General features: G+C 53.7%; 54 protein-coding genes, 4 tRNA genes, 2 rRNA genes and 1 other annotated feature (1 of these 61 running past the window's edge). Of the genes, 14 read left to right on the top strand and 46 right to left on the bottom strand.

The window, feature by feature from the left end:
- The 4 genes from CBW42_RS14805 to CBW42_RS05815 form a co-directional block, all read right to left on the bottom strand.
- A 23S ribosomal RNA gene (locus CBW42_RS14805) occupies positions 1-1,528 on the bottom strand; the annotation flags it as partial.
- 258 nt (positions 1,529-1,786) lie between these two features.
- A tRNA-Ile gene (locus CBW42_RS05805) sits at positions 1,787-1,863 on the bottom strand.
- Positions 1,864-1,942: 79 nt separating this feature from the next.
- Positions 1,943-2,018 (bottom strand) — tRNA-Ala (locus tag CBW42_RS05810).
- A 129-nt stretch (positions 2,019-2,147) separates the two neighbouring features.
- Positions 2,148-3,670: ribosomal RNA gene (locus CBW42_RS05815) — 16S ribosomal RNA — on the bottom strand.
- Positions 3,671-4,209: 539 nt separating this feature from the next.
- Between CBW42_RS05815 and metA the strand changes: the two genes are divergently transcribed.
- The gene (metA, locus tag CBW42_RS05820; RefSeq protein ID WP_087018686.1) at positions 4,210-5,127 is read left to right on the top strand and encodes a homoserine O-acetyltransferase MetA; all 918 of its coding nucleotides are present in this window, start codon (positions 4,210-4,212) and stop codon (positions 5,125-5,127) included.
- Positions 5,128-5,180: 53 nt separating this feature from the next.
- Here metA and ymfI read toward each other — a convergent pair whose 3' ends face one another.
- The 7 genes from ymfI to murB all read right to left on the bottom strand — a co-directional run bounded on the left by ymfI (position 5,181) and on the right by murB (position 14,550).
- Positions 5,181-5,915 carry an elongation factor P 5-aminopentanone reductase gene (gene ymfI / locus CBW42_RS05825; protein ID WP_087018688.1) on the bottom strand — a complete coding sequence of 245 codons (735 nt, stop codon included), beginning with the start codon at positions 5,913-5,915 and terminating at the stop codon, positions 5,181-5,183.
- 73 nt (positions 5,916-5,988) lie between these two features.
- A complete protein-coding gene (gene pfkA / locus CBW42_RS05830; protein ID WP_087018690.1) occupies positions 5,989-6,963 on the bottom strand; it encodes a 6-phosphofructokinase in 975 nt (324 codons plus the stop codon).
- 151 nt (positions 6,964-7,114) lie between these two features.
- Complete coding sequence (locus tag CBW42_RS05835) at positions 7,115-10,663, bottom strand: DNA polymerase III subunit alpha (protein WP_087018692.1); 3,549 nt, start codon at positions 10,661-10,663, stop codon at positions 7,115-7,117.
- A complete protein-coding gene (gene whiA / locus CBW42_RS05840; protein ID WP_087018694.1) occupies positions 10,660-11,574 on the bottom strand; it encodes a DNA-binding protein WhiA in 915 nt (304 codons plus the stop codon). The genes CBW42_RS05835 and whiA overlap by 4 nt, the downstream gene beginning before the upstream one ends.
- Before the next feature lie 12 nt (positions 11,575-11,586).
- Positions 11,587-12,723: a gluconeogenesis factor YvcK family protein gene (locus CBW42_RS05845; protein ID WP_242969812.1), complete on the bottom strand. Its 1,137-nt coding sequence runs from the start codon at positions 12,721-12,723 to the stop codon at positions 11,587-11,589.
- An 8-nt stretch (positions 12,724-12,731) separates the two neighbouring features.
- Positions 12,732-13,592, bottom strand: a complete 861-nt coding sequence (gene rapZ / locus CBW42_RS05850) for an RNase adapter RapZ (protein ID WP_087018696.1) — start codon at positions 13,590-13,592, stop codon at positions 12,732-12,734.
- 49 nt (positions 13,593-13,641) lie between these two features.
- On the bottom strand, positions 13,642-14,550 hold the full coding sequence (gene murB / locus CBW42_RS05855; protein WP_087018698.1) for a UDP-N-acetylmuramate dehydrogenase: 909 nt from the start codon (positions 14,548-14,550) through the stop codon (positions 13,642-13,644).
- A 285-nt stretch (positions 14,551-14,835) separates the two neighbouring features.
- On the opposite strand from murB, the gene CBW42_RS05860 reads away from it, so the two are divergent.
- On the top strand, positions 14,836-15,546 hold the full coding sequence (locus CBW42_RS05860) for a metallophosphoesterase (protein ID WP_165761080.1): 711 nt from the start codon (positions 14,836-14,838) through the stop codon (positions 15,544-15,546).
- A gap of 60 nt (positions 15,547-15,606) precedes the next feature.
- Here CBW42_RS05860 and CBW42_RS05865 read toward each other — a convergent pair whose 3' ends face one another.
- Both CBW42_RS05865 and CBW42_RS05870 read right to left on the bottom strand, forming a co-directional pair.
- Positions 15,607-16,203, bottom strand: coding sequence for a cytidylate kinase-like family protein (locus tag CBW42_RS05865; protein WP_087018702.1), 597 nt, complete (start codon positions 16,201-16,203; stop codon positions 15,607-15,609).
- A gap of 12 nt (positions 16,204-16,215) precedes the next feature.
- On the bottom strand, positions 16,216-17,571 hold the full coding sequence (locus tag CBW42_RS05870) for an ArsB/NhaD family transporter (RefSeq protein WP_087018704.1): 1,356 nt from the start codon (positions 17,569-17,571) through the stop codon (positions 16,216-16,218).
- Positions 17,572-17,636: 65 nt separating this feature from the next.
- On the opposite strand from CBW42_RS05870, the gene CBW42_RS05875 reads away from it, so the two are divergent.
- Together CBW42_RS05875 and CBW42_RS05880 are read left to right on the top strand one after the other, a co-directional pair.
- Complete coding sequence (locus CBW42_RS05875) at positions 17,637-17,885, top strand: hypothetical protein (protein ID WP_087018706.1); 249 nt, start codon at positions 17,637-17,639, stop codon at positions 17,883-17,885.
- A gap of 295 nt (positions 17,886-18,180) precedes the next feature.
- Entirely contained in the window at positions 18,181-19,797 is a 1,617-nt protein-coding gene (locus tag CBW42_RS05880; protein WP_087018708.1) for a mannitol dehydrogenase family protein, read from the top strand.
- A gap of 291 nt (positions 19,798-20,088) precedes the next feature.
- Here the strand turns inward: CBW42_RS05880 and rplL are convergent, their stop codons facing one another.
- The 9 genes from rplL to CBW42_RS05925 all read right to left on the bottom strand — a co-directional run bounded on the left by rplL (position 20,089) and on the right by CBW42_RS05925 (position 24,515).
- Positions 20,089-20,460, bottom strand: a complete 372-nt coding sequence (rplL, locus tag CBW42_RS05885) for a 50S ribosomal protein L7/L12 (protein ID WP_087018710.1) — start codon at positions 20,458-20,460, stop codon at positions 20,089-20,091.
- A 70-nt stretch (positions 20,461-20,530) separates the two neighbouring features.
- Positions 20,531-21,085 (bottom strand): 50S ribosomal protein L10, encoded by a 555-nt coding sequence (gene rplJ / locus CBW42_RS05890; protein ID WP_087018712.1) that lies wholly within the window; start codon positions 21,083-21,085, stop codon positions 20,531-20,533.
- 28 nt (positions 21,086-21,113) lie between these two features.
- Positions 21,114-21,269: a sequence feature (ribosomal protein L10 leader region), on the bottom strand.
- 39 nt (positions 21,270-21,308) lie between these two features.
- On the bottom strand, positions 21,309-22,007 hold the full coding sequence (gene rplA / locus CBW42_RS05895; protein ID WP_087018714.1) for a 50S ribosomal protein L1: 699 nt from the start codon (positions 22,005-22,007) through the stop codon (positions 21,309-21,311).
- A gap of 111 nt (positions 22,008-22,118) precedes the next feature.
- A complete protein-coding gene (gene rplK / locus CBW42_RS05900) occupies positions 22,119-22,544 on the bottom strand; it encodes a 50S ribosomal protein L11 (RefSeq protein WP_087018715.1) in 426 nt (141 codons plus the stop codon).
- Between the two features lie 91 nt (positions 22,545-22,635).
- Positions 22,636-23,169 carry a transcription termination/antitermination protein NusG gene (gene nusG, locus CBW42_RS05905; protein ID WP_087018717.1) on the bottom strand — a complete coding sequence of 178 codons (534 nt, stop codon included), beginning with the start codon at positions 23,167-23,169 and terminating at the stop codon, positions 22,636-22,638.
- Positions 23,170-23,189: 20 nt separating this feature from the next.
- Complete coding sequence (gene secE / locus CBW42_RS05910) at positions 23,190-23,453, bottom strand: preprotein translocase subunit SecE (protein WP_087018719.1); 264 nt, start codon at positions 23,451-23,453, stop codon at positions 23,190-23,192.
- Between the two features lie 23 nt (positions 23,454-23,476).
- A complete protein-coding gene (gene rpmG / locus CBW42_RS05915; RefSeq protein WP_087018721.1) occupies positions 23,477-23,626 on the bottom strand; it encodes a 50S ribosomal protein L33 in 150 nt (49 codons plus the stop codon).
- A gap of 154 nt (positions 23,627-23,780) precedes the next feature.
- Positions 23,781-24,134, bottom strand: coding sequence for a hypothetical protein (locus CBW42_RS05920; RefSeq protein WP_087018723.1), 354 nt, complete (start codon positions 24,132-24,134; stop codon positions 23,781-23,783).
- A 39-nt stretch (positions 24,135-24,173) separates the two neighbouring features.
- A complete protein-coding gene (locus tag CBW42_RS05925) occupies positions 24,174-24,515 on the bottom strand; it encodes a hypothetical protein (RefSeq protein ID WP_087018724.1) in 342 nt (113 codons plus the stop codon).
- Between the two features lie 127 nt (positions 24,516-24,642).
- On the opposite strand from CBW42_RS05925, the gene ruvX reads away from it, so the two are divergent.
- Positions 24,643-25,062: a Holliday junction resolvase RuvX gene (gene ruvX / locus CBW42_RS05930; RefSeq protein WP_087018726.1), complete on the top strand. Its 420-nt coding sequence runs from the start codon at positions 24,643-24,645 to the stop codon at positions 25,060-25,062.
- Positions 25,063-25,142: 80 nt separating this feature from the next.
- Here ruvX and CBW42_RS05935 read toward each other — a convergent pair whose 3' ends face one another.
- Positions 25,143-26,717, bottom strand: a complete 1,575-nt coding sequence (locus tag CBW42_RS05935; RefSeq protein WP_087018728.1) for a M15 family metallopeptidase — start codon at positions 26,715-26,717, stop codon at positions 25,143-25,145.
- A 133-nt stretch (positions 26,718-26,850) separates the two neighbouring features.
- Complete coding sequence (locus CBW42_RS05940; RefSeq protein ID WP_087018730.1) at positions 26,851-27,555, bottom strand: DUF421 domain-containing protein; 705 nt, start codon at positions 27,553-27,555, stop codon at positions 26,851-26,853.
- Positions 27,556-27,689: 134 nt separating this feature from the next.
- Between CBW42_RS05940 and CBW42_RS05945 the strand changes: the two genes are divergently transcribed.
- A complete protein-coding gene (locus CBW42_RS05945; protein ID WP_087018732.1) occupies positions 27,690-29,099 on the top strand; it encodes an IS3 family transposase in 1,410 nt (469 codons plus the stop codon).
- 218 nt (positions 29,100-29,317) lie between these two features.
- A complete protein-coding gene (locus tag CBW42_RS05950; protein ID WP_087018734.1) occupies positions 29,318-29,575 on the top strand; it encodes an HPr family phosphocarrier protein in 258 nt (85 codons plus the stop codon).
- Between the two features lie 73 nt (positions 29,576-29,648).
- On the opposite strand, the gene CBW42_RS05955 is transcribed toward CBW42_RS05950, so the two are convergent.
- Entirely contained in the window at positions 29,649-30,968 is a 1,320-nt protein-coding gene (locus CBW42_RS05955) for an FUSC family protein (RefSeq protein ID WP_087018736.1), read from the bottom strand.
- A 269-nt stretch (positions 30,969-31,237) separates the two neighbouring features.
- Here CBW42_RS05955 and CBW42_RS05960 point away from each other — a divergent pair, with 269 nt between their 5' ends.
- The gene (locus CBW42_RS05960) at positions 31,238-31,504 is read left to right on the top strand and encodes an acylphosphatase (protein WP_087018738.1); all 267 of its coding nucleotides are present in this window, start codon (positions 31,238-31,240) and stop codon (positions 31,502-31,504) included.
- Between the two features lie 88 nt (positions 31,505-31,592).
- On the opposite strand, the gene CBW42_RS05965 is transcribed toward CBW42_RS05960, so the two are convergent.
- Positions 31,593-31,667, bottom strand: a tRNA-Thr gene (locus CBW42_RS05965).
- A gap of 172 nt (positions 31,668-31,839) precedes the next feature.
- Here CBW42_RS05965 and rpsF point away from each other — a divergent pair.
- Genes rpsF through rpsR form a run of 3 tightly spaced genes read left to right on the top strand, consistent with a single transcriptional unit; the run spans position 31,840 to position 32,910 of the window.
- Positions 31,840-32,133, top strand: a complete 294-nt coding sequence (gene rpsF / locus CBW42_RS05970; protein WP_087018740.1) for a 30S ribosomal protein S6 — start codon at positions 31,840-31,842, stop codon at positions 32,131-32,133.
- Positions 32,134-32,148: 15 nt separating this feature from the next.
- Complete coding sequence (locus CBW42_RS05975; protein ID WP_087018742.1) at positions 32,149-32,634, top strand: single-stranded DNA-binding protein; 486 nt, start codon at positions 32,149-32,151, stop codon at positions 32,632-32,634.
- Between the two features lie 24 nt (positions 32,635-32,658).
- Positions 32,659-32,910 carry a 30S ribosomal protein S18 gene (gene rpsR / locus CBW42_RS05980; RefSeq protein WP_087018745.1) on the top strand — a complete coding sequence of 84 codons (252 nt, stop codon included), beginning with the start codon at positions 32,659-32,661 and terminating at the stop codon, positions 32,908-32,910.
- 125 nt (positions 32,911-33,035) lie between these two features.
- On the opposite strand, the gene CBW42_RS05985 is transcribed toward rpsR, so the two are convergent.
- Entirely contained in the window at positions 33,036-36,701 is a 3,666-nt protein-coding gene (locus CBW42_RS05985) for an S-layer homology domain-containing protein (RefSeq protein ID WP_087018747.1), read from the bottom strand.
- Positions 36,702-36,902: 201 nt separating this feature from the next.
- On the bottom strand, positions 36,903-38,546 hold the full coding sequence (locus CBW42_RS05990; protein ID WP_165761081.1) for an RICIN domain-containing protein: 1,644 nt from the start codon (positions 38,544-38,546) through the stop codon (positions 36,903-36,905).
- 332 nt (positions 38,547-38,878) lie between these two features.
- On the opposite strand from CBW42_RS05990, the gene CBW42_RS05995 reads away from it, so the two are divergent.
- Positions 38,879-39,766 carry an ABC transporter ATP-binding protein gene (locus CBW42_RS05995; protein ID WP_087018750.1) on the top strand — a complete coding sequence of 296 codons (888 nt, stop codon included), beginning with the start codon at positions 38,879-38,881 and terminating at the stop codon, positions 39,764-39,766.
- Complete coding sequence (locus CBW42_RS06000; protein ID WP_087018752.1) at positions 39,763-40,560, top strand: ABC transporter permease subunit; 798 nt, start codon at positions 39,763-39,765, stop codon at positions 40,558-40,560. The genes CBW42_RS05995 and CBW42_RS06000 overlap by 4 nt, the downstream gene beginning before the upstream one ends.
- 141 nt (positions 40,561-40,701) lie before the next feature.
- Here the strand turns inward: CBW42_RS06000 and CBW42_RS06005 are convergent, their stop codons facing one another.
- A complete protein-coding gene (locus CBW42_RS06005) occupies positions 40,702-40,914 on the bottom strand; it encodes a cold-shock protein (RefSeq protein ID WP_087018754.1) in 213 nt (70 codons plus the stop codon).
- Between the two features lie 469 nt (positions 40,915-41,383).
- Between CBW42_RS06005 and CBW42_RS06010 the strand changes: the two genes are divergently transcribed.
- Entirely contained in the window at positions 41,384-42,688 is a 1,305-nt protein-coding gene (locus tag CBW42_RS06010; RefSeq protein WP_087018757.1) for a hypothetical protein, read from the top strand.
- 56 nt (positions 42,689-42,744) lie between these two features.
- Here the strand turns inward: CBW42_RS06010 and CBW42_RS06015 are convergent, their stop codons facing one another.
- The 17 genes from CBW42_RS06015 to prmC form a co-directional block, all read right to left on the bottom strand.
- The gene (locus tag CBW42_RS06015) at positions 42,745-43,668 is read right to left on the bottom strand and encodes a zf-HC2 domain-containing protein (protein WP_087018759.1); all 924 of its coding nucleotides are present in this window, start codon (positions 43,666-43,668) and stop codon (positions 42,745-42,747) included.
- Positions 43,665-44,150, bottom strand: a complete 486-nt coding sequence (locus CBW42_RS06020; RefSeq protein WP_087018761.1) for an RNA polymerase sigma factor — start codon at positions 44,148-44,150, stop codon at positions 43,665-43,667. The genes CBW42_RS06015 and CBW42_RS06020 overlap by 4 nt, the downstream gene beginning before the upstream one ends.
- A gap of 103 nt (positions 44,151-44,253) precedes the next feature.
- A complete protein-coding gene (locus tag CBW42_RS06025; protein ID WP_087018763.1) occupies positions 44,254-44,682 on the bottom strand; it encodes a hypothetical protein in 429 nt (142 codons plus the stop codon).
- A gap of 125 nt (positions 44,683-44,807) precedes the next feature.
- Entirely contained in the window at positions 44,808-45,500 is a 693-nt protein-coding gene (locus tag CBW42_RS06030) for an LrgB family protein (RefSeq protein WP_087018765.1), read from the bottom strand.
- On the bottom strand, positions 45,493-45,903 hold the full coding sequence (locus CBW42_RS06035; protein WP_087018767.1) for a CidA/LrgA family protein: 411 nt from the start codon (positions 45,901-45,903) through the stop codon (positions 45,493-45,495). Before CBW42_RS06035 ends, CBW42_RS06030 begins: the two co-directional genes overlap by 8 nt.
- A gap of 135 nt (positions 45,904-46,038) precedes the next feature.
- Positions 46,039-46,653 carry a YitT family protein gene (locus tag CBW42_RS06040; protein WP_165761082.1) on the bottom strand — a complete coding sequence of 205 codons (615 nt, stop codon included), beginning with the start codon at positions 46,651-46,653 and terminating at the stop codon, positions 46,039-46,041.
- Between the two features lie 72 nt (positions 46,654-46,725).
- Positions 46,726-46,812 (bottom strand) — tRNA-Leu (locus CBW42_RS06045).
- Positions 46,813-46,960: 148 nt separating this feature from the next.
- Positions 46,961-47,605 carry a DUF4393 domain-containing protein gene (locus tag CBW42_RS06050; RefSeq protein ID WP_087018771.1) on the bottom strand — a complete coding sequence of 215 codons (645 nt, stop codon included), beginning with the start codon at positions 47,603-47,605 and terminating at the stop codon, positions 46,961-46,963.
- Between the two features lie 196 nt (positions 47,606-47,801).
- Positions 47,802-49,184, bottom strand: coding sequence for a TrpB-like pyridoxal phosphate-dependent enzyme (locus tag CBW42_RS06055; protein ID WP_087018773.1), 1,383 nt, complete (start codon positions 49,182-49,184; stop codon positions 47,802-47,804).
- 139 nt (positions 49,185-49,323) lie between these two features.
- Positions 49,324-49,773 (bottom strand): hypothetical protein, encoded by a 450-nt coding sequence (locus CBW42_RS06060; protein ID WP_133058272.1) that lies wholly within the window; start codon positions 49,771-49,773, stop codon positions 49,324-49,326.
- A 123-nt stretch (positions 49,774-49,896) separates the two neighbouring features.
- Positions 49,897-51,408, bottom strand: coding sequence for an IMP dehydrogenase (locus tag CBW42_RS06065; RefSeq protein WP_087018777.1), 1,512 nt, complete (start codon positions 51,406-51,408; stop codon positions 49,897-49,899).
- Between the two features lie 302 nt (positions 51,409-51,710).
- Positions 51,711-53,120 (bottom strand): cysteine--tRNA ligase, encoded by a 1,410-nt coding sequence (gene cysS / locus CBW42_RS06070; RefSeq protein WP_087018779.1) that lies wholly within the window; start codon positions 53,118-53,120, stop codon positions 51,711-51,713.
- 42 nt (positions 53,121-53,162) lie between these two features.
- Entirely contained in the window at positions 53,163-53,729 is a 567-nt protein-coding gene (gene pgsA, locus CBW42_RS06075; RefSeq protein WP_087018781.1) for a CDP-diacylglycerol--glycerol-3-phosphate 3-phosphatidyltransferase, read from the bottom strand.
- 87 nt (positions 53,730-53,816) lie between these two features.
- The gene (gene rimO, locus CBW42_RS06080) at positions 53,817-55,154 is read right to left on the bottom strand and encodes a 30S ribosomal protein S12 methylthiotransferase RimO (RefSeq protein WP_205703616.1); all 1,338 of its coding nucleotides are present in this window, start codon (positions 55,152-55,154) and stop codon (positions 53,817-53,819) included.
- A 39-nt stretch (positions 55,155-55,193) separates the two neighbouring features.
- Entirely contained in the window at positions 55,194-55,673 is a 480-nt protein-coding gene (locus tag CBW42_RS06085; protein ID WP_087018783.1) for a regulatory protein RecX, read from the bottom strand.
- The gene (gene recA / locus CBW42_RS06090; protein ID WP_087018786.1) at positions 55,673-56,875 is read right to left on the bottom strand and encodes a recombinase RecA; all 1,203 of its coding nucleotides are present in this window, start codon (positions 56,873-56,875) and stop codon (positions 55,673-55,675) included. Before recA ends, CBW42_RS06085 begins: the two co-directional genes overlap by 1 nt.
- Positions 56,876-56,904: 29 nt before the next feature.
- On the bottom strand, positions 56,905-57,671 hold the 3' portion of the coding sequence (gene prmC / locus CBW42_RS06095; RefSeq protein ID WP_087018789.1) for a peptide chain release factor N(5)-glutamine methyltransferase. The gene runs 121 nt beyond the window's last position; only the last 767 of its 888 coding nucleotides appear in the window; its start codon lies off the right edge, out of view — the gene reads right to left on this strand; its stop codon occupies positions 56,905-56,907.

Consider the following 57,671-nt stretch of genomic DNA (forward strand, 5'->3'; position numbering starts at 1 on the left):
TCACGCCATCTGCTTCCCTACTATATTTCGGTCCTTACGCCCGGGCAACCATCGCCCGGGTCAGACTTAATGAAAGTGTCCCTCAGCTTAACATCTTCGGTGGTTACGGAATATCAACCGTATGTGCATCGACTACGCCGTTAGGCCTCGCCTTAGCTCCGACTAACCTTGGGCGGACGAACCTTCCCAAGAAACCTTAGATTTTCGGCCATTATGATTCTCACATAATTCTCGCTACTTATTCCGGCATTCTCACTCGTATGAAGTCCACGTGTCCTTCCGATCACGCTTCACCCCGCATACGACGCTCCCCTACCCAATGTTTCAAACATTGCCCGAGCTTCGGTTGAATACTTAGCCCCGTTAAATTTTCTGCGCAAAATCACTCGACCAGTGAGCTATTACGCACTCTTTGAATGAGTGGCTGCTTCTAAGCCAACATCCTGGTTGTCTTAGCAATTTCACATCATTTTCCACTTAGTATTCATTTGGGACCTTAGCTGCGGATCTGGGCTGTTTCCCTTTTGACCATGCGACTTATCTCACATGGTCTGACTGCCATGAACCAATTATCCGGCATTCGAAGTTTGATAGGGTTCAGTAACCTCGCGGCCCCTAGCCCATTCAGTGCTCTACCTCCGGTAATCTATCATAACGCTAGCCCTAAAGCTATTTCGGGAGAACCAGCTATATCCGAGTTCGATTAGAATTTCTCCGCTATCCACAAGTCATCCCCGGCCTTTTCAACGGACGTGGGTGCGGCCCTCCATTGCGTCTTACCGCAACTTCAGCCTGCTCATGGATAGGTCACCCGGTTTCGGGTCTAATACATGTAACTAATTCGCCCTGTTCAGACTCGCTCGCTGCGGCTCCRTGACTCCAGTCACTTAACCTTGCTACATACATTAACTCGCCGGACCGTTCTACAAAAAGTACCCGATCACACATGAACGTGCTCTCGGTGCTTGTAGGCACAAGGTTTCAGGTTCTCTTTCACTCCCCTCCCGGGGTCCTTTTCACCTTTCCCTCACGGTACTGCTTCGCTATCGGTCACCAGGTAGTATTTAGGCTTGGATGATGGTCCACCCGTCTTCCCACAGGGTTCCTCGTGTCCTGTGGTACTCTGGATACTGCTAGCGTGCTTCCGATGTCGCTTACGGGGCTGTCACCCTGTTTCGCCGCTCTTCCCAAAGCGTTCAGCTATCTTTCACACTACATATTGCAGTCCGAACCCCTGAGATATTGCTACCTCAGGTTTGGCCYCYTCCGCGTTCGCTCGCCACTACTAGCGGAATCTCTGTTGATGTCTCTTCCTCGCCCTACTTAGATGTTTCAGTTCAGGCGGTTCCCCACTCATACCTATTTGATTCAGTATGAGCTGCATGAGCTTCTCTCATGCGGGTTTCCCCATTCGGAAATCTTGGGATCAATGCTTATTTGCAGCTCCCCCAAGCTTATCGCAGCTTGTCACGTCCTTCRTSGGCTCCTGGTGCCAAGGCATTCCCCTTGCGCCCTTTACAGCTTGACCAGCTGTAAGACCTGATCCGGTCAGATCAGGAATTATTTTAGTAACTTAAGATTGTGAGTAATCTCGGTTATCTTTTGTTATAGCTAATTTGTAGTAGTACTTTCGTACTTTCGCCACAATTGGATCGTTAAAACCTTTTATTTCAGTTTGCTTTTCGCAATTTCCCAGAATAACAATTTTAATTTCCTATTGTTGCTTTGTCGTTTTCTCGCTGTTCAGTTTTCAAGGTGCAGAGTTTAACATCCTTTGGGATGTTAGTGGTGGGCTTAAATGGACTCGAACCATCGACCTCACGCTTATCAGGCGTGCGCTCTAACCACCTGAGCTATAAGCCCATATGAAAGGAAATCAATATCAGCAAAAGAATTGTTCTTCTTTTGCTTACCTTTCTTCTTCTATAAAAAGAAAAGTAAGTGGTGGAGATGAGGAGAATCGAACTCCTGACCCCCTGCTTGCAAGGCAGGTGCTCTCCCAGCTGAGCTACACCCCCATATGAAATTGATTTCCTTTTGTAAGGGCATTATGCCCTCTAAATTAAACAACGTTCGTTTGAATGACTCATTCCTGAATTGACCTAGGAATTTACAAAGCTCTGTTTCAAGCTTCATGGTCTCCTTAGAAAGGAGGTGATCCAGCCGCACCTTCCGATACGGCTACCTTGTTACGACTTCACCCTAATTACCAGTCCTGCCTTCGGCCGCGTCCTCCTTGCGGTTAGACTACGGACTTCGGGCATTACCGGCTCTCATGGTGTGACGGGCGGTGTGTACAAGGCCCGGGAACGTATTCACCGCGGCATGCTGATCCGCGATTACTAGCAATTCCGACTTCATGCAGGCGGGTTGCAGCCTGCAATCTGAACTGGGACAGCTTTTAGGGATTTGCTCTGCCTCACAGCTTTGCTTCCCTCTGTATGTCTGCCATTGTAGTACGTGTGTAGCCCTGGTCATAAGGGGCATGATGATTTGACGTCGTCCCCACCTTCCTCCGTTTTGTCAACGGCAGTCTCGCTAGAGTGATCAACTAAATGTATCAACTAACAATAAGGGTTGCGCTCGTTGCGGGACTTAACCCAACATCTCACGACACGAGCTGACGACAACCATGCACCACCTGTCACCGCTGTCCCCGAAGGAAAAGGCATATCTCTATGCCGGTCACCGGGATGTCAAGACCAGGTAAGGTTCTTCGCGTTGCTTCGAATTAAACCACATACTCCACTGCTTGTGCGGGCCCCCGTCAATTCCTTTGAGTTTCAACCTTGCGGTCGTACTCCCCAGGTGGGATACTTATTGTGTTAACTGCGGCACGGAAGGGGTCAATACCTCCCACACCTAGTATCCATCGTTTACGGCGTGGACTACCAGGGTATCTAATCCTGTTTGCTCCCCACGCTTTCGCTCCTCAGCGTCAGTTAATGTCCAGCAGGCCGCCTTCGCCACTGGTGTTCCTCCTAATATCTACGCATTTCACCGCTACACTAGGAATTCCGCCTGCCTCTCCATCACTCAAGACCAGCAGTTTTGAAAGCAGTTCCGGGGTTAAGCCCCGACATTTCACTTCCAACTTACCAGCCCGCCTACTCGCCCTTTACACCCAGTAAATCCGGATAACGCTCGCTCCCTACGTATTACCGCGGCTGCTGGCACGTAGTTAGCCGGAGCTTATTCATCAGGTACCGTCACTTTCTTCGTCCCTGATAAAAGATCTTTACAATCCGAAGACCTTCTTCGATCACGCGGCGTTGCTGCGTCAGGGTTTCCCCCATTGCGCAATATTCCCCACTGCTGCCTCCCGTAGGAGTCTGGGCCGTGTCTCAGTCCCAATGTGGCCGTTCAACCTCTCAGTCCGGCTACTGATCGTCGACTTGGTGGGCCGTTACCTCACCAACTATCTAATCAGACGCGAGCTCATCTTTCAGCGGATTGCTCCTTTGGTATCTCGCAGATGCCTGCAAAATACGTTATGCGGTATTAGCGACCGTTTCCAGTCGTTATCCCCCTCTGAAAGGCAGATTGCTCACGCGTTACTCACCCGTCCGCCACTAAGCACAAAAACCGAAGTCTCAGTGCTCCGTTCGACTTGCATGTGTTAGGCACGCCGCCAGCGTTCATCCTGAGCCAGGATCAAACTCTCTAAAAATTGTATTATCACGAGCAAAGCCCGTTATAATCAAATTTCAGCTTTAAGCTGGCTTGCTGTTGTTTTTTATACCGAAGTTACAGCTTCCGGTAGTCTTCTGAGTATAAACTTCAAAAGAATTTCAGGTTTGTAATTCGTTCAAACTTGCGTTGTTTAATTTACAAGGTACAATGCTTTTCGCTGTTCGCCTTTCAGCGTAGCAGCTTAGTTATTATATCATCTCACCAGAGGTTTGTCAAGAACTTTTTTCATTTCTTTTTTCAAACTTGATTCGATTGTTTCGCCGATCTCTCAGCGGCAACTCATTTAGTCTAACACATTCAAACCACTTTGTCAAGCACTTTTTTGCCTCCCGGCCAGTAATCTCAACAAATTCTTCGATTTTTCGTGTCGCTCATGTTGAGTGCTTATATAGGATATCATGTCGGACGACATATGTCAACCTTTTTTTCTTGTTTTCTTCAATTATTTTGACCACCGCCGCTCTATGTGCTATAATGGGGTGCAAACACACCGGCGATTATAAAGGAGGTTCTTCTATGCCAATCATCATAGAAAACAGCTTGCCCGCCTGTGCCGTATTGGAAAGCGAAAATATCTTCGTCATGACGCACCACCGGGCAACCACACAGCATATCCGTCCGCTTCGGATTGCCATGCTCAATCTCATGCCCACAAAGATTGTCACTGAGACGCAGATTCTCCGCTGCCTGTCCAATACCCCGATCCAGATTGAATTTGACCTGATCCAGACAGCAACACATAAATCGACAAACACCCCTGAGGATCATCTGCTGAAATTCTATCAGACCTTTGATGACATTCGCGACCAGTATTATGACGGATTCATCATCACCGGTGCGCCGGTTGAGAAGATGGAATTTGAAGAAGTTGATTACTGGCCGGAACTGGTCGAAATTATGGAATGGACCAAGACGCATGTCCATTCGACACTCCATATCTGCTGGGGGGCACAAGCCGGCCTGTACTACCATTATGGTATTCAGAAGCATCTGTTGGACAAAAAGCTGTCCGGCGTCTACAAGCATCACATCATGCGCCATCATGAAAGTCTGCTGCGCGGCTTCGACGATGTATTCAAGGCGCCGCATTCGCGTTACACCACGATTTATTCCGAAGACATCATCCGTCACCCCGATTTGACCATGCTGGCGGAGTCGTATGAAGCCGGCCCATACATTATAACAGCAAAGAACGGCAGACAGCTGTTTGTCACCGGCCACAGCGAATACGACAAAGACACACTTGCGCGCGAATATTTCCGTGATGTCCAGCGCGGGCTCAATCCGAGCGTTCCGGAAAATTATTTCGAGCACGACGACCCGCACAGCGAACCGCTGCTGTCGTGGCGCTCGCATTCGACTCTGCTGTTTACCAACTGGCTGAACTATTATGTCTACCAGTCCACACCGTTTGAACTGACTGATCTCGGATAACTGACCGACCGCCGGAGGAAGTGCATTCCTCCGGCGCTTTTTATTGATTTGATTTAAATGTAAAATCCGCCATTTACGCCAAGTACCTGTCCGGTGACAAACTTCGACTGCTCGGACGCCAGCCAATAGATGACATCTGCAACCTCCTCCGGCGTACCATTGCGCCCGAGCGGAGTTTCTTCTGCCAGCTCCTGCATCACATCTTCCCCGTGCATACGGTTCATATCGGTGTCGATGACACCCGGCGCAACACAGTTGACGCGGATACCGGACAGCCCCAGCTCTTTGGCGAGCGCTTTGGTCATGCCGATAACCGCCGCCTTGGACGCGGAATAGTGCACCTCACATGAGCCGCCGGTCTGCCCCCAGATCGAGGACACCGTGACGATACTGCCCGCCTGCCGGTCGAGCAGCTGCGGCAGAACCTCACGGATGACGCGATACATGCCCTTGACATTCACATCGAACATCGTATCCCAGTCATCCTCCGTAATATCAGCAAACAGCTTTTGCTGTGCCATACCGGCATTGCAGACAACCGCATCCGGCGTGCCGAATTCCGCCTGTGCCAGTAATACCAGCCGATGCACCGCGGCGCTGTCTGTGACATCCGCCTGCACACACCGGCATTGTGTGCCCAACTGCCGGATTTCCTCCTCCAGCGACTGTGCCGCGTGCTGCGCGCGTGCATAGCACGCCGTGACATTCCAGCCCTCTTTTGCAAACTTGAGCGCACAGGCACGCCCAATGCCGCGCGCCGCGCCCGTAATCAAAACAGATTTGCTCATCTTTCCTCTTCACCTCAAAAAAGGGACGGAATTGTCTTCCGTCCCTTTTGTCTGTTCTGTTGGATGACCGCAATCAGATAGAAACGGTCTGGGATACCTCGTACAGCTCCTGATTCAGATCCTTGCTCATTGCCAGGCCTTCCTCGATGTCGTAGTCGGTAATCTGGTTGTTGCGTGCGCAGACAACACGGTTGGAAGCGCCTTCCATCAGGATCTTAACGGCATGATAGCCCATACGGGTCGCCATAACACGGTCACGAACCGTCGGGGAGCCACCGCGCTGGATATGTCCGAGGATGGTTACGCGCGCATCGATACCGGTTGCAGTATGAATGCGGTCTGCAACATCCTGTGCATTGCCGACGCCCTCTGCGACAATGATGATGTGGTGCTTTCTGCCGCGGATACGGTTGGCACGCATCTTCTCAACAATGGACTTTTCAAAGTCAATCTCGCGCTCCGGCAGCAGGATTGCGGTTGCGCCGCAGGCAACGCCGACATCCAGCGCCAGATGACCGGCACGGCGTCCCATAACCTCTACGACAGAGCAGCGTTCGTGCGACTGCATGGTATCGCGCAGCTTGTCGATTGCCTGAATCGCCGTGTTGCAGGCGGAATCGAAGCCGATGGTGTAATCCGAGCAGACGATGTCGTTGTCGATGGTGCCCGGAACGCCGATGGCCGGAACGCCCTTGCGGGAAAGTGCCTGTGCGCCGCGGAAGCTGCCGTCGCCGCCACAGACAACCAGGCCGTCCAGACCCATATAATGTGCGTTGTTGGCAGCCTGAGTCAGGCCGTCATCGGTAAGCATCTCAAGGCAGCGCGCGGTATACAGCATGGTGCCGCCCTTTGCGATGATGCCGTCAACGCTTCGTGCGCCCAGCTCGATGATATCGCCGTTAATCAGGCCGCTGTAGCCGCGGCGGATGCCGAGGCAGGAAATGCCATACGCTGATGCGGTGCGGACAACGGCGCGGACAACCGCGTTCATTCCGGGTGCGTCGCCGCCGCTGGTCAGGATGCCAATACGTTTAATCTGCTTTTCCATTTCGGTCCCTCCAAATCATGTCTTTCGCCGCCTGCCCTCTGGCACAGCCGGGATCGGAAGCCATTGAACTTTTCATTTTATTTTCCAGTTGTTTACGTTTTTTTTGCACTTATTTTTCAAATCAGGGTGAAATGGTAGATTCTGCCCATTTCTATTTCATTATAACATTTTCTTCCCCAAGAATAAACCTTAATTTGTGAATCAACTTCAAATTATTATAGACCCACATGGAACGCGGTGCAAGCATCTGCTTCCGGTTCGCCGAGCAGAACAGCACAACCGGCAGATCGCCGCGATACTCTGCGAGCAGGCGGCGCACCTCCTCCAGCCGCGGATCGTCCATATCGGTCATGCGCAGATACAGCTTGTGCCGGCAAGTCATGCCCGGCACGGCCGCCTGTGCCGCCGGGCGCGGTGCATCTCTGCGATCATCCTGCCTGCGCCGTCCTCCCTGTGCAGACTGCCGCACGGAATCAAGATACTGCTCTTCCAGTGGATAAATCGCAGACGGCAGGATCTTGGGCGCTTCATCCTCTCGCGCATCGATGCGCCCCGCAATCCAGACGGCACGGTCTTCCTGCAACCAGTCGCCCGCCTGCTGCAAGACGGAGGAAAAGACCACCAGCTCCGCCGACCCGGTCAGGTCTTCCACTGTGACATACGCCATCATGGTGTTGTTTTTGGTGGTCTTGCGTTTGATTGCAGTGATAACACCCGCCAGAATAACGGTCATGCCGTCGTGGTATACCGGCGGCACGGTTTTATCTTCACCGGACAGATCCTGTTCAATGTGCCGGATGGTGGCGCAATCCGCCTGTGCGACCAGCTCGCGGTAATCGTCCATCGGGTGGCCGGACAGATACAGTCCGGTTGTCTCCTTCTCCATCGAGAGCAGCTCACGCATGGACAGCTCTGGAATATTGGGCAGCGCAATGCGCTCGCGCTTCTGCTCCTCCGCGCCCATGCCGAACAAATCCATCTGTCCCTCAACATTGCGGCGGCGCGCATTCGTGACCGCCGTGAGCACACTGTCATAGACGCGCAGCAGCTGGCTGCGCTTATAGCCCATCGAATCAAATGCGCCCGACTGGATCAGGCCCTCGAGCGCGCGGCGGTTGAGGTCGTTGGTATACATACGCTCACAGAAATCCTCGAACGATTCAAAGGCGCCGTTCGCGGAGCGCTCCTGCTCGAGTGCCTTCAGGAAGGTGCGCCCGACATTGCGCACCGCCGCCAGACCGAACCGGATATTGCCGTCCGCGACCGTGAACCCCTCGCACGACTGATTGATATCCGGCGGCAGAACAGTCAGACCCATGCCGCGGCATGCGCCGATGTATTCCGAGACCTTTGCGGACGAATCGAGTACACTGGTCAGCAGCGCCGCCATATATTCCTGCGGATAATGGCACTTCATATAAGCGGTCTGATAGGACACGACCGCATAGCACACAGCGTGCGCTTTGTTGAATGCATAATTTGCAAAATCCATGATTTCATCAAAAATGGATTCCGCCGTTTTTTCATCGACGCCGCGTTTGATCGCGCCGTCGATGCCAAGCTCCTCATTGCCGTAAATGAAGTTTGTGCGTTCCTTTGCCAGCTCCTTCATCTTCTTTTTGGACATCGCACGGCGCACCATGTCCGCCTTGCCGAGCGAATATCCCGCCAGCACGCGGAATACTTCCATGACCTGTTCCTGATAGACCATACAGCCATAGGTGACAGACAGAATATCCTTCAGCAGCGGGTGCTTGTATTTGACCTGTGAAGGGTCGTGCTTGCACGCAATATAGCGCGGAATCGACTGCATCGGGCCCGGGCGGTACAGCGCGACGACGGCCGTGATGTCTTCAATCGAATGCGGCTTGAGGCCGGTGACGACATTGGTAATGCCCGCACTTTCGAGCTGGAACACGCCGGACGTTTTACCCTGTGCGAGCATGGCATACGTGGCGTCGTCGTTCAGCGAAATGTCGTTCAGATGAAATTCCGGGTGTGCGCGCTGCACCATCTTCTCCGCGTCAGAGAGCACTGTCAGGTTGCGCAGGCCGAGGAAGTCCATTTTGAGCAGGCCGAGCTCCTCCAGCGTCGTCATGATATACTGCGTGACCATGTTGCCGTCATTTGCTGCGAGCGGAACATAATGATCGACCGGCTCGTTGRTGAYGACGCCCGCCGCGTGTGTGGACGCATGGCGCGGCATGCCCTCCAGGCTGCGCGCCGTGTCAATCAGACGGTGTACGGTCTCATCGTTCTCATACATCTGCCGCAGCTGGTCGGAAGCGGCGAGCGCCTTGTCCAGCGTGATGTGCAGTTCGTTCGGCACGAGCTTGGCGACAACATCGACATCGCCATAGGGGATGTTCAGCGCACGCCCGACATCGCGGATGGCGTTGCGCGCCGCCATTGTACCAAAAGTGACAATCTGCGCCACATGGTCGGCACCATATTTATTCGTGACGTATTCAATGACCTCCTGCCGGCGCTCATAACAGAAATCAACGTCGATATCCGGCATGCTGACGCGCTCCGGATTGAGGAAGCGTTCAAAGTACAGCGAATACTGGATCGGATCGAGCGTCGTGATATCCAGACAGTAGGCGACCATGGAGCCCGCTGCTGAGCCGCGCCCCGGCCCGACCGGGATGCCGTGTGTCTTGGCATAATGGATGAAATCCCAGACAATCAGGAAGTAATCGACGAAGCCCATGCGCGCAATCATGTCCAGCTCGTATTCCAGACGTGCACGCTTTTCGCTGTCATTCGGGTCATAGCGACGGTCGAAGCCTTCCATGCACAGCTTGTGCAGGTATTCCTGTGCAGTATACCCCGCCGGAACATCAAAGGACGGCAGATGATATTCTCCGAACGTGAAATCCAGATTACACCGCTCCGCAATCTTCGCCGTGTTGGCAATGGCCTCCGGGTGCTCCGGGAACAGTGCCGCCATCTCCTCCTCGCTCTTGAGGTAGAATTCCTCTGTTTCAAAGCGCATGCGGTCGATATCGTCCACCGTCTTGCCCGTCTGAATACACATCAGGACGTCCTGTATTCTGGCGTCCTCGCGCCGTGTGTAGTGCGCGTCGTTGGTCACGACAAGCGGAATGCCGGTCTCCTCCGCGATTTTCAGCACGCCGCGGTTGACATCTACCTGCTCACGCAGACCGTGATCCTGAATTTCCAGATAGAAATTATCTTCTCCGAAAATATCGCGATATTCCAGCGCCATCTCCTTTGCTGCGGCGTAATTCTGCTGTAAAATCAGCGATGGCACCGCGCCTGCCAGACAGGCAGACAGCGCAATCAGGCCTCCGGAATGCTGCCGCAGCAGCTCCAGATCGACGCGCGGTCGGTTGTAAAAGCCCTCAGAAAATGACAGGCTGACCATATGGATGAGATTTTTATAGCCCTCTTCATTTTTGCACAGCAACACAAGGTGATACGGGTTGTTGTCCATCCCATGTACCTTGTCATGGCGCGTGCGGCGCGCGACATAGACCTCACAGCCGATGATCGGCTTGATGCCCGCCGCCTTCGCCGCACGATAAAAGTCAATGACGCCATACATGACGCCGTGGTCTGTAATGGCAATGGCATCCTGCCCGATTGCCTTCACATGCTCCATCATGGTGGAAATGCGATTGGCGCCATCGAGCAGGCTGAATTCGGTATGTACGTGCAGATGCACAAAGCTCATGTTTGTTCCTCCTCCGCCGCTGCGCGCGCAATCGACACAATGCGGCGCATGCGGTGGCTCAGTCCCGGCTTGGAAATCGGCGGGTCAAGGCGCGACGCCAGCTCCGACAGACTTGCTGTCGGATCATCCAGCCGCAGACGAATGGTTTCGTGCAGCGCGTCCGGGAAAATATCCCATCCGCTTTGATCCAGTGCGCGCCGGATGACGGCAATCTGCTCTGCCGCCGCATTGGATGCCTTGATGACATTCGCAGCCTCACAGTTGACCTGTCGGTTGATCTGGTTGCGCAGCTGCTTTTCCACCTTGGCCTCCATCATGCACAGCGCCGCATGCGGCGCGCCGATCAGCGTGAGAAAATCCTCTGCGCCCGCCGTGTCCTTCCAGTACAGCAGCGAGGCTGACTTGCGCGTGGCCAGCTTGGGCGACAGCTCCATGTCCAGCATCAGGCTCATGACCTCGCGGCACAGTGTATGGTGTGGCGTCGTCAGCTCGAGATGCGTCTTTTTGTCCGGGCTCGCGACTGTGCCCGCCGCGAGGAAAATCCCGCGCAGGAACGACGCCCGACAGCAGTCTTCCTCAATCACATTGCGGTTGAGATGATAGGACAGGTGATATTTCAGATCGTAGCCAAGCGCGGAAAAAATGCGCCCCAGCTGCGTTTCTTCTGTTATTTTAATGGCATAGCGTCCGCCGGAACCCGCTTCCGGCAGCTTCACCGTCACGCCGAAGGCGCGTGCCAGCAGCGGCGGAATGCGGCGTGCCAGCGGCTCACAGCTGGTCACCATGCAGATTTCCGTATGGGAAAAGGTGTGCGCATACAGCAGAATGCCATACGCCTCCGCCACCGCGCAGCACATGCGGCTGACCGGGATGCGGCACAGCTCCGCCTTGGTCTCTGAAGAAAATGACACCGCAATCCCTCCTCAAATTTTTCCCGGCTCGGTCTCCTGTGCGAGCAGGTCATACGCTCCATATACGCCCTCACGCGCCCCGCAGCACTGTCCAAACGTATGGATAACTGCCTGTGCCAGCAGTGCGGGGTCATGCCGCGCAAAGCGGCTGCCGCTCGCGATAAGCGGATAGCCGTACATCTCCACGCCTGCGGCGCGAAACCGCTCCATATCCATGACAACCGGCTCGGCATCCTCTGTTTTATAGCGCACCTGAATCGTGTCCGGCACGGGTGCGGTATTATAAATGCACGCATCTACCATGCCCTCTGCGCTATGCTGCAGCAGCGCGTCCAGATGGTCAAACGCGGTATATTCTTCGGTCTCTCCATCCTGCGTCATAATATTGAGCACATAGACCTTTGGCGCCTTTGCCCTTTTCAGCGCATCGACAATGCCATCGACCAGCAGATTCGGGATGATGCTGGTATACAGGCTGCCCGGGCCGAGCAGGATCAGGTCGGCGGACAAAATCGCGTCGAGCGCATGCGGCAGGGCGCTGGCATTTTCCGGCTCCAGCCGCACCTTTTTGATGCGGCAATTCTGCTGCTTTTTTTTCGCGGCAATTTTGGATTCTCCGACGACACTCGCGCCATTTTCAAAATCCGCGACGAGATTGACGTTTGCATTGGTCACCGGCAGCACCTTGCCTGTAACCGCGAGAACCTCGTTCATGCGCGTGACGGCTTCCTCAAACGAGCCGGAAATGCCGTTGAGCGCGGCGAGGAACAGATTTCCAAATGACTGTCCCTTGTTGACCCCCTCCGGAAAACGATAGTTCATCAGTTCCATCATCGTCGGCTCGGTATTGGCGAGTGCGGTGATACAGTTGCGGATATCGCCCGGCGGGAGCATACCGAGATCCTCGCGCAGCATGCCGCTGCCGCCGCCGTCATCCGAAACGGAGACAATTGCCGTGATGTTTTCTGTATAGGTCTTGAGTCCACGCAGCATGGTGGACAGGCCGGTGCCGCCGCCGATGACGACAATGCGCGGCCCCAGGCTGCGCGCGGACTGAATGGACTGGCGATTCTGCCGTTTGCGCAGTCCCAGCCTGCGCGCCGTCCGCATCGCGCGCAGATATACCTTGCGGTAAAATGGTCTTGCCATATGTTGGTTTACCCCTTATGACTGTCTCGATGCGTGGCTGTTGCGATGATGTTCTGTTCCAGCAGATGCTGGGTGACCGCCTCCGCAATGGCGACGGAGCGATGGCGCCCGCCCGTGCAGCCGATGCCGATGGTCAGCACAGCCTTTCCTTCCTTCGTATACTGGGGAATGAGGAAATCGAGCAGGCTGAACAGCTTATCGAGATAGCGGTCCGCCGTGCCGTCACAGAACACATAATTGCGCACCTGCGGGTCCGTGCCGTTTTTCTCGCGCAGGCTGATTTCATAGTACGGATTGGGCAGGAAGCGCACATCAAAAACGAGATCTGCATCCGCCGGAATGCCGTATTTAAAGCCAAAGGAAACAACATTGATGCGCATCAGACCGCGGCGCGAGCCGGTGACCAGTGAAATGATGGTCTCCCTCAGCTGTGCGACCTCAAAGCGCGTGGTATCCACGACATAGTCCGCCCGCACACGGATCGGCGTGAGCAGCTCGCGCTCGCGCTCAATCGCATCACTCATCGTGACGCCGTTTTCCATCAACGGATGCTTGCGGCGCGTTGCCTTGTAGCGGTTGATGAGCGTCGGATTTGCAGTATCCAGAAAAATCAGCTTGTAATCACAGCCCATTTCCCGGACGCGATCAAACGCGGACAGCAGACCCAGGATATCTTTTCCGGCGCGTGCATCCACGGCCAGCGCAACGCGTTCATATTGCCCGCCGGTTGCGGCAAGGCAGATCTCCGCAAACGCGGGGATGAGCGCGACCGGCATGTTATCCACGCAGTAATACCCCAGATCCTCCAACGTCGCCATGGCTCTCGATTTTCCCGATCCGGACATGCCGGAAATGATAAAGAACTTCATATCTGTCGACCTTTCTCCCTGACATCCCTTTTTATTACAAACTGCTGTGTTACAGCACGCGCACCTCCGGCTCAAGCTGCACGCCGAACTGGCGCAGCACCTCGTCCTGCACGTGCTCCATCAGTGCGAGCACATCAGCGCAGGTTGCGCCGCCGCGGTTGATGACAAAGCCCGCATGCTTTTCGGAAACCTGTGCGCCGCCGACGGTATACCCCATCAGCCCGGCATCCTGAATCAGTTTACCCGCGAAATATCCCTCCGGACGCTTGAATGTGCTGCCTGCGCTCGGATAATTGAGCGGCTGCTTGTCGCGGCGGCGCGCGGCGAAATCGTCCATCTTCGCACGGATTGCCGCCGTGTCGCCTTCTACCAGCTGCATCTCTGCGGACAGCGCGATCCAGTCGGGATGGCTCTTATATGTGCTCGCGCGGTAGCCGAACGCATGATCTGTTCCGATGAGCGTTCCAATTTTACCGGTCTGTGCGTCGTAATAGCGCGAGGAAACAACAACATCCGCCGTCTGCCCGTCATACGCGCCCGCATTCATAAACAGCGCACCGCCGAGTGAGCCGGGAATGCCTCCCGCAAATTCCAGGCCGGAGAGCCCTGCCCGCTGTGCCTCATTGGACAGTACGGACAGCAGTACACCGGTCTGCGCCGTGATGCGTGTCCCCTCCACCTGAAGCGCCGCATAGTCGCTGCCAATGCACAGCACAACGCCGCGGATACCCTCGTCATGCACGAGCACATTGGAGCCGTTACCGAGCACGGTCAGCGGCAGCCCCGCCGCACGCGCCGCCTTCACAGCACTGCAAAGCGCACGCTCACTTTTGGGTGAAACCAACAGGTCTGCCGGGCCGCCGATGCGAAACGATGTATGACGGCTCATCGGCTCATTCGGGCACAGCATTACCTCATCGACCGGACACTCCAGCCCGCGTTTGAATACTTCTATCATAAAATTTCATTCCTTTATTGCATAAATACCGCCCGCAGGCGGAAGGTGATACAGCTTTATTATAACATGCCGGCGTTGGAAAGGGAACGCCACCGCTGAAATTTCCATAAATATCCCGCACACCGGTTTTCGCTCATTCTGCCATGCCCCGCCATGGCAAACAAATTCCCATCGGTTTGCGTTTTGCTCTTGTTTTTCTTCCGCATGTCGCATACAATAGTAGTAATAAAATTACCTGTTATTGGCGATTACATCCAACCATTGTATCAACCGGAGGGTTCCGTTATGATTTACGTTACAAGTGACTTGCACGGCTGCCTGGAGGACTGGAAGAGCCTGCTGCAAAAAATCCGTTTTTCTGACAACGACACCATGTTTGTACTGGGCGACTGCGTCGATCTCGGCCCCGATCCGATCGGCTTGCTGCACGATATGATGGAGCGCCCGAATGTGTTCCCGATTCTCGGCAACCACGAATGGATGTTTGCCCGCTGTGCACGCACCATCCCGCCCGAGGCGAATATGGACAATCTGATGTCCTTTTTCGACGATTATTCCATCCGCGACCTCGCCCAGTGGGCAGCAGACGGCGGACAGCATACACTTGCGCAGTTCCTCGATCTGGACGAGGAAGGCCGCGAAGCCATCCTCGATTATATCGGCGAGATGACGCTGTATGAGGAGACCGAGGCGGACGGCGTTTCGTTCGTGCTGACTCACAGCGGCATCGAGGAATTTGATCCCGACCAGCCGCTGGAGGATTATCCACCCTCCGCGTTCCTGATGGCCCACCCGGAGCCGGGCATGGAATATTTCCCCGACCGCACGGTGATCGTCGGCCATCGCCCGACCTACCGTCTCAAGGGCGGCACTGCGGGCAAAATTCTCGACGACGGCGGCATTATCTACATTGACTGCGGCGCAGCGCATAAGGAGGACGGCGGCTGTGTCGGCTGCCTGCGCCTCGACGACTTTGAGGAATTTTATATCGACTGAGTGTTGACAGAGAAAACCCGGTTTCCGCTGAAGAAGCGAAAACCGGGCCTTTTTTGTCTGTCATTTCATGCGTTCGCGTATGTACTGCTCGAGCGTATCGGTCGTGCGCTCGATCCCCAGTTTGTTGCTGTTGATGCACAAGTCGTAATTGCGCGAGTCGCCCCACTTCATCTCACAGTAATGATTGTGATACGCCTTTCGCTTTCGGTCATGCCGCCAGATCATGCGCTCGGCCTCTGCCCGCGAAATCAGATGAAGGCCCGCAATACGCTTAATTTTGGCGTCCATGTCTCCGAGCACAAAAATCGTAATCAGTCCGGGATTGCCCTTCAGAATGGTCTCTGCGCACCGTCCGACGATGACAAATGACGCCCCTTCCTCCGCCTTTTTGCGCAGGAAGTCGAACTGCATGTTGGCAATCTGTTCCTCCGGCGAGTTGCTGAAGCCGCGCACCGTCCGTGAAAACAGGTGGTTCTTCGGCAGCTCGTCATACTTCTCCAGATTGCGGGAATCCACATTCTTCTCGTCTGCAATTTCCTCGAGGATGTTGCGGTCATACAGCGGCAGCGCAAACCGCCGCGCCAACTCCTCAGCGATACAGTGTCCGCCGCTTCCGAATTCACGGCTGACAGCAATAATCAGTTGCTTGCTTTCCATACTCTACCTCTCTCATAAATAGCGTACCCAAATGAAAACAGTTGAAATGACCAAAACAAGAATGGTTGCCGGAACGGACCGGCGGCAATACTGACCCCAGCTGACCGGATGTCCCTCTCGTGCGGCGACCGATGTACCGACAACATTGGCTGATGCACCGATTGGCGTCGCACTTCCGCCGACATCCGTACCCATCGACAGCGCCCACGCCAGCACGGAGAGCTCCGCATCGGTCGCCAGCGCCAGCGTCTTGATGACCGGAATCATCGTCGCGGCAAACGGAATGTTATCAACGAAGGCACTTGCCACCGCAGATACCCAGATGATAATTGCCGTCATCAGCATCAGGTTGCCGCCGCTGATCTCTCCGATATAAAAGGCAATGATTTCGAGAATACCCGTCTGCTCCAGACCGCCGACAACCATAAACAGACCGATAAAGAACAGCAGGGTTTTATAATCCACCTTTTTGAGCAGCAGCACTGCATGCCGCCCTGCCGCGAGCAGTGTCGCCGCCGCACTGATGACACCGATCAGCGCGACCGTCATACCGGTCTGCGCATGGGTAATCAGCAGCACAACCGTGCCCCCAAATACCAGACAACTGAATACAAATCCGCGTCTGTCTGTAATCGCATCTGCTGGGTTGGGATATGTCGTGGGGATATTGGCTGCACGGTCTGTCGGCTGCAACTCCTTTCGATAGGCAAAATAGAAGTAAATTACCACAGCAACGAGTGAAATTGCCGCTATTGCGCCGGTATTGGTGATAAAATCGGCAAAGGAATAGCCGAGTGAGGTGCCGATGATGATGTTCGGCGGGTCGCCGCACATCGTTGCTGAACCGCCCAGATTGGCACAGAATATTTCGGCCAGTATCATAGGCACGGGATTAAATCGCAGCAGCTGTGCCAGCTCCACTGTGACTGCTGCGAGGAACAGAATAACTGTGATGCTGTCGATGAACATCGCAAGCACCGCCGACATAATCATAAATGTGATAAAGATCGGGATGACCTGATAGCGCACAAATTTTGCAATTGTCATGCACAGCCAGCGGAAAAATCCGACACGCGCCATGCCCTCTACCATAATCATCATGCCTGCGATGAAAATAATCGTCGCCCAGTTGATGCCGCTCGACTCCTCTGAAACCGGATAGCGTTCATACCAAAAGCTCAAATGCAGGATGTTTTCCAGATTGAGTGTCTTCATCATAGCTGCTGTGCTGTGCATGCACAGCCCGAATACAATCAGAAACATAGCGCAGCCGCTAATCAACGTGACAATATGCCGTTCGATCTTCTCTGAAATAATCAGTAAGAACATCAATACAAAAATAACTCCTGCCGCAATTTGTGCCATCATAGCAAATCCCTTCTTTCTCCGGGGCTGTCCCGGCGCGCTGCGAAACACGCCATGTGCCCAATGATATGGAGCTTTTCGCAAAACAAGGCGAGAAACCGCAAAAATCCATCCGGATCTCAGGATTTGCCAACGATGCATTGCAGAAAAAACCTGTTCCGGGCGCGCGCCGACCCGTTCTGCAGCAGACCGGCGCAGCTATGCCGCCGTACCTGCCAGTTTCCCCGCTCAGCCAAAAGTTATGTCAGAACATTCCGAAAATCACATCAACTGCGCTGCTGCCGCAAATTTCCTGTTATTTCTTAGCATTTTCTTAGCCTCACAGGGACAGCTTCCCCGCTGAACAGCGCGCAGTGCGCCCCTGAACATTACGAATTGTAACACTCCCTCTGAATATCCGTATTCTAGCAAGCTGTCGAATTTTTGTCAAGTCCATTTTCTGGAACCGACCTCTTCCGTTGCTTTGGATAATTCTAGTGGAATACGTGTAAATTTCCTATAAAGCCCCCCACTTTTTGTGCGAATTGACTGGAAATACGCGCACATGTTTGGTATACTATAGGTAATCTTGGTATCTTTCTGATTGAATGCAAAGGAATGGTGAGATATAGAATGAAATTGAGTCTGGAAAATCTGGAAAAGAAGGTAAACTGGAAGGGCTATCGCCTCCCGGACTACGACATTGCGGATATGCGCGCAAAAACAAAAGCTGAGCCAACCTGGCTGCACATCGGCGCAGGAAATATTTTCCGTGCGTTCCCGGCTGTACTGGCACAGCGTATGCTGACCGCCGGCCTGACGGACAAGGGCATTATCTGCTGCGAGGCATATGATGAGGAGATCATCGACAAGGCGTTCCGCCCGTTTGACAATCTGTCCATCTGTGTCACGCTGTATGCCGACGGCGCACTGAAGAAGGAAGTTGTCGGCTCAATCGCCGAATCCCTCAAAATGAGCGCAGAATTTGACCGCGTGCGCGAAATCTTCTGTAACCCGTCGCTGCAAATGGTCTCCCTGACGATCACGGAAAAGGCATATATTCTGCGTGGTCCGGACAGGAATTATCTTCCGGACGTACAGGCAGATATGGAAAACGGCCCGGTCGGCTGCCGCAGCTTCATGGGTAAGCTGGCATGCCTGTGCCTGCGCCGTATGCATGCGTGCGGCACACCGATTGCCCTGGTTTCCATGGACAACTGCTCCAACAACGGCTATCGCCTCCAGCGCGCTATGTTTGAGATTATCAACAGCTGGTTCCAGCACGGCAAGATCGATGCGATGGAATTCTCGTATCTGACCGGTCAGGTCTCCTATCCGCGCACCATGATTGATAAGATCACCCCGTTTCCGAGCTCGAAGATTGCAACCGTCCTGCGCAAGGATGGTCTGGATTTGGTCAAGCCAGCGAAGACCGAAAAGGGCAGCTGGGTTTCCTGCTTCGTCAACACGGAGTCCCCGCAGTACCTGTTGATGGAGGATCTGTTCCCGAACGGACATCCGCCGCTGGAGCAGCTCGGCATCATCTTCACCTCCGGTCGCATCGTCGAAAAGAGCATGGAGATGAAGGCATGCTCCACGCTGAACCCGATGGATACCGCAATGGCGGAATTTGGCATGCTCCTCGGCTACGAGACGATCAACTGCATCGTGCATGATGACGATATCCGCACGTTTATCACCAACCTCAGCCATGTCGAATGCATGCCGCTTGGTGCTGACCCGGGCGTTCTCGATCCGGATGAATTCGTCCATGAGATTCTGACTGTCCGCTATCCGAACCCGTACCTGAACGATACGGCAGCGCGCATCATGACTGACACCTCGCAGAAGGTTGGCACGCGTTATGGCCAGATTCTGAGCAATTACTATAATTCTCCGGTTCCGATGCACCGCGTTTCTCATCTGCGCTTTATCCCGCTCGCCATTGCAGGCTGGTTGCGTTACCTGCTCGGCGTGGATGACAACGGTGAGCCGATGCAGCTCAGCCCCGATCCGCTGATGGAGTCCCTGCGCGGCAAGCTGGAAGGCATCACGCTCGGCAGCACGGCAACCTATGAGCAGCTGTATCCGATTCTGTCCGACCGCACACTGTTTGGTGTAAACCTGTTTGAAATCGGCTGCGGCGATCGCGTCATTGAATATTTCAACGAGCTGATTGCAGGCCCGGGCGCTGTCCGCGCAACGCTGCACAAGAGATGCAACGACAAGGACACGGATCTGCTCATCTGACCGCACTTTTCTTTTTGCACCGTACTTTTCTTTCTCCACCGTACTTTTCTTTCTACATAGAAAGAAAAGCAGGCAAAAGAAAGATGTCTTGCTCGCTCCCGCGAGCGCGAACCTGTCGGACAGACGGTCCGCCGGTTCGCCCCATCAGACACAGCATCCAATCAAAAGCCATTGCCCTCGGGCAATGGCTTTTTTCGTGAGTTCTTCCATCATATGACAGTTTGAAAAAGCAAAAAAACAGCAGGCTCCAAACGGAACCTGCTGTAAATTTTGATCCGATGTAAGAATCTCTTACTTCAGCTCTACAGAAGCGCCAGCCTCTTCCAGCTGAGCCTTGATGGACTCTGCGTCTTCCTTGGAAGCGCCTTCCTTGATGGTGGACGGAGCCTCGTCAACCTTAGCCTTAGCTTCCTTCAGACCCAGACCGGTGATCGCACGAACAACCTTGATAACGTTGATCTTCTTGTCGCCTGCGGAAGTCAGGACAACGTCGAACTCGGTCTTCTCTTCAGCAGCAGCAGCCTCGCCGCCAGCAGCAGCACCACCAGCAACAGCTACCGGAGTAGCGGATACGCCGAATTCTTCTTCCAGAGCCTTAACCAGCTCAGCCAGTTCCAGAACCTTCAGTTCCTTGACGGCATCAATAATTTCATTGACAGTCATGGTAGTAACCTCCAAATTTCAAAATTAAATGTGTGGGGATTGGGAACGTTACGTTCCCTGCACGCAGAACTTATTCTGCTGCTTCAGCAGTCTTCTCAGCGACCAGAGTGGAAACCAGAGCTTCCTGATCTGCCTCGCCCTTCTCAGCGATTGCGTTAAGCGCAATAGCGAGCTGCATAATCGGGTAGTTGAAGCTGTAGAGCGTCTGAGCGATAAGGACTTCCTTGCTCGGCAGCTTGGCCAGTTCGTCAACCTTGGATACCGGTACTACTGCACCTTCCAGGAAACCAACCTTGACATTGAAGTTTTCGTGATCCTTTGCGAACTTGCTGAGGATCTTAGCCGGAGCGACAACGTCGTCAGAGCCGATTGCGATAGCGGTGGTGCCATGCAGGTGCTCGATGAAGCCGTCGAAGCCCAGCTCCTGTGCAGCGAACTTCAGCATGGTGTTCTTTACAACGCTGTACTCAACACCAGCCTCGCGCAGCTCCTTACGGAGAGCGGTATCATCTGCTACGTTGATGCCCTTGTAGTCAACCAGGACACCAGCCGGGGAATTCTTGATCTTTTCAACCAGAGAAGCAACCTGTGCCTTCTTCTGTTCCAGAACCTTTGCGTTAGGCATAGTCTGTTTCACCTCCATAAAAATGATAGGGACATGAAAAAATGCCCTTCTGCTCAAAGACAGAAGGGCATGAAAAATCATCAGATGAAAATTCTCATCAAAATGCTTGCCTCGGCAGGATGACTTGCGCCAGTTAGGATGGTTGTCCATCTCCTGCTGTCTTTGAACGAGCTATTAAATTATAACAGCTGTCCGCCAGCCTGTCAAGGCTTTTGGAAAAAATTTAGTTAGAACCCAGCTTTGCAGCGTTGACCTTGACACCCGGGCCCATGGTCGAAGCGACAACACAGGAGCGGATATACTGGCCCTTTGCAGCAGCCGGCTTTGCCTTGATGATTGCGTTCATCAGGGTGTTGAAGTTCTCAGCGAGCTTCTCGGTACCGAAGGAAACCTTGCCGATCGGGCAGTGGATGATGTTGGTCTTGTCCAGACGATACTCGATCTTACCAGCCTTTGCTTCCTTGACAGCCTTGGCAACGTCCATCGTTACGGTGCCTGCCTTCGGGTTCGGCATCAGGCCCTTCGGGCCAAGAACGCGGCCCAGACGGCCAACCAGGCCCATCATGTCCGGGCTTGCGATAACGACGTCGTAGTCGAAGAAGTTTTCCTTCTGGATGCGCTGAACCATATCCTCAGCACCTACGAACTCAGCGCCTGCGTCGATAGCAGCCTGTGCCTTGTCGCCCTTAGCGAAGACAAGAACACGAACCTGCTTACCGGTGCCGTTCGGCAGAACGATAGCGCCGCGAACCTGCTGGTCAGCGTGACGGGAGTCAACGCCCAGCTTTACGTGAATTTCTACAGTCTCATCGAACTTGGCCTTGGCAGTCTTTACGACGGTGTCCAGAGCCTCTTCGGTGTCATAGAGCTTGCTGCGATCTACGAGCTTTGCGCTCTCAATATACTTTTTACCTTTGCGCACGATAAATATCCTCCTTTAGTGGTTAATTCGGAAACGAAGTTCCTCCCACCAGACGGCACGGGCTGCCGTCAGCACATGAATATGAATAACTCAGGTCTTCGGGCAAAAAACTTACTCGGAGACGGTGATGCCCATGGAACGGGCGGTGCCTGCGATCATGCTCATAGCAGCTTCGATGGAAGCAGCGTTGAGGTCCGGCATCTTGGTCTCTGCAATCTTGCGTACGTCCTCGATGCTGATGGTAGCAACCTTGGTCTTGTTCGGAACTGCGGAACCGCTCTGGATGTTGCATGCCTTCTTAATCAGGACAGCAGCCGGAGGGGTCTTGGTAACGAAGGAGAACGAACGGTCTGCATATACCGTGATGATGACCGGGATGATCATGCCTGCGTCATTCTTGGTGCGCTCGTTGAATTCCTTGGTGAAAGCCATGATGTTAACACCATGCTGGCCCAGTGCCGGACCTACCGGAGGAGCGGGGGTTGCCTTGCCTGCCGGAATCTGAAGCTTGATAAATCCTACTACTTTCTGTGCCATTTGTATAGCACCTCCTTGAAGAATGTGGTAATGGCGAGACGCTTGTCATCTCAGAAGATGGACGCGCTCTCCCACCTGCCAGACGAGGACATCAGTCCTCAACGACTTCGACCTGATTGAGTTCGAGCTCAACCGGGGTCTCGCGTCCGAACACGGGAATGGTAATGCGAACCCGGTTCTGTCCCACGTCGATTTCATCGACGACGCCGACGAAGTCGACGAACGGGCCGCCGCAGACGCGAACGGAATCACCGACCTTGTAGCTGATCTCAACCTCAACGTCGCGTGTGTTTGCACCCCACTGTGCAGCCTCCTCGTCGGTGAGCGGGAGCGGCTTGTTGGAGTTGGGGCTGACGAAACCGGTGCAGCCGCGCGTGTTGCGCACGAGATACCAGCTTTCGTCGGTGAGGATCATTTTAACCAGAACGTAACCCGGGAACAGCTTGCGCTCCACCTCGCGGGTCTTGCCGTCCTTTACCTCGCGGACGGTCTCGACCGGAATGGTCACGTCGGTGATGAGATCATACAGCTTGCGGTTTTCAACCGCCTTCATAATGGACGAGGCTACCTTGTTTTCGTAGCCGGAATAGGTATGAATGACATACCACTTAGGTGTTTCAGACATCAGTTCTCAAACCTTTCCGCTTACGCAGCCACAGTAATCAGCGTTGTAATGCCCAGATTAAAGATTGCATCCAGAATCCAGATGAACACGCCGACAACCAGAATGGTGGCTACAACGATAAGTGTATTGTTCACTGTCTGCTTGCGGGTCGGCCACACGATCTTCTTGCATTCGCTCGTCAGATCGCGGAACCACTTGCCAATTCTGGAAAAGAAGCCCGGCTTCTTCTCCTTTGCGGAGTTCTTCTGCTTCTTCTCAGAAGCGTTCTGCTCTTTCTTAGCCATGAAGCCGTATCCTTTCTCCAGCCTTACTTGCTCTCACGATGCAACGTGTGCTTCCGGCAGAACGGGCAGTACTTGTTCATCTCGAGACGCTCGGGATTGTTCTTCTTGTTTTTCATTGTGTCGTAGTTTCTCTGCTTGCACTCGGTGCATGCCAGGGTTACCTTAACGCGCATAACGGCACCTCCTTAAATAATTGCCTCCCTTTGCAGGCTGCTCTGCGTTTCAGAGCAAAAAAAATACCCTGCATAGGTGTTATCATTATAACACGCAGGGTATTTCTCGTCAATGCTGTTTTTATTGATTCTTTTCCACAAATTTCAGTGCGCGTTACGCCGCTATAAACTCAACAATCCACATATATGCCACGAGGACGCAGTAGATGCTGTAGCAGACGATCGTGACCTTGCGGCCCTTGTCCTGCTGGCGTGCGGCATACAGCCCGACGAGGCCGCCGACAAACGTAATCGGATAGCCGATCAGGCGCGACCATTTCCACGCGACAAACAGGCCGATTGCCATAACGGCAATTGCAACCAGGCTCATGCGGAAGCGCTTTTTTTCCTTCTGCTGCATTGCCTCGTCGACCTGAAGCTCCTGTTTGCGCTGCTGTTCGGTAACCGGTGCGCGATGGCTCTGCGCGCGTTTTTTGCCCTTTTTGCGGTTATTTTTGGATACTGCCATGGATAAAGCTCCTTTGATTTGGTATTTGCCCGGAAAGGCTTATGACACTCTGCCGGTCAGCATGCCGATCCACATGCCTGCGACCGCGATACAGTAGACGATATAACAGATCACGGTGACTTTATGCGGCCAGGTGTCCCATCTGGTTCTGACCAGTCCCATGACCGCGCCGACGAATGTGATCGGATAGAAGACCAGACCGTATTGCGTGAACATCGCACCGAGGAAGCCTGCCAGCATAATAGCAAGGCCAGCCATATTGAACCAGTCATATCCTCCCCTGTTCGACGGCTCCTGCTTTTCCTCTGTCTGCCGCACCGGTGCGGCGTGTGCCTTTGTCCGTTTTTTGCCCTTTCGGCGGTTATTTTTGGATACTGCCATGTTTCCCGCTCCTCCTGCTCTCTACTGTCCTATATTATAGCAACCCGGCGCGCAAAGTGCAATGCAATTTGCATCCCTCCCCTGCCTGTGCTACAATACAAAAAACACACGACGGAAAGGAATCACTATGAAAATCATGGGAATCGATTACGGCGACGCACGCACCGGCGTGTCGATCTCCGATCCGACCGGCTTTCTCGCCGGCTCGCCGCAGGTCATCGCCACCTGGAACACCGAAGATCTTCTGGAGCAACTGACTGCACTCGCCAAAAAGGAAAAAATTGAAGAAATCGTGCTCGGCCTGCCGAAGAACATGAACGCGACGCAGGGCGAACGCGCAGAAAAATGCAAGGCACTCGGTGTAGAGCTGGAAGCACGCACGGGTCTGCCCGTCATCTACTGGGACGAGCGCCGCACGACCATCGAAGCGCACGCCATCCTGCACGCGTCCGGCAAAAAGCAGAAAAAGCACAAAAAAAATGTAGATGCCGTCGCCGCATCGCTGATTTTACAGGGCTATCTGGATTTTAAGCGGATGCAGAGATGAGCGCCCCGGATGCCTGATTGATATCGCCATACGCCAGCAAAGGCGCACTGCAATGCAGTGCGCCTTTTTCATATTCCGCGTCACGTACCGAAGTACGAGAAATGCATGTAATCCTTTTTGCTGTTCCATGTACCGCCCCAGCTGAAACCGTACTTTGCAAAAATGCGTACCACCGCGCTGTCTGCGGGGATGGAATACGGGTCGCCGCCCGGGGACCAGTGCGAACCGGTCAGCGCCACGCCGCTGTTGGTGCACATATAGTTTTCTTCCCAGTTGATATCAATCGCCGTACCGAGACAGTGTTCCGAGGACGAGCCATTGCCGCGCCAGCAGTAACCGCCGAGCGATTTGATCGGGAACTGTTCGCCGCTCGCATAAATTTCGCCAAAGATCTGCTGTACCGTCGCCGCGAGCGCCTCGTGGATCTGGAAACGCTTGGTCTTTGTCACTTTGTTGCCATTGGCATCAAAATCCCAGACCTGTACGCTGATGGTCACCTGATGGCTCTCCGCCTCAGTGGAATTGGCATATTTATGATAGCCGGCACCCGCCCCGAAAATACGCGCGACCTTTTCGCTGTAGCTCTCGCCGCTGTATGCCAGTCCGTCCGGAATGGTATCCGAAATAATATCCGGCTGGGCAATGACCGGAGAATCCGGGATATACAGACCGGATTCGGTATCCTCTGCCTGTGCCGTAACGGTCAGCGGTGCGGTCTGTCCAGACGATGCAACCAGTTTTCCGGTACAATCCAATCCGTCAACCGACCAGTACCACACGCCCGGCTGCTCCGCAATTTCCTGCGGAAGTGCGAACTCCTGCGCACCGGTTCCGGCAGATGCGACCTGTTCGGTCAGCACCGGCGCTGTGGAAAAGTCCGCCGACGCATAGAACGATACGCGGTAATAATCTGCGCCGCAGCCCGTCCAGCTGACAGCATTCGTGCCCGAATGCATCGCAATTGAGCTGATATCCTGCGCACTGCTCACACCGCGCCCGGTATGTACCGCTGCTGCTGCCCGATAGGTGAGCACAGCAGCCTGCTCCGCGCTGACCGGTTCACCGGAGCCGAGCATATTCCCACCTGTGCCGCTCGTCAGGCCCTCGCGCACAAAATAGGCCATGCCGTCCTGTGCCCAATCGGATACCGATACTCCATCCGAATAGCTGTACAGTGTCTCGGCAATTTCATTTTCCGATACACCGACTGCACTGCCGCTCTGCTGCATCGCGCGGTAGAGCATGGCAATCAGCTGCTGCCGGTTTGCCGGTTCATCCGGTCGGAACTGTATTCCGTCTTCTTCCTCCGTCAGTCCGAGCAGCCACGCCTGCCGCACATCCGCACTCTGCGTGTCGGTATACGGGCACACGCTGCGGCGTGCTGCACTTTGCTCCATCAGGCTGCTATAGTCCCTGTCGGTCAGGGAAGCATACAGCCGCACCGCCAAACCGCACATCTGCTCACGTGTGATCGGCTGGCCGGCCTGCTGTCCGTCCATGCCGGACGGAAGCAGCGATGCCTGATCTGCTGCCTTCAACAAATTGTCTGTCTGCCCGGACGGCTGCTCCAGGCTGACCGCTGCCGCAGGCGTGCGGCAGAGCAGGCAGGTGCACAACACAGCTGCCGCTGCACAGCCTGCAAGTTTCCGATTCATTGTATTGCATTCACCTCTGGTGTCGTGTGTTATCTCAAACTTGCTGTAGATATAAAAATTCAAATATAGTATAGCACAGTTTTTGTACACTGAGAAGCGGAGACACAAAATTTTCACAAAGTTTCATCCTGCACTATTCGAGGATATCCCTGTGTTCTCTGTCCGCGCGCGGGAAAACAGTCAGCACGCCGTCATCGGTACACGTTGCGAGAAAAATATCTGAAACCGTGCTCTCTCCCTTTCGTTTGAGCTGTTTTTTGAGCCATGTGATATCATATCCGAGGTTTTGCAGGTTTTTGTCCATGATCTTTCCGTCCATAATGACATTGGCGCACATGGTTTCCTGTGAAACGGCAAGTGCAAGATCCTCCGGCGTTGCCGGGCGCGTCCGGCTGACCGGCAGAATGCTGATGCTGCCGTTGGATTCCAGCACAGCAGTCTGAACCTGACTCAAATCAAAATATCCGCTCTTGCGGCATTCCATCTGAAATTCATGGATATCCATATGCGCGCGTTTGAAATTTTTATCATATATTTTTCCGTTGTCCAGCAGAACAATCGCCCGTCCGCTGACCACGCGCCGGACTTTGATCGAACGGTCGGAAGCCACCGACAGCAGCCATGTCACAACGCCGAATACAACCAGTGCAATCAGCCACTCCCAGAATTCCTTTCCCTCTGCAATGGAAAGCTCCGCGCCGATGGAACCAATGGTAATGCCATTGATATAATCAAACGCGCTCAGCTGTGCCAGCTGACGGTAGCCGATCAGCTTGGTGATGGCAAACAGTGCGACGATGGAAAGCAGCGCAGTAAGCGCCGTGCGTACAAAATCCATGCAGCCGCCTCCTTTTTTCTTGTTTTCCGTTTAGCATGACCAGATATCCCGACTTCTATGCTTTGGAGTTTTTGCATATTTTTTGTTTATGGGGTCTGCGGACAAAAAGTTGGACTCCAAAAGGAGGGAACTGAATGTATACAAAAGAGCAGGAAGAAATCGCACTAAGAGAATACGAGCGGCTGGGATCAATAGCTGCTGTAATCCGTCGGTTAGGATACCCGAGCGAGTCTACGCTTTACCGCTGGTATGAGCGCAAAAAAGCCGGGTTAGAGAACAGACATGGCCACACAGAAGAGTCTCCCACAGAGATGGATCATCACTGCAACACATCGGGGCATCCAAGGCATCCCTCAGCAGAATTCAAATATGAGGTAATTCACCGTTGCTTTGAATTAGGCGAAGATGTAGAATATGTATCAAGGGAAATCGGATACAGCCGTATGAGCATATACGTCTGGCGCAGGAAATATCTGAAGTATGGGATGGTGGGTCTGATGGCGAAGAGAAAAAGCATACCAAGGGAGCCGTTGCCTCAGGATCATGCATTGCCTGAATCTGAGGAACTGGAGAATCTTCGAACGCAACTCCAAGAACTGCAGTTTGAAGTAGATGTGCTGAAGGAGACCATCTCAGTTTTAAAAAAAGACCCCGGCATCGATCTAACGGTACTCAGAAACCGTGAAAAGGCAGTGATCATCGATGCCTTGAAGGGGAAATATGCACTGCCAGCGCTGCTGTCCCGTTTTAAGATGGCCAAAAGCAGTTACTATTACCAGCAAGCTGTTATGAACAAACCCGACAAATATCTATCCCAACGGGCACAAATCACCTCGATTTTTCACGAAAACAGGGGCATATATGGTTACCGTCGCATTTATCTGGCGCTGAAGCGCAAAGGGATTATGCTCTCCGAGAAGATCATCCGCCGGATCATGAAAGAAGAAAAACTGGTGGTTTTGCGCTCGAAGAAACGAAATATAGTTCGTATTTGGGGAAATCACACCGAAGTAGAGAACATCATTTTACGCGATTTCCATGCAAATCAGCCGTATGAGAAGTTGCTGACGGATATCACAGAATTTGCCCTTTCGAACGGCAAGCTATATCTCTCCGCCATGATCGATTGTTTTGATGGAATGGTTGTGGGCTGGACGATCGGAACCCGCCCCAATGCCGATCTGGTCAACACCATGTTGGATCAAGTGATTGCCGATCTGCCAGAGGGCTGTCATCCGATTGTCCATTCTGACAGGGGCTGCCATTATCGATGGCCCGGATGGATTGAACGGATGAATGGGGCTGGTCTCATTCGCTCTATGTCTAAGAAGGGCTGCTCCCCCGATAACGCAGCCTGCGAAGGTTTCTTTGGAAGGCTCAAAAACGAAATGTTCTATGGCCGCTCTTGGACAGGAGTCTCGCTTGACGATTTTAGCCGGGAGATTGACCGCTATATCAATTGGTATAACCATAAACGCATCAAGTTATCTTTAGGCGGGCTGAGCCCGATTGAGTATAGACATCATCTTGGTTTTGCTGCATAATCAGTCCAAGATTTTGTCCGCACCCCCATGAATTGCAAAAATTGTGTAAACGCAACTGAGCACATCCTGGCGATCTTCTGTTACCTTTGTTACTTTTCAGGAACATATTTAATTTTCCCACGCAATGATTCCCGTATTTTGATTGTTATGCCGCTATTTTTTCAACTTTGTCCCGATTATAATGAGAGCATAAGAAATTGGAACAAGGAGGGATTATCATGAAACAGTTCCAGTATACCATCACACGCGACCACGGCATTTGCTGCCGATCCGCAGCTGCTCTTGCAAAAATCAGTAAGGAGCATGGCGATTGCATTGAAATCAAGAAGGGCGAAACCAGCGTCAGCGCATCTCGTATGATGGCCGTCATGTGGCTGAACATCCGCTGTGGCGATACCATCTGTGTATCCGCAGACGGCGAAAACGAAGCATCCGCTGTCCATTCGATCCGCTCCTACTGCGCGGCGAATCTGTAACGCCGCTCCATTGCAGCAACAATAAAATCGCAGACCGTTTCGGAATTCCCATTCCGTCGCGGCTGCGGTTTTTTTATGCATCTGATGCCATCTCTCCAGCGGTACAGCGCTGTGGTACCATATCTTTTTCCCACAGATATGGCTCATACAGCTGTCGAAGCTTTTTTACCGCTGCATTTCCCGCATGCGGTACCAGTACATCACAATGCCCCGGCACACTGCCGATGCGCACGACATTGGTCATGCCGATGCGTTGCGCCAGACAGGCTGCCATATTTTCCCGCGTCGCCTGCGGGTGATAAATTTTGATATACCGATAATCGGGGTAATCATCCGAATCATAGGACACCACGCGGCAGCGGGTTGTCCAGCCGGTACGTTCCAGCAGGTCATATACTTTCTGCACGCGGTCACGGTGTTCAATCACCATTAGATAAACTGCCCGAGTTCCCTCCGGCGGCCTGCGATGCATATAATTGCGATATGGCGAACGGCGCAGCTTTGCATAAATACTCCGCTCTGCTTCATTGCACAGCATGTCATAATAAATCATCCAGCGGTTGTCCTCGATGACGTTGACAAACACATCCATTCCCTGCTGTTCCAGCAGGGTGCACAATGCATGGGTATCCTCTGCCGGCAGTGCCGCCGTATTCAGATAACGGTTTTCCTTGATATCGTACAAAACCGCGCCATCCATCGCAATAACCGGCAGCCGCAGACGGATGTCACGCAGGTCTTCCACCAGCGAGGCAGGCGTGCGGATGGTGGAAACAGTAAAATTCATGCCGTCATCCAGCATGCGGTTGAGTTCCACCTTGCTGTAATTGTTCAGTGTCTCACATTCGGTCAATGTATGGTTCATGCCGGAGACAAACAGGATATCACGCCGCGTGCGGTGCGGCAGGCGGGCGCGGTTGACGACCATGCTGATGGCAATGCCGATCAGCGTGTCAAGCACACGGTTTAACACAAACAAATACGGATTCGGGTCAGTAATGTGCATAACCGTAATGCTGAGAAACACAACACAGGCAAAATAAGAGGCATTGCGCCGTCCAAGCAATACCGTCGTATAAATGATTGGGATGATACACAGGCCAACTACCATAAACCGCGCAAATTCATGGCCATTGAGCGGTGAATGGAGATCAATCAGGATGACAATCAATCCGTACAGGCCGCCGAGAAATGTGCCAATCGTGCGCTGAATTGCCATGTTTTTGGAATCCGCATCATAGGGACGCATGCACCACAGCACAGACAGCGCCGTATAAAACGGTGCTCCCTGACAGCCGCGCAGGAAGTAGGTGACAAAGCCGAGCATGACGCCGACCGCTGATTTGATGATGCGCATGCCGACAGGCGGCAGGCGGCGCAGTTTTTCATACATACGAAGTTTCCTCCTCCACTGGCAGAAAAAAGACCCGAAACCACTTTCCCCTGCGGTTCCGGGTCATCTATGCCCCTCTTCTTATTTATCATAGTGCATATTTGATCTCACTGTCAATCCAGTCTATGACCAAATCCGACCTGTCCGCTTCGTCTTTTTTCGTGGAACATCGTCAGATCACGCACATTGCCTTCCCCAAAGGGCGTAGACAGGTGCACACTTGACGTGAGCGGTGGATCGGATATACTAAAAGGAAGGAGGAATGTTCTATGCTGACACGTTGGAGGCTTGTCCTTTCCGGGCGCGTACAGGGCATTGGCCTGCGTTTTCGCGCCAAAATGGGTGCCCAGCAATATAAGCTGACGGGCTGGGTCAGGAATTTGGATGACGGTGACGTCGAACTGGAAGTCCAGGGAGAAGATGCCGCTGTCGATGCCTATGTCAATTGTCTCCGCACTCTGCCCGGCGCAAACGTTACATTTCTGCACGCAGAGGAACAGGATGTCATCGAGGAAACTCGATTCCGAATCCGGTAAGCGACGGTGCAGCCGCCTCATTTCCGCATCCAATCGCCCAATAAAATACAAAAAAACCGCTCATTTCCGGAGAAACAAGCGGTTTGTGTGGAGCTAATGGTCGGATTTGAACCGACGACCTGCTCATTACGAGTGAGCTGCTCTACCCCTGAGCCACATTAGCATCTGGATGGTATTCTAACACATTCACTCTGCTTCGTCAAGCACAATCGCAAAAAATTTTTTTGATAATTCCCGAAATTTTTCCTTGACAAGCCCCGCAAAAACGATATAATAAAAAGGTATCCTTGCTCACACACAAGGGTGTGGGCCAAAGTCCAAAAGGAGGTGCTGAAATGGCAAAGGTAAATGGTAAGTACGAGACAATCTTCATTGTCAACCCGAATCTCGGTGAGGAAGCAATCGCTGCAATCGTTGAGAAGTTCAAGACTCTGATCGAAAAGAACGGTACCGTCGAGTCCGTTGATGACTGGGGCAAGCGCAGAATGGCGTATGAGATCAATGACCTGCGTGAAGGTTATTACACTCTGATCCAGTTCGAGTCTGCTCCGACCTTCCCGGCTGAGCTTGACCGTATCTATAAGATCACCGATGGCGTTATGCGTTCCATCATCATTTCCAGAGACTAAGGCTGGTGAAAGAATATGCTGAATAAGGCAATTCTGATGGGCCGCTTAACCCGCGACCCGGAGCTTCGCTACACCCCGAACGGTAATGTTCCGGTCGTTACGTTCACGCTCGCTGTTGACCGCAATTATAGCGGAAACGGCAGAGAACGCCAGACCGACTTTATCGACATCGTTGCCTGGAGACGCCAGGCGGAATTCGTTTCGCAGTGGTTTACCAAGGGCATGATGGCAATCGTGGTCGGAAGCATCCAGTCCAGACGCTGGCAAGACAAAAACGGAAACAATCGCACGTCGATTGAAGTTGTTGCGGATGAGATCCAGTTTGGTGAAACCAAAAAGTCCCGCGAGTCCAATATGGGCTACCAGGGCGGATATCAGGATTCCTATTCCCCCGCTCCGCAGCAGGCCCCGGCATCGCGCCCCGCGCCGAGCTTCGACATGCCCGCAGGCGACTCGGATTTCAGCGAGATTTCCGATGACGACGGCGAAGTTCCGTTCTGATTACCGAATAAGGAGGTTACGACAATGGCTGAAGAAAAAAGAGAATATCGCCCTAACCGCGGCGGCCGCCGCCGCAGAAAGGTTTGCTCTTTCTGCGTAGACAAGGTTGAGGCTATTGATTATAAGGATGTTGCAAAGCTCAAGAGATACATGTCTGAGCGCGGCAAGATTCTGCCCCGCAGAATGACCGGCACCTGTGCCCTGCATCAGCGTCAGCTGACCGAGGCAATCAAGCGTGCCCGCCACATCGCTCTGCTGCCCTACACCGCAGAGTAATTTTTCTCAAAAACAGGATACCAAAAAAGACGTGTCAGTTCTGATGCGTCTTTTTTCGTTGTGTAAAACGGGCGCCCTCCGCATAAAGCAGAGGGCGCCCGTCTGTTCTGTCCATATTGGTTTGATTATGCCTTCGGTGCGTTTTCATCCACAGCCTTCACTGCACTTTTTGTGGAGGAAAGCGTATGCGCACTCGATGTGACGGTATTCACTGTTCGGAAAATACCGTTCTGTATCTCAAATACATTCCAGTACCGGTTGTCTTCCGACGCAGTGGGATCGATGTTGTAATCGCCGATCAGATTGTCGCCGTTGTATACCTTGACATTCGCACCGGAAGCCGGGAGCGAACCGGAGGACGAATAGCGGTAAACATAATAGTTGTAGCTTCCGTCTGTATCCGCCTTGAAGGTAATGGTTTCCGGTCCATAGCTCGTGGTGTCATCCAGATCCAGATTGGCAATTTCCGCTCCGCTTGCGTCATATGCCGATTTGTTGCTGTAATAGACATGGAACGATGTACCGTCCCCGGCTGTGCCTGCCAGATGGGAATCCAGATCGGACGGTGAGGAACCCCAGGTCAGCACGACACGATACGAATCACCGGACAGAACCGGCGACAGCGAACCGTTGATGGCAGCAGTCTCTCCGCCCTGTACCAGTACATCCGTATAGCTGGACGTATAATTTTCCAGCGACATCTCGAAGGTATAATACCCCGCTTCCAGCTCCAGCGAATAGGTACCGCTGTCATCTGTCGATGTATTCGCAATGACCATGCCATCCTTGTTGCTGTAGCCGCTGCGGACATTGACCTGTACGCCGGACAATGCCTGTCCACTGGTCGCACTGACCACAGTGCCGCTGACAAGGCCGTTGCCCGCCTTGACAAGCACGACATCGCGCACGCTTGTGGTATTCCGTGTAATCTCCTGCGAAGCAGTATACTCCACATAACCTGTGGCATTGACATGGAGGACATAGGTATCGCTGTCCAGCTCCAACGTATACGTTCCATCAGAACCCGTCGTTGTCTGACCGATCTGCTCTCCGCCCAGATAAGCAGAAACTTCCGCCCCGCGGACTGCATTGCCTTCCACATTTGTGACCGTTCCTGTCACAGTGCCCTTGTCGTAGATTTCTTCCTCGTCAAAGGCGCGCTTGATAATCTGAATCTCCGAGCTGGACAGATTCATTTTTTTCGCCGCCTTGAGGACATTGCGGCGGACGGTATAAAACTCCGCATTGGCATCATAGCCCATGCTCATCGACTTATACCACAGTCTGGCCAGCGTCGATTTCGACATGCCGTAGTGTTCCATCAGATAAGCGGCATGGTAGACCAGTGCCGAGTTGGTATGCTCCTCCTCATTCTGCGCATAGAAGCTGCTGCTCATCTTGTCCGGCGCACGGTGCGCGGTGGGATCCGCAGCATCTCTGCCATAATTGGTATAATCCTGTCCACTCAGCCAGTTCTCTCCTATCTGCCAGTCTCCTTCAATCAGGCATCCGAACACATCCGCATACCCCTCGTTGATTGCGCCGGTAATGGTATTGTTATACGGCAGATCACCGGCAGTGTATTCAAATACACCGTGTGTATATTCATGTCCCACAATGTCCAGCGAGGAAGCCGGTGTCGTACTGGAGGAAATGCTCTTGTTGTCACAGAAAGCAATGCCGGAGCCATCCCAATAGGCATTGTCATTCATGCTGTCGTCGTGAACAAGCACATCCAGCTTTTTCCCCCGGTTATCGACGGAGGTTCGATTCAATGTGGACTGATACCAGTCATAGACCTGAATCATATTCGTATAGGCAGAAACTGCGGCCTTGTCTCCCCAGCTATTGAATTCGCTGCCAATGCGAAAATCGATAAACAATTTTTGTGTATACATCTGGATATTTCTCTCCAGATCCTGCATATAGAAGAAGAAAAAGTCTGTCCAGGTAAATGCAACCGGAAAAGAAACCTTTGTACCGATTTCATTTTTGCCGCTGCCGGTCTTTGATTCGGCATCCATCCTGTTGGTATCGCTGAATACAATCGAACCGTCTGCCGCGTTGACAAAAACAGTTTCATCTACATAGCTTCCGGTGCTGTCCTGTCCCGAAACACGGACGGCATACACCAACACCGGCGCATCTTCATGTGCACCCAGCGCATAAATCATCTGCTCGGTTGCGCCGGAATCCGCCGCGCAGTCGCCGCCATACTGCTGTACCGCGGCGGCTTCGGCCTCCTCCTGTGTGACCTCCGGCGTCAGAGAAACATCCGCCAGCTTCGTGGATGCGCAGACGCCCGCGCTCAGCGAATCGGTCACACCGGTTTCATCTGCCGAGACCGTCACGCGCAGGCCATAGACGGGATAGCCCTGATATACCTGATCGAAAGTATATTCCGCGCCATATTCATCTCTGGAAATGGAAAGCGGCTGCATCTCCTCGCGGGCATTGGCCAGTCCGAGAATGCTGTGCACGCTCTGGATGGCATCCAGCGCATCATCCACATTGTTTACTGTGAGATCGGTGAAATTTCCTTCAATCGAAACAACCTGTGTCTCATCATCATTGTAAATGATATCCGCCTGGCTGTCGTTCATGCTCTGAATATCGACAACCGAATGGTTTGGAATTTCCTCGATGTTGCGTGTATTCTTATGCAGAACGATCAGATCAAACGAAACAGTCTGCTTCTTGCCGCCCTTCTCCGCCGTCGCGGTGAGTGTAACCTGCACATCCTGCGCGTCCGGGCGGACAACCGTGCCGTCCGCCGCGATCACATCAGGCGCACTGCTGCTCCACGAAACCACAACACCATCTGCCTGCTCAACCGATGTCGGCAGGGAGATATTTCCTGTTACGGAATCCGCATAGTCACCGTCCTGATATCCAATGACAATCTGTCTCGCTGCATACGCAGCTGCCGCGCTGTCCGCATCATCTTCTATCCAGTCCGCATACAGCGTGATATCCTTTTTAACCGGCTCTTCGTCAAACAGAAACGCACTGCTGCATTCCTCGTCATTGTACCAGCCCAACAGAACCCAGCCGCTGCGCGTGGGGTTCTCCGGTCTGCTGACTGTCGTGCCGCGCTGCACCTGCACGCTGCTCACAGCGCTACCGCCGTTGGATTCAAACGATACCGTAACATTGCTACCGACAAAGCTCTTGAGCATGGCAGCAGCCTCTGCACGGGTTGCCGTACCCTTCGGGTTGAGCATCACGCCATTCGCAGTCTTTGTGCCGCTCAGGACACCGTTCTGAGTCGCCCAGAGCAGTGCATCTTTCGCCCAGCCGGAGGCATTTCCTCCGTCCGGGAATTTCCCCAACGAACCGGAAACTGCCGGTTTTCCGGTATAGGCATACAGGAACTGTGCAAATTCCTCACGGCTGACCTTTTTCTTCGGGTTAAAGTGTCCCTTGCCGTCGCCGGAAGTCACGCCGTTGGCACTCGCCCACTGCACAGCATCATAATACCATGTGCCCTGTGCGACATCGGAAAACGCATTTTCTCCCGAAACAACCGGCTTGCCTTCATAGCTGTACAGAATCTGTACCACCATCGCACGATCCAACGTGGACTTCGGGGAAAATGTTGTGTCACTGGTTCCCGTCATCAGACCTTCTTCATAGACGAACTGTACGTATGGATAAAACCAGTCACTTTCACTTACATCTGTAAACGCTTTTGCATCTGCTTTCCCTGCGATTTCTGTCGCCAGTGCCGTCGGTAATACGGAAACCAGCATACAAAGGGCCATCAGGAAGCTAAGCACTCTCTTTTTCATATTTTCACTCCTTTGTTTCCCGGCACCTGCTGCGCCTCCCTCCGCAGTCTTTTTGTGCCATTTTTACCATTATATCATCCATAAGAAACTGCTGTAAAGTCAGACTGCACAATTTCATTCCTCTGCGACAGCCCTGCATCCGGCGCATAAAAAGGCTGCCCTGCTTTCGCAGGACAGCCTTACTGTTTTCTGTGTATAAAATTAGCTCTTCGGATAATTGACCGCATGCAGGACGCAGATGCCGTTGCTGTTGCGGCTCGCCCATGCGCCGTACTTGACATAGCGCACGCTGACCTCATTCGGCCCGGTCCAGTTTGCATCGTACACGGTAAAGCCGTTGCTGTCACTGGAAACGAAAACCATTGTGTGCATCTTCGGGGAGTCCATCTGGAGAATGTCGCCCGGCTTTGCCTTGCTGATGAGCGTCTTGATGCTGCCCGCAGAATAGGACGACGAACGAGCTGTGACGGTATACAGCTTTCCATCCGACGAGCTCTTCGGGCTGCCGTCATAGCTCCACTTTGCGGTCTGGCCGTACATACGGTAAAATACCTCGCGGCCAAAGCCCATGCACTGACCTGCACCGCCGAACGAATAACCACTGCCGAGACTCTTGCCATCCGGATAAATCTTCATAATGGATTTCAGCTTTGCCGTTGCTGCCGCAGTGTCCTCGCTGTTGTCGGACAGCTTCCACTGCTGTGCCGAAGAACCGGTGTACGCGCACAGGCGAACATCGCCATTGCTCGATTCCGTCAGCGCCATGTTCGGATTCGCCTTGAGGCGGATTTCGTAAGCGCCGCTCGACAGCTTCTTTGCGACAAAATCCTGACAATCCGTTCCGTTTGCCGTCCACAGGATGATATCGGCACCGCTGCTCGGATTGGCGTCGATTGCCAGCGCACTGTTCGATGCGCTGAGGATGCGGAAACTGCCATCACTGTTCTGCTGTATGCTGAACAGCTGGGTGGTCGAATTGGCATCGCCTGTCACGTAGACATCCGACTGTTTGCTGATCGGGTTTACCGTCATGACATTGCCACTGCCGACATTGTGCAGTTCATACTTGCCGACCGGCAATGCGGTATAACCGGAGGTATCAGCCTGCTGCGTGCTGCCGCTGGCCTGATAGGTCTTGCCGAAGGTAAGGTGTTCGGATTTTGCCTGCTCTGCTGTAATAATACCTGCTGCAATCAGCTTGTCGGTCAGCGTACAGTCGCTGTTCTTGAGCTTCGTGCTCAGTGCGAGATAGGAAATCTCCATGATCTCCTGGCGGCGGAACGGTTCATTCAACCATTTGTCCGCCTGCTGACGGGTACACAGTCCGATTTCAACAGCCTTATCGAGTGCTGCCGACCAGGTGAAATCTGATGTATCATAGCCCAGTGCACGCAGCATAAAGGTTGCATACGCCTGCGGGGTAACGGCATCATACGAACCAAACTGAGTCTCGCTGTAGCCGGATGTATAGCTGTGATAGACACCGTAGCCGGCGAAATTGCCGAACCAGTCCGGAATATCGCGGAAGGTATACGAATAGCTCACGGAAGTTGCCGCATTGCGTTCGCCGAGCAGGGCGATAAACAGCGTCAGCGCCTCCGAACGGGATCCAATTTTATCCAGCATCAGGTCGCCATCCTCGCCGCCCGCCACCAGGCCGAGGCGCTGAAGCGCATAGCCGCTGTCGGACAGATCCGTCGCGCTGCTCTGCGCACCGTCGAACAGACTGGAGAAAATGGTCTCGCTGTCAAATGCCAGTGTCTGCGCGCCTGTGGAAAGCATCATAGAACCGCACAGGACGGCGGACAAGATTCTTTTTTTATGTTTACGCAAGTGAAAGTTCAATGGATGTCCTCCTGTTGTTTTCCTTGTTACCATCTTGTTACTTTTTATAGTATACCATAAAAACCGCCGTTTGTGTTACCAAATTGTAATTATTGTAATCTTTCTGTAATCCTCACAAAAATTGCCGTTGGAATTTATTCATTTTTCACGAAATTTTCTGCCATTTTTTGCCGAAATGATCGGCAGAGGCCTGCTTTTCCACTGCAATTCCGGTTACAGGCACCGCAAAAATCTGTCGAAAAAGGGTTTCCTCTCCGCCTGCAATCCAGTATAATAGAAAAGGCAGTTTCCGCAGTGCAAGCGCTGCGGCTGAAAAGAAAGGGAGGTTCTCCGTGAGTATTATTGACGTCAACGGCCTGACCTGTGACTATGGGCGCGGCCGTGGTGTATTTGACTTACATTTTACCGTGGAACCCGGCGAGGTTTTTGGCTTTCTCGGTCCGAATGCCTCCGGCAAAACCACAACGATCCGGCACCTGATGGGTTTTGTCAAACCCGCATCCGGTACCTGCCAGATCGAAGGGCGCGATTGTTTTGAATCTGCTGCGGTGATTCAGGAAACACTCGGCTATCTGCCGGGCGATATCAGCCTGTTTTCCGATATGAGCGGCAAAGCGTTTCTGTCCTTCATGGCGAAATACCGCGGCATGAAAACCTTGGGGCGCACCAAGGAGCTGATTGACCGCTTTGAGTTGGATGTGCGTCAGCCCATCCGCCGCATGTCCAAGGGCGCAAAGCAGAAGCTCGCGCTGGTATGTGCATTCATGCATGACCCGAGTATTCTGATTCTGGACGAGCCGACCGCAAGTCTCGACCTGCTCATGCAGCACGCCTTTATCGATCTGATTCTGGAGGAAAAGAAAAAGGGCAAGACCATCCTCATGTCATCCCATCGGTTCAGCGAAGTGGAAAAAACCTGTGACCGCATCGGCATTCTGAAGAACGGGCGTCTGGAAACGGTTTCCTCCCTGGACGAGCTGCGCCGGACAGAACGCCGCGTCTATATTGTCACGTTGGAAAACGAGGAAGCCGCACATGCCCTTCAACATGAAAATATCAGTGTCATCGAAGCAGAGGGACGCATGCTGAAAATCGCCGTCTACCGCGATCTGCGCAGCCTGCTCTCCATCCTTGTCAACTATCCGGTCATGACACTGGACAATGCCGGACAGAGTCTGGAAGAGATTTTCCTGCATTATTACGGAGGTGAGGACGAATGAATTTCCCCCTGTTCCGATACAGCTGCAAGCGTGCCTTTCCGATGTGGCTGGTATGCACTGCACTGATGAGCGTATATGCCTTTGCCGTCGTGCGCATGTATGACCCAGAGGCAGGTGCTGCACTGGCTGACCTGACCAAATCGCTGCCGCAGACCATGACTGTGCTCGGCATGGCGGAATATGGCAATACCTTCACGGCATTCATTGTCAATTACCTGTACGGCATGCTGATGCTCGCGCTGCCGATGCTGTTTACCATCATCCTGTCAACCCAGCTGATGGCACGGCACATCGCGCGCGGCACAATGTCCTATCTGCTGGCATCGCCCAATTCGCGCAAAAAAATTGCGGCGACACAGCGAAATGTGCTGGTGTTCTACCTGTTTCTCATGCTGGCAATCTGCTGCGGCGTGACCATTGTCCTGTGTGAATATTTCTATCCCGGACATCTTGCGGTGCTGCACTTCCTGTTGCTCACCGCCTGTGTGTTTGCGCTCCAGCTCGCCATTGCGGGCATGTGCTTCTTCTTCTCGTGCAAATGCAGCAGCACGGGTCGTGCACTGACGCTCAGTGCGGCAGCCTGCCTGCTGTTTTACACCATCCGCCTGCTCGCCAATCTCGGCGGCTCACTGGGCTATTTGAAGTACATCACACCGTATACGCTCATCAATCCCGCCGGTATTTTGCAGAGCGATCTGCAATCCTGTCTGCTTCCGCTGATCCTGCTGGCAATCGCCATCGTGCTGTTCGCGCTGGCAAGCCGCACGTTCCGCAAGCGCACAATGCCGTTCTGAGCAGACGCACAAAAGCTGCCCCCTGTTTGGGAGCCTTTGGATGATGCAAATCAGTTGAAGCATTTCTGAGCCTTTGAAATTTCCGCAACAAAAAAGGGACAGTCCCGGTTGGGACTGCCCCTCTTCTTTTTGTCTGATTTATTACAGCGGCTTTACATTGACAGCGCGCATCTTGCTGCTGTTCTTCGGATCCGGCTCTACGTCGAACGTAACCTTCTGTCCCTCGTTCAGCGTCTTGTAGCCGTCAACCTGAATCGCGGAGAAATGTACAAAGACATCCTCGCCGCCCTCATCGTTGGAAAGAAAGCCGTAGCCCTTTTCTGCGTTAAACCATTTTACCGTACCCTGATTCATTCCAGGTACCTCCAATTCAAAAAGTTTGCCCCCTCATCTCGGCACAAAAAAATCACATATTTTTGTAGGCCATCCGCTCGAACATGCAATGACTTACAAAAATATGTGAGATCCTTGAACCGCCCTTGGAAGCCTGTTCAGTATACCATTCGCACCCCAAAAAGTCAAGTCATTCCCACCTGCAACCGCTCGACAGCAATCCCCTGTTTTTGCGTGTTGCGGTATATTTCCCCAACTGCCCCCAATATAGGAATTCCTGGTGCTGTAGTGATTATTTTTGTATACATTCCCAAATTTTGACCAATAACTTTGTGCACTTTCCCTTTTTGCTTTCAAACATCATACGAATTTATGTTGAATAATGCTCTATAATTTCCGTCTTTGTTCGTTTACAATACAATCAAAGCAGAAAACACACCGACAAAGCGGCGAAGCCATGTGCCTGCGCCGTATGGAGGAATTTCTAGTTATGATGACCATTTGCAAAGATCCCGTACTCAACGTGGACACCTATGGCAATATTTTTATGTACGCAACGCACCGTGATCTGACTACCTCACCGCGTCATATTATCCGTATGAATGAGCCGGTTCGTCCGGAGCTTCTTCAGAAGGCGCTCGAACTGGCGCTCATCCGTTTCCCGCAGATGGCCGTTGGCCTGACGCGCGGCGAAACTGCATATTCCTATCGTTACATTGACAAACCCCCGGTTGTCCTTCCGCTCCAGAACCATGTCTCCCCGTACTGGATGGGCTCGGCGGATACCAACGGATATCTGTTCCTGTGCGGTTACTGCCGCAATACCATCATCATGGAGTATCAGCACTGTACCTGCGACGGACACGGCTTTGATGAGTTCATCCGCAGCGTGCTGTTTGAATACCTCACGCTGTGCGGTCATCCGGTCGAAAATGACGGTTCGATCCGCACGCGTGAGACAGAATTTGATCCGAAGGAATGTGAAGACGGCTTTGAACTGCTGAATGATGTGCCACGCTCCGGCGCAAACCATCATCCGGATATTCCTTCGTTCCATATGCCGGAATATGACAGCACGACGGATGCCAACGAGCTGGTTACGGAAATTGCATTTCCCTTCTCCCAACTCAAGGCATTCACAAAGAAAAACGGCGGCACCCCGATGACCTTTGTCATGACGGCACTTTCCCGCGCAATGCATTTGACCTACAACACCGATGAAGCAATTGTCGCGGAAATCCCGATGGATCTGCGCCCGCTTGTACCCAGCCCGACGACCCATTTCTTCGTCTCGCTGCTCGACCTGCCGTTCCTTCCGGAATATTACGACCTGTCGTTCGGAGAAGCCTGCCGCCGTTGCAGTGATTACTTCAATACCCAGCGTGCACTGGAACACAGTGCATGGTGGGCAAAGCAGAACGGCGACAACGTCTTTGCCATCCACAACTCGGATATGCCGATTGCGGAGAAGGAACAGGCCATGCGCACCCGTGCGCGCAACTATATCCGCCGTGACAGCTTCATTCTGACCAACATTGGCGCCTTCCACCTGCCGGAAAGCATGCAGCCGTATGTTCTCGGCTACAGTGCCATCCTGCCGTGTGCATACCAGCCGTGGGGCGTTCTGGTCAGCTCGTACCGTGGATATCTGAAAATCAGCCTTGCCCAGCGCGACCACAACATGAATCTGGTGCGCAATCTGCTTGACACGCTGGCAGGCACAGGCGTTCGCGCCTCCACCTATTCGTATCCGTTCCATACGACGCGTTACGACGGCAGATATCTCGACCGTTAAAGTGACTTTTCCCCTTCTATCCTGAAAGCCGGACTGCAAACGCAGCCCGGCTTTTTTTACTCTTTTTTGCGGGACCGGTACAAAATCAGCCCGATCACCAGACCGAGCAGTGCAGGGACTGTAATAAATAGCACCAGGTACATGCCGCCGAACCACGATCGGAGCGGTGTACACAGCACAGCGGCGGGAAATACCAGCGGAACGAGGTATTTATACCTACTATCCGACCGCCCCGCTGCCAATGAGCTGACCAGTGCGACAACCGGCAGAAGCAGCATCGACAGCACCACCGTGAGCATACCATCGTCGTGCATCGCGGCAAGCAGACAAATCAGCACAATTGTGGTGACGCCTGCCACCCGGATGAGACCTGCTGCCTGTCTGTGCCGCTGTGCCCATGCTGTCCATGTGCTCGCACGCCGTTCACCCTCCGACAATTCTGATCTTCTGATGGCAATGCCGATACCAATCCCAATCAGCGCCGGAACAAGTGCAAAAGCCGTGACATAAAACAGTTCAAAAGAATGAAATATAAAATATATCCCCCCAGCGGTGCCAACAGCAAACAACAGCGGCACAATCCATTTCAACCTGCTGCCCGATCTGCCTGCAAATATGCAGCAGACACAGCTCGCCAGAGGGAGAACCAAATACATAGCAAGCAAGCTATATCCAAATGCATCTGAACCGTCTATGCAGAGGCTCCAGATCAGAAGACCGATACAAATCATTACAAATACTGTTACAGATACAGCAACTGCGGTGTGTCGGTGCAGTTTCCTCCGCAGCTCACGCAGCGGTTCCGCACTGTACACCGGCTTCTTCTCTGCGTCTCCGGCGCGCATTTCCTCCAACTCACGGCGGCAGTCCTCGCACTCTTCCAGATGGTCCTCAACCAGCCTGCGGCTCGCTTCGCTCGCCATATCCTCCACATACAGTGGGAGCAGGTCGCGGATGACCTCACAATCGATGCGTTTCATGATATCCCTCCTGTCTGCTTCTGAATCTTCTGCCGGGCGCGGTGGTAGGTCACACATGCCCAGTGGTCTGTCTTGCCGAACAGTGCGCCGATCTGTGAAAACGACAGCTCGCCGAACACGCGGAGCGTGAATACCTCGCGATACGGTTCGGGAAGCGCATGCAGTGCCTGATGCACGGCAAAGGCACAGTCTTTATCCACCAGCTGCTGTTCGATATCTGTGACATCCGGCATCAAGTCAAAATCCGTTTCATTTCCAGTCACATGCTTCTGTTTTTTCAGGTAGGTAAAGTAACAGTTGCGGGCGATGCGGCACAGCCATACCCGCACATCACAGTCTCCGCGGAAGCTGTCCAGCGACCGCATGGCGCGAAAAAAGGTTTCCTGTGTGATCTCCTCGGCAACCATGTCGCTCGCCGACAGGCCGCGCACATATTTATAGACATCCAGAAAATAGTCCTCATAGATTTGCCCGATGTTCATGCCGCTTCACCTCCCTCTTTGTCTAACAGACTGTCTGGGCAGAAAAATATCACAGAAAAATTTTTCTTTTTTCACAAAAAAAGCAAACCGCAGGGTTTGCCTTTTACTTATAATTCACGAGAATCAGCCCTGCCACACACAGTGCCGCGCCGAACAATTGACGCACACTCATGCCCTCATGGTAACACAGCACGCCGATTACCAGCAGCAGAACGGCAACGGCCAGATTGGCGGTCAGGGATGCGACGCTGATGGCCCAGCCGGTGCGGTACATGTACAGGAAGCCGGCTTCCAGACCGACAACCGCCAGACCGAGCGCGGCACTCGTCCAGTTGAGGCGGGAAAGTCCCTGGGCGAGGCCGCTTCCGCCCGCTGTCGCCAGATACAGCGCAAGCGCCACCGCCGCACTCACCAGATAAGTCACGACCAGCGACAAAAACGGATTGACCTGCGCAGGCGTGCGGTTGGAAATCAAATGATAGGTCGTATTGGACGCGATGACCAGAAGCAGCGGCCAGACTGTCTGCCACATAAACGCCCTCCTTCCGAAAAAAAAGATCTCCCCAGCCTGTGGAGAGATCACATATTCTGTCACAGCTGTTTATCGGGATTCCGCTATCCAGTATACCCGATCAGCCGTCCGTTTGCAAACAGGTTTTACCACAGCATGGCAAACAGCGATGCCGTGCATGCGGTCAGCGTGCCGGAAACCGCAATGGCAAGCGAGCTCATCGCGCCCTCAATCTCGCCCATCTCCATCGCGCGCGCCGTACCGATGGCATGCGCTGCCGTGCCGACGGCAAGCCCCTTTGCCACCGGCTCCTCAATGCGGAACAGGCGGCACACACCGGACACAATCATATTTCCCAAAATGCCGGTCAGAATGATGACAGCGACAGTGATCGTCACAATGCCGCCCAGCTCCTCTGAAATGCCCATGCCGATCGCAGTCGTGATGGACTTCGGCAGCAGTGTCACATACTGCTCATGTGTCAGCCCGAACAGCACCGACAAAAGCAGAATGCCGCCCATGCTTGCCAGCACGCCCGCAATGCTGCCCAGTGCAATTGCCTTTGCGTTCTGCCTGAGCAGCTTCATCTGGCGGTACAGCGGAATGGCAAGGCAGACGGTGGATGGGGTGAGCAGATAGCTGATGTACTGTGCGCTCTCCTCATAGGCTTTGTAATCGATGCGCAGCGCAAGCAGGACGCCCATCACAACAATGACGGCAATCAGCAGCGGATTGCAGATTGCCCAGCCGAATTTCCGCTTGCACCACAGGCCGAACAGAAATGCCGCGATTGTGAGCAGCACGCCGAAATAGGTACAGCTTGTCAGTACTTCACTCATGGATGGCCTCCCGCTTGCTGTGCCGGATATGCGGCAGTGACGCACGGGCAGCTGCGGCCTTTTCCTGACGGATCACCCACTGTGTCACGATTCCGGTGACCGCCATAACCATCACTGTCACAACGACCGTGATAACCGAAACGGCAAGCAGGATCGGCCGCAGCTCGTTCCATGCATCCATCAATCCGACTGCTGCGGGAACAAACAGGATCGGCATAATCTCAATGAGAAAATCTCCCGCCTGCTCCACCTCATCCAGCCGAATCACACCCGTCATCAGCACCGCCAACATCAGCAGCATGCCGTAGATGCTTGCCGGAATCGGCAGCGGGAGCAGCATCCGAAGCAGCTCACCGGCAAATGTAATCAGCAGAATCATACCAAACTGCCGCAAAAGTTTCATACTGGTTTCCTCCGTCCAAAGTTGTCCTACCAATTTATAATACTACAAAGAAACGGTAACATCAATTGTTTTGACGGATGTTCCAAAAAGAAAAACTTCCAATTTTTATCAGCTTCTGCATCGATCTTTTTGTTCCTATTTATGGATTTTCTGCAATATTCCGATGATCTGTCCGGAGAGCACTACGGTCAGCACCGAATATGCGATGCGCTGCACCGGAATATAGCTCAGCGACAGCGCGAGCACGGCGATATCAATCAGCAGAAAGACCCACTTGATATCGACATGGGTCACATATGAAACGCTCATCGCCAGCGCATCGTCACCGCTCGCCGCGCCGCCCACACGCACACACAGCCCGGTGCCGATGCCGACAAACAGTGCGCCGATGGCTGCCGCTGTCAGCGGCATATCCGCCAGCTGCGGCCAGAACGGTTCAAAGCGCTCCCATAAATGGTATGACGCGGAAAAACCGACAGTCGCCACAAATGAATAGACCAGAAAGGTCTGTCCCAGCAGTTTCCACCCTACGGCATAGCACACCAGATTGAGCAGGCCGCCGGACAGCGACGGTGAAATGCCCCACCAGTGCTCCAGAAGCAAGGTCAATCCCAGCACGCCTCCCTCCGTCACACCGGACAGGCTGTGTACCTGATACAGCCCGAATGCAAGAAATGCACTGCTGCACAGGGCAATGACACATGACCTGACTCTGATTTGAGATAACAGAGGCAGCAGCTTTTTTCTCATATGATCTGAACTCCTTTCTGTGGATAGAAAGAACCCTGACCCGATGCCCCGCATCTGAATCAGAGTTCTATCTGGTGCCGCTGACCGGACTTGAACCGGTACGCTGTTGCCAGCGAGGGATTTTAAGTCCCTTGCGTCTGCCGATTTCGCCACAGCGGCAAATTGACTTATATAGTATACCAACCGCACCCCGTTTTGTCAAGTCGTGCCGCCGGAGAAATCCCGCGAGACTTTTAGAGAAGCGTGCAGAAAACCGCCCCGGTGCCAAACTGAACTGCCCCGGGGCGGATACCGTTTTTGAATGATCTTACGGCAGGCAAATGCGGATAAACCGACTGCCCAGCGCCGTCAACATGATATTTCCCGTACTCAGGCGAATCTGGCCGCCATGGTATTTCGGGAAGCGTTCACGGAATTCCTCAACCGTCTTGTTGATGACCTGTTCAAACAGCATGTAAATGTTTTCATATACATCACTCTGAATCTGGGTGAGTTCCTCCCGTTCCGATCGCATATGTACTTCGATCAGCTGTAATCGAATGAGGTTGTCGATTGTCGCCTGTACGCGCGCATAGTCGCCGTCCTCCGGCAGGAAATCCGTCATGCGGGAGATAACCTTGACCGCGCTCGATTTGATTTCGACCTGACGGGAAGCAAAACCGCCCTCCTTCTTGGTCTTACACAGATAGCAGTTGGCGACGCCCATTGTCACACGGTCGCGCAGCGTGCGCAGAAATGCCAGATCCAGGCTGTCCAGCTGTCCGACAATCGCGACAAACGCGGGATGTACCAGTCCGCGCTTTTTCGGGTTCATGCTCGCTGCCAGCAGATTGGCATAGCCGCTACAGGTCGCCTCATCCGCCCAGATACACTGGATCAGCACAGGTCCTGCAATACTTGGGGTCGGCATACTTGGTTCTTCCGTCATACGCTCTGCAACAAGGGCTGACATCGTCTTTAAAACGCCCTCATTGGGACTGTAGGGTTTTAAATATTCTGTAATCTGCTGCTCAAACAAAAAACTCACACCCTTTCCTTTTTATATCATATCATCCCCGTAGGCAAATTGCAACGAAAAACGTCCTGTTTTCCGGCTTGGAAAACAGGACGTACGCTAGTTTTTACAAAAAATACACAAAAACTCGGAATTATTCCTGAATACCCGGCAGCTTCGGGATGGTGGCAAAACCGCGCGCCAGATCCTCATCGGTCGGAATATAGTCGGACATGGTCTTTTCGTTGTATGCCTTATAGGCAGCCAGATCGAAATAGCCCGTGCCGGTCAGGTTGAACAGGATGGTCTTCGCCTCGCCGGACTCGCGGCAGCGGATTGCCTCATCAATCGCCACGCGGATGGCATGGGAGGATTCCGGTGCGGGCAGGATGCCCTCGACCTTTGCAAACAGTTCAGCAGCCTCAAAGACAGCGGTCTGCTCAACCGCACGCGCCTCATCGAGGAAGCCGTCATGATACAGCTGAGACAGGATCGGGCTCATGCCGTGATAGCGCAGGCCGCCCGCATGGTTTGCCGACGGGATAAAGCCGCAACCAAGAGTATACATCTTTGCCAGCGGCGTAACCATACCGGTATCACAGAAGTCATATGCAAACTTACCGCGCGTCAGCGACGGGCAGGAGGCCGGCTCAACTGCGATAAAATACGGATTTGCCTTGCCGTTCAGCTTGTCGCCCATGAACGGCGCCATAATGCCGCCGAGGTTGGAGCCGCCGCCTGCACAGCCGATGACGATATCCGGGTATGCGTCTACCTTTTCCATCGCAGCCTTTGCCTCGATGCCGATGATGCTCTGATGAATCAGAACCTGATTGAGCACGCTGCCAAGGACATAGCGATAGCCGTCATGTGTGGTCGCATATTCCACTGCCTCGGAAATTGCCGTACCGAGCGAACCGGTGCTGCCCGGGAAGCGTTCCAGAATCTTTCTGCCGACCTCGGTTGTGTCCGACGGAGACGGGATGATGTCTGCATCATAGGTATGGATGACTTCCTTGCGGTACGGCTTCTGCTCATACGAGCATTTTACCATAAATACCTTGCAGTCGAGACCAAAATACTGGCATGCCATCGACAGCGCAGTACCCCACTGGCCTGCGCCGGTCTCCGTGGTAACGCCCTTGAGTCCCTGCTCCTTGGCATAATATGCCTGTGCAATTGAGGAGTTCAGCTTATGGCTGCCGCTGGTGTTGCCGCCTTCATACTTGTAGTAAATCTTCGCCGGGGTATCCAGCGCCTTCTCCAGATAATACGCACGCATCAGCGGAGACGGACGATACATACGGTAGCGTTCGCGCACCGGCTCCGGGATATCAATAAAGCGGTCCGTCGCATTCAGCTCCTGCTCTGCCAGCTTGGTGCAGAAAATCGGGGACATATCGTCCACTGTGACCGGCTTGAGCGTGCCCGGATGCAGAATCGGGCGATGGTCGGTCTTCATATCCGCGCGGACATTGTACCACTGCTTCGGGATTTCGTCCTCGCTCAAATAAATCTTATACGGATCTTTTGCCATACTATCTCTTCTCCATGCTTCATCTTAGTAGTGCATGAAATCATGCTTCATCTTATTATAAATTGGTGTGTATCAATTGTCAAGCAATGCAGTTGATTCTGTGCGTGCGGCAAATGCCGATGCACAATCTTGCCGCATTCTACTCCATTTCCTTCAAAACAGCGTCCCATATACGATACTGCCGCAGGCAGACCATTGCCAAAACGCCGAGCACGGCATCAAATGCCTTCATAAACAGATGCATATGCCGTACATCCAGCATAGATGCATTGTCTGTCAGGATGGCAATGTCATAGTGCAGCTGCACAGTAACTCCCACTGCGAGCAGGACGATGCCCAGCCACAGCAGCGCTGTACACAAATCAAACGGCTTTTTGAGCTGATCCAGCCAGTGGCGCGCATAGCGCATGGTAAAGGCATTGTACCAGCCCTGTTTCTGATGCAGCCCGGCGGCGTATTCTGTGCCAACCGCACAGCACAAAATCCGGTACAGTGCCGCACGCGCCGACCAGATCGCAAGCAGGCTGAACACTGCAAACAACACCAATTCCCAGAACACTTCGGAACGTATGATCTGTAAAAAATCCATGGCCTGTCCTTTCTCAGAATCCGGCGCGGTCAGCGATCCGATTGACGGGCTGCCGACTTCCCCCAAGCGAAAAAAATCCGGCAGATGCGCACATCTGCCGGATTGATTGTATCAAATTTCCGATTACTTGACAACGTTCGCGGAGGAATCCTTGAGCACAACGTCGTGTGCGCCGCCCTCGACAATGGAGGTCGCAGATACCAGCGTGATCTTTGCCTTTTCCTGCAACTCCGGAATGGTCAGCGCGCCGCAGTTGCACATGGTGGAGCGAACCTTAGACAGTGTCATGCCAACATTGTCCTTCAGCGAACCGGCATACGGAACGTAGGAATCAACGCCTTCCTCAAACGACAGCTTCTTATCGCCGCCCATGTCATAGCGCTGCCAGTTTCTCGCACGTGCAGAGCCTTCGCCCCAGTACTCCTTCATGTAGGAGCCGCCGATGACAACGCGGTTCGTCGGGGACTCGTCGAAGCGGGAGAAATAACGGCCGAGCATCAGGAAGTCTGCGCCCATTGCCAGCGCCAGCGTCATGTGGTAGTCATAAACCAGGCCGCCGTCAGAGCAAATCGGGATATAAATGCCGGTCTGTTCATAGTACTCATCTCGGGCAGCAGCAACCTCAATCAGTGCGGTTGCCTGTCCACGGCCAATGCCCTTCTGCTCACGGGTGATGCAGATGGAACCGCCGCCGATGCCGACCTTGATAAAGTCCGCACCGCACTTGGCCAGATACAGGAAGCCCTCGCGGTCAACGACATTGCCCATGCCGACCTTGACGGAATCGCCGTAATTTTCACGGATCCAGTCGAGCGTCAGCTTCTGCCATTCGGTGAAGCCCTCAGAGGAGTCGATGCACAGAACATCTGCGCCCGCCTCGATCAGTGCCGGGACACGCTCTGCGTAGTCGCGGGTATTGATACCTGCGCCGACCATGTAGCGCTTGTGTGCATCCAGCAGTTCGAGTGTATTTTCCTTATGGGAATCGTAGTCCTTGCGGAATACCATGTAAACCAGGTTCTGATTTTCGTCGATAATCGGCAGGGAATTCAGCTTGTGATCCCAAATGATGTTGTTGGCTTCCTTCAGGGAAGTTTCCTTCGGCGCGGTAATCAGCTTTTCAAACGGGGTCATGAACTCGCTGACGCGGGTCGCACGGTCCATGCGGCTGATGCGGTAATCGCGTCCGGTGACAACGCCGAGCAGTTTGCCGTTCGGAGTGCCGTCCTCGGTAACTGCCATGGTGGAATGGCCGGTCTTCTCCTTGAGTGCAAGGACATCCGCCAGTGTCTGCTCCGGCTTGATGTTGGAGTCGCTTACAACAAAGCCCGCCTTGTAGCTCTTGACCTTTGCAACCATCGCTGCTTCGGATTCGATGCTCTGGGAGCCATAGATGAACGACATACCGCCTTCCTTGGCGAGTGCAATCGCCATGGTATCGTTGGATACCGCCTGCATGATAGCGGATACCATCGGGATATTAATGGAGATCGGGCATTCTTCTTCGCCCTTGCGGAATTTAACAATCGGTGTCTTCAGGCTGACATTGGTGGGAATGCATTCTTTCGAGGAATAGCCCGGTACCAGCAGGTACTCGCTGAAGGTACGGGACGGTTCAGAAAAGTAATATGCCATCGTTTTTCGACTCCTTTTCCTAATCTTCAATACTGGATTTTCTTGTAATTAAATTACATTATACTCGCTGGCTGTTCCGATGTAAACAGACTAACTGTCGAAATTTTCGGCAAAACGTCCGCGCTTCATGGTCATTTTTCCGGGTACCTGCTGTGCTTATGCATCTTGTTCCATTTTCATCGATTTTCACGCACGTTTTGGCACTTATTTTTGAATATTTAACCAATTCAGTTATACAATTGTCCTCCATACAAAGACAGCGCCATCCCGAAGGATGGCGCTGCCCAAATACAACTTGCTTGTTATTCCTTATAGCTCCACTGCGTGCCCTGACGGGTATCCTTGATGATAATGCCCTTTTCGTTCAGCAGGTAATCGCGGATGCGGTCAGCCTCTGCGAAATTCTTTGCCTTCTTGGCTGCGGTACGCTGTGCAATCAGATCCTCAATCTCACTGTCAATTGTTTTCTTTTCCAGATGATCGACCAGGCCAAGCACGCCGCACAGCTCCATCATGCGTTCAAAGCATGCCTGAACAAACGCATGGGTGCATGCCGGGTCTTTGACTGCGGTGTTGATCTCACGAACCAGCTCAAAGATTGCCGCAAGTGCATCTGCGGTGTTCAGATCGTCATCCATCGCATCGATGAACTTCTGACGGTACTGGTCAAACGAATCCGCCTTTGCCTGCTCCGCTTCGGTCATCGTGTCGCCGGTCTGATGGTCGAGCAGGAACTGGAGGTTCTCCGCCGCAGTATACAGGCGTGCCAGCGAGTTCTTCGCCATCATCAGCGACTCCTCGGAGTAGTTCAGCGGGCTGCGGTACTGGGCAGACAGCATGAACATGCGGATGGTCTCATAGCCATAGACCTCAGCTGCCTCACGAACCATGAAGAAATTGCCCTTGGACTTGGACATCTTCTCGTTGTCGATGGTCAGGAAGCCGTTGTGCAGCCAGTAGTTGGCAAACGTGCAGCCGTTCGCACACTCGGACTGTGCAATTTCATTCTCATGGTGCGGGAAGATCAGATCCTTGCCGCCGGAGTGAATGTCAATCGTCTTGCCGAGGTACTTATTGACCATGGCAGAGCACTCGATGTGCCAGCCCGGTCTGCCCTGTCCCCACGGGGACTCCCAGCTCGGCTCACCCGGCTTGGCAGCCTTCCAGACAGCGAAGTCCATCGGATCTTCCTTCAGCTCGCCGACGCTGATGCGCGCACCGGCCTGCAATTCATCGAGCGGCTGGTGCGACAGCTTGCCGTATTCCGGGAAGCTCTTGGTGCGGAAATAGACGTCACCGTTCGGTGCGGCATAGGCGTGGCCGTTGTCGACCAGCTTCTTGACGATGTCGATAATCGCATCCATGGTCTCGGTTGCACGCGGATGCACGGTCGCCGGGCGGATACCCAGCCCCTTTGCATCGGTGAAATATTCCTTGATATAACGGTCTGCAATGACATCATAGGTCACGCCTTCGGCATTTGCCTTGTTGATAACCTTGTCATCGATATCGGTAAAATTCTGGACGAACTGAACCTCATAGCCGCGGTACTCAAAGTAGCGGCGCAGGGTATCGAAAATAATAAACGGACGCGCATTGCCGATATGGAAAAAGTTATACACCGTCGGGCCGCAGGAATACATCTTGACCTTTCCCGGCTCAATCGGAACAAATTCTTCCTTTTTGCGTGTCATGGAATTATACAGCTTCATAAAAACGGTCTCCCCTTTGTCTGCCGTTCAGACAGATTTGATTTATTTGGAACGGGTTGCACCCTCCGCAACGATATCCCAGTTGCGGTGCATGTAATCATAGCCGGAATACAGCGTCATCAGCGTCATAACCCAGCCTGCAATGACAACCAGCGCATGTGCCGCGCCGGTCAGATTTCCGCCGGTCACAATGCTGCACAGGAAAATCACAATGACGCCGGCGATCTGGACACAGGTCTTCACCTTGCCCGACCACGCCGCGGCGAGCACGCGGTTTTTTCCCATGGCAACCGTGCGCAGAGAGGTGATAATAAATTCACGCGCGAGGATAATGAAAACCATCCAACCGTACATCAGGCCGCGGTCGACAAAGATCATCATCGCCGCACACACCAGCAGCTTATCCGCCAGCGGGTCGACAAATTTGCCGAAATCAGTCACCTGATTGTATTTGCGCGCGACATAGCCGTCGAGAAAATCGGTGGCACTGCACACGATGAACAGCACCAGTGCAAGGATGTCGAACGTCGTTCCGCCGAGCACCGCGAGCACAAGAAAAATCGGAATCAGCGCAATGCGCGCCAATGTAATTTTATTGGCAAGTGTCATATGTGTTCCTTCCTTACAGAGTATGTTGTGCGGAAACAGGTTCCGCACCGTTTATTATACGTTGTCACCCTTCGGGTGTCAATCGCGTCATTCCATTGTTTCGGTATTTCCGGTCAGATCTGCGCCCTGTGCACCCGTGATACGCACCGGGACAAACTGTCCTTCCTCGACGGAAAAAGCGCTGTCAAACAGCACGCGACCGTCAATATCCGGCGAATCGGCATAGCTTCTGCCATAATACAGACCGGTTTCGCCGTCCCAGCCCTCGCACAGCACTTCGATGAGCTGTCCCTTCATGCGGGCGGCAAAGCGGTCGAGTACATCCGACTGAAGTTCTTCGAGAATCATGCGGCGCTCGTTCTTGGTCTCCTCGTCGATCTGATCCGGCATCTCTGCGGCTTCACTGCCCTCCTCCGGCGAATAACAGAACACACCCGCCCGCTCGATGTTCATCTCGCGCATAAATTCGCACAGCTCCTCAAATTCCTCCTCGGTCTCACCCGGCAGGCCGACAATCAGGCTCGTGCGCAGCACAAGGCCAGGAATGCGCGAGCGCAGCTCGCCAAACAAATCGCGCAGAAATGCACTGTCGCCGCGGCGATGCATCGCTTTCAGAATACGGTTGTTCACATGCTGAATTGGGATGTCAAGATACTTGACAATCTTCGGTTCTGTTGCAATCGTTTCAATCATGTCGTCCGTAATTTCGTCCGGATAGAGATAGTGCAGGCGCACCCAGGTAAAGTCCATGGCACACAGCTCATGCAGCAGGTCGGACAGGCGACGCTCACCGTACAGGTCGGTGCCGTAGCGTGTGATGTCCTGTGCCACGACGATGATTTCACGCACACCGGCTGCTGCCATGGCGCGCGCCTCCTCCAGAATGTCCTCCATCGGGCGCGAACGGAACTTGCCGCGCAGCTTCGGAATCACGCAATAGGCACAGTGGTTGTTGCAGCCTTCCGCAATTTTCAGATAGGCGGAATAGCCCGGCGTAAGCAGGATCCGTCCGCCCTCCATCTCAGCCTCATCGATCTGGCCAAAATTGCGGTATACCGTGCCCGGTGCCTGCATAACTGCGCGCACCGCGTCGACGATGTTGGTATAGCTGCCCGTACCGAGCACCGCATCAATTTCCGGCATCTCCTCGGTAATCTCCTCCGGATAGCGCTGCACCAGACAGCCGGTGACAATCAGCGCCTTGAGCTGCCCGCTCTTTTTCAGCTCTGCGGTCTCCAGAATGGTCTGAATGGCCTCCTGCTTTGCGGATTCGATAAAGCCGCACGTATTGATGACCGCAACATCCGCCTCTGCGACATCATCGACAATGGTAACGCCGGCTTCTGCGAGCTGTGCCAGCATGTGTTCGCTGTCCACAAGATTCTTGGCACAGCCCAGTGAAATCAATCCCAATCGAATTGACATAAGTGTAAATTTCCTCCTCGGTGCGCAGCCCCGCCGCGCTTATTGATCCTCTTCGGCTTCGGTGCGGTATGCCTGCATCGCCGCGCGGATTTGGGAAAAGGTAAACCCGCGCCGCTGCAATGCCGCCATGGCCTTTTCACATTCGCGCCGGTCGGATACATCACCGCGCAGCCGCTTATCCAGCAGCTTCAGCATCGCATCCATCTCCGGCTCAAAATCGCGCAGTGCCTGCGCGATCACATCATCCGGCACGCCGCGCACACGCAGCTCCTGCCGGATGCGCAGCTCACCACACCCCCTGCGCGCATACGAGCGCACCACCAGCTCGGCAAACGCGGCGTCATCCACCGCTCCGAGCACGCGCATGCGCTCTACCGCGTAGCCTGCGGCCTGCTCACAGAACTTCTTTTCCAGCAGCTTTTTCTCCAGCATTGCCGCCGACAGCGGGCGGCGCGCAAGCATCTTTGCCGCGCATTCCGCTGCCTTGCGGTACTGCTCTTCGTCCTGCTGCCCGTCCATTAAATATCGTCCTCGCCGAAGTCATCCGCATCAATGGACACCGCTGCCGAGCGGCGCTGTGCGGGCTTTTCTTCCTCCGGTGCGGACGCGGTTTCTTCCTCTGCATGGGACGCGCCCTCGCTGCGCAGCTGCTTGCGGCGCAGCTCATTGCGCGCGTCACGCTCCTCCTGTGCCTTTTTGCGGCTCTCCTGAATCGCCTGGCGGATTTCCGCCTCCAGATTATCCGCAACCTCCTGATTTTCCGCGAGATATTTCTTCGCGTTGTCGCGGCCCTGGAAGCGCTGCTCACCGATGGTAAACCATGCGCCGCCCTTCTTAATCAGGCCATATTCGACGCCCAGATCGACCAGCTCACCCGTGCGCGAAATACCTTCGCCATACATAATGTCAAACTGCGCCTCACGGAACGGGGGCGCCATCTTATTCTTGACGATTTTCGCGCGCGTATGGCTGCCGATCAGCGTTTCGCCGTCCTTCAGGTGCTCCACGCGGCGCACGTCGATGCGCACCGAAGCATAGAACTTCAGGGCACGGCCACCCGTCGTGACCTCCGGCGAACCATAAATCACGCCGACCTTCTCACGCAGCTGGTTGATAAAGATCGCCACACACTTGGACTTGGAAATGACACCAGCCAGCTTGCGCAGCGCCTGGCTCATCAGGCGCGCATGCAAACCGACAAATGAGTCGCCCATCTCGCCCTCGATTTCGGCACGCGGAACCAGCGCGGCAACCGAGTCGATGACGATGATATCCAACGCACCCGAACGGACAAGCTGTTCCGCAATTTCCAGACCCTGGTCACCGCTGTCCGGCTGAGAGACCAGCAGGCTGTCAACATCGACACCGAGCGCTGCCGCATAGACCGGGTCGAGCGCATGCTCCGCGTCGATGAACGCCGCAATGCCGTCCTTTGCCTGTGCGGATGCAATCGCATGCAGCGCCAGCGTGGTTTTACCGGAGGATTCCGGTCCGTAAATTTCAATGATTCTGCCGCGCGGCAGGCCGCCAATGCCCAGCGCCATATCCAGACCGATGGAACCGGTGGAAATGACCTCCTTATCCAGCGGCTGGGTTTCCTGTCCGAGATACATGACAGCGTTTGCGCCATGCTGTTTTTCAATCTGTGCCAGCGCCTGATCCAGCGCCTTCTTTTTATCCGTCGCTACCACAACCGGTGGCAGCTGTTTTTTCTTTGCCATATATTCTCACTGTCCTCCTGTGAAATCTATTATAAAATCAAAGTGGATGGTGTGTTTTCTCCGTTCTTCGGCGCCGCCGCGCATACAATGCGCGGCACGCCCGCCAGATCACATTGCAGGTGCACACCTGTCCAGCCCGCCGCACGGAACAGCGCCGCGGCCTGTTCGCCCTGCTTCCAGCCGCACTCAGCAAAAAAGCATCCGCCCGGCTTCAACCGAAACGCGGGTCTCTGTGCCATCGCGCGGTAAAAATCCAGCCCATCCTCGCCGCCAAACAGCGCGAGGTGCGGTTCATAGGCATCAACGCTGTGATCCAGCTCGCGCATTTCCTGTGCTGTGATATACGGCGGATTGGTCACGACGAGGTCAAAGTCCCCGTCGATGCTGTCCGGCACAAGTGCATCCGCCTGCACTGCCTGAAAGCGCGGCGCATCCAGCCCATGCAGCGCCGCATTGCCCCGCGTCACTGCAAGTGCGGCTTCCGAGCAGTCAGCAGCGATGACCTGTGCGCGCGGCACCGCGAGCGCAAGTGAGATGCCGATGCAGCCGCTGCCACAGCACAGGTCGAGCACGCGCGGCGCGGGTATGCGCCGTGCCGCCTGCACCGCCGCGTCGCACAGCCATTCGGTATCGCCGCGCGGGATGAGCACACCCGGCGTCACGCGGAACCGATTGCCGTAAAAATCCCATTCTCCGAGCACATAGGCGAGCGGTTCGCCCTGCCTGCGGCGCGCGAGCAGCTGTTCTGCCGCCTGCTCCTCCTCCGCAGAGAGAGGGCGGCGGTTCCAGCCGAAGG

This window comes from Butyricicoccus porcorum (assembly GCF_002157465.1).
GTDB classification, from domain to species: domain Bacteria; phylum Bacillota; class Clostridia; order Oscillospirales; family Butyricicoccaceae; genus Butyricicoccus_A; species Butyricicoccus_A porcorum.

What these genes read in the sequence shown, in the direction of transcription:
- CBW42_RS06055 (WP_087018773.1), bottom strand. Translation starts at nt 49,184, where the DNA reads ATGGCAAAAGATCCGTATAAGATTTATTTGAGCGAGGACGAAATCCCG.
- CBW42_RS06035 (WP_087018767.1), bottom strand. Translation starts at nt 45,903, where the DNA reads ATGAAACTTTTGCGGCAGTTTGGTATGATTCTGCTGATTACATTTGCC.
- murB (WP_087018698.1), bottom strand. Translation starts at nt 14,550, where the DNA reads ATGATAGAAGTATTCAAACGCGGGCTGGAGTGTCCGGTCGATGAGGTA.
- CBW42_RS05925 (WP_087018724.1), bottom strand. Translation starts at nt 24,515, where the DNA reads ATGGCAGTATCCAAAAATAACCGCCGAAAGGGCAAAAAACGGACAAAG.
- rplK (WP_087018715.1), bottom strand. Translation starts at nt 22,544, where the DNA reads ATGGCACAGAAAGTAGTAGGATTTATCAAGCTTCAGATTCCGGCAGGC.
- recA (WP_087018786.1), bottom strand. Translation starts at nt 56,875, where the DNA reads ATGGCAAAGAAAAAACAGCTGCCACCGGTTGTGGTAGCGACGGATAAA.
- secE (WP_087018719.1), bottom strand. Translation starts at nt 23,453, where the DNA reads ATGGCTAAGAAAGAGCAGAACGCTTCTGAGAAGAAGCAGAAGAACTCC.
- CBW42_RS05880 (WP_087018708.1), top strand. Translation starts at nt 18,181, where the DNA reads ATGAAATTGAGTCTGGAAAATCTGGAAAAGAAGGTAAACTGGAAGGGC.
- cysS (WP_087018779.1), bottom strand. Translation starts at nt 53,120, where the DNA reads ATGAAGCTGTATAATTCCATGACACGCAAAAAGGAAGAATTTGTTCCG.
- CBW42_RS06030 (WP_087018765.1), bottom strand. Translation starts at nt 45,500, where the DNA reads ATGAGTGAAGTACTGACAAGCTGTACCTATTTCGGCGTGCTGCTCACA.
- CBW42_RS06010 (WP_087018757.1), top strand. Translation starts at nt 41,384, where the DNA reads ATGATGACCATTTGCAAAGATCCCGTACTCAACGTGGACACCTATGGC.
- CBW42_RS06050 (WP_087018771.1), bottom strand. Translation starts at nt 47,605, where the DNA reads ATGTCAGCCCTTGTTGCAGAGCGTATGACGGAAGAACCAAGTATGCCG.
- CBW42_RS06005 (WP_087018754.1), bottom strand. Translation starts at nt 40,914, where the DNA reads ATGAATCAGGGTACGGTAAAATGGTTTAACGCAGAAAAGGGCTACGGC.
- CBW42_RS05950 (WP_087018734.1), top strand. Translation starts at nt 29,318, where the DNA reads ATGAAACAGTTCCAGTATACCATCACACGCGACCACGGCATTTGCTGC.
- CBW42_RS05975 (WP_087018742.1), top strand. Translation starts at nt 32,149, where the DNA reads ATGCTGAATAAGGCAATTCTGATGGGCCGCTTAACCCGCGACCCGGAG.
- CBW42_RS05875 (WP_087018706.1), top strand. Translation starts at nt 17,637, where the DNA reads ATGGAGCTTTTCGCAAAACAAGGCGAGAAACCGCAAAAATCCATCCGG.
- CBW42_RS05960 (WP_087018738.1), top strand. Translation starts at nt 31,238, where the DNA reads ATGCTGACACGTTGGAGGCTTGTCCTTTCCGGGCGCGTACAGGGCATT.
- CBW42_RS05870 (WP_087018704.1), bottom strand. Translation starts at nt 17,571, where the DNA reads ATGATGGCACAAATTGCGGCAGGAGTTATTTTTGTATTGATGTTCTTA.
- CBW42_RS05985 (WP_087018747.1), bottom strand. Translation starts at nt 36,701, where the DNA reads ATGAAAAAGAGAGTGCTTAGCTTCCTGATGGCCCTTTGTATGCTGGTT.
- CBW42_RS05865 (WP_087018702.1), bottom strand. Translation starts at nt 16,203, where the DNA reads ATGGAAAGCAAGCAACTGATTATTGCTGTCAGCCGTGAATTCGGAAGC.
- rapZ (WP_087018696.1), bottom strand. Translation starts at nt 13,592, where the DNA reads ATGAAGTTCTTTATCATTTCCGGCATGTCCGGATCGGGAAAATCGAGA.
- rplJ (WP_087018712.1), bottom strand. Translation starts at nt 21,085, where the DNA reads ATGCCTAACGCAAAGGTTCTGGAACAGAAGAAGGCACAGGTTGCTTCT.
- CBW42_RS06015 (WP_087018759.1), bottom strand. Translation starts at nt 43,668, where the DNA reads ATGAAACGCATCGATTGTGAGGTCATCCGCGACCTGCTCCCACTGTAT.
- ruvX (WP_087018726.1), top strand. Translation starts at nt 24,643, where the DNA reads ATGAAAATCATGGGAATCGATTACGGCGACGCACGCACCGGCGTGTCG.
- CBW42_RS06025 (WP_087018763.1), bottom strand. Translation starts at nt 44,682, where the DNA reads ATGTGGCAGACAGTCTGGCCGCTGCTTCTGGTCATCGCGTCCAATACG.
- CBW42_RS06085 (WP_087018783.1), bottom strand. Translation starts at nt 55,673, where the DNA reads ATGGACGGGCAGCAGGACGAAGAGCAGTACCGCAAGGCAGCGGAATGC.
- CBW42_RS06020 (WP_087018761.1), bottom strand. Translation starts at nt 44,150, where the DNA reads ATGAACATCGGGCAAATCTATGAGGACTATTTTCTGGATGTCTATAAA.
- CBW42_RS05945 (WP_087018732.1), top strand. Translation starts at nt 27,690, where the DNA reads ATGTATACAAAAGAGCAGGAAGAAATCGCACTAAGAGAATACGAGCGG.
- CBW42_RS06060 (WP_133058272.1), bottom strand. Translation starts at nt 49,773, where the DNA reads ATGGATTTTTTACAGATCATACGTTCCGAAGTGTTCTGGGAATTGGTG.
- rpsR (WP_087018745.1), top strand. Translation starts at nt 32,659, where the DNA reads ATGGCTGAAGAAAAAAGAGAATATCGCCCTAACCGCGGCGGCCGCCGC.
- CBW42_RS06040 (WP_165761082.1), bottom strand. Translation starts at nt 46,653, where the DNA reads ATGAGAAAAAAGCTGCTGCCTCTGTTATCTCAAATCAGAGTCAGGTCA.
- nusG (WP_087018717.1), bottom strand. Translation starts at nt 23,169, where the DNA reads ATGTCTGAAACACCTAAGTGGTATGTCATTCATACCTATTCCGGCTAC.
- CBW42_RS06065 (WP_087018777.1), bottom strand. Translation starts at nt 51,408, where the DNA reads ATGGCATATTACTTTTCTGAACCGTCCCGTACCTTCAGCGAGTACCTG.
- ymfI (WP_087018688.1), bottom strand. Translation starts at nt 5,915, where the DNA reads ATGAGCAAATCTGTTTTGATTACGGGCGCGGCGCGCGGCATTGGGCGT.
- CBW42_RS06000 (WP_087018752.1), top strand. Translation starts at nt 39,763, where the DNA reads ATGAATTTCCCCCTGTTCCGATACAGCTGCAAGCGTGCCTTTCCGATG.
- CBW42_RS05860 (WP_165761080.1), top strand. Translation starts at nt 14,836, where the DNA reads ATGATTTACGTTACAAGTGACTTGCACGGCTGCCTGGAGGACTGGAAG.
- CBW42_RS05845 (WP_242969812.1), bottom strand. Translation starts at nt 12,723, where the DNA reads ATGGCAAGACCATTTTACCGCAAGGTATATCTGCGCGCGATGCGGACG.
- CBW42_RS05940 (WP_087018730.1), bottom strand. Translation starts at nt 27,555, where the DNA reads ATGGATTTTGTACGCACGGCGCTTACTGCGCTGCTTTCCATCGTCGCA.
- pfkA (WP_087018690.1), bottom strand. Translation starts at nt 6,963, where the DNA reads ATGGAAAAGCAGATTAAACGTATTGGCATCCTGACCAGCGGCGGCGAC.
- rpsF (WP_087018740.1), top strand. Translation starts at nt 31,840, where the DNA reads ATGGCAAAGGTAAATGGTAAGTACGAGACAATCTTCATTGTCAACCCG.
- rimO (WP_205703616.1), bottom strand. Translation starts at nt 55,154, where the DNA reads ATGTCAATTCGATTGGGATTGATTTCACTGGGCTGTGCCAAGAATCTT.
- rplL (WP_087018710.1), bottom strand. Translation starts at nt 20,460, where the DNA reads ATGACTGTCAATGAAATTATTGATGCCGTCAAGGAACTGAAGGTTCTG.
- rpmG (WP_087018721.1), bottom strand. Translation starts at nt 23,626, where the DNA reads ATGCGCGTTAAGGTAACCCTGGCATGCACCGAGTGCAAGCAGAGAAAC.
- CBW42_RS05935 (WP_087018728.1), bottom strand. Translation starts at nt 26,717, where the DNA reads ATGAATCGGAAACTTGCAGGCTGTGCAGCGGCAGCTGTGTTGTGCACC.
- pgsA (WP_087018781.1), bottom strand. Translation starts at nt 53,729, where the DNA reads ATGACACTTGCCAATAAAATTACATTGGCGCGCATTGCGCTGATTCCG.
- CBW42_RS05955 (WP_087018736.1), bottom strand. Translation starts at nt 30,968, where the DNA reads ATGTATGAAAAACTGCGCCGCCTGCCGCCTGTCGGCATGCGCATCATC.
- metA (WP_087018686.1), top strand. Translation starts at nt 4,210, where the DNA reads ATGCCAATCATCATAGAAAACAGCTTGCCCGCCTGTGCCGTATTGGAA.
- CBW42_RS05920 (WP_087018723.1), bottom strand. Translation starts at nt 24,134, where the DNA reads ATGGCAGTATCCAAAAATAACCGCAAAAAGGGCAAAAAACGCGCGCAG.